Annotated in this window: 49 protein-coding genes (2 of these 49 running past the window's edge); 26 read left to right on the top strand and 23 right to left on the bottom strand. The window is 72.9% G+C overall.

Annotation, left to right across the window (positions count from 1 at the left end):
• A protein-coding gene (locus P696_RS0125830; protein ID WP_026414586.1) for an LURP-one-related/scramblase family protein crosses the window boundary here: on the bottom strand, positions 1-470 show its 5' portion. The gene continues 19 nt to the left of window position 1, outside the view; 470 of the gene's 489 nt are visible here — the first part of the coding sequence; the start codon lies at positions 468-470; its stop codon lies off the left edge, out of view.
• Between the two features lie 57 nt (positions 471-527).
• Here P696_RS0125830 and P696_RS0125835 point away from each other — a divergent pair, with 57 nt between their 5' ends.
• Positions 528-962 carry a PH domain-containing protein gene (locus P696_RS0125835; protein ID WP_026414587.1) on the top strand — a complete coding sequence of 145 codons (435 nt, stop codon included), beginning with the start codon at positions 528-530 and terminating at the stop codon, positions 960-962.
• A gap of 53 nt (positions 963-1,015) precedes the next feature.
• Here the strand turns inward: P696_RS0125835 and P696_RS0125840 are convergent, their stop codons facing one another.
• The 4 genes from P696_RS0125840 to P696_RS0125855 are packed head-to-tail and all read right to left on the bottom strand — an operon-like array spanning position 1,016 to position 6,474.
• The gene (locus P696_RS0125840) at positions 1,016-1,918 is read right to left on the bottom strand and encodes a ribokinase (protein ID WP_026414588.1); all 903 of its coding nucleotides are present in this window, start codon (positions 1,916-1,918) and stop codon (positions 1,016-1,018) included.
• 28 nt (positions 1,919-1,946) lie between these two features.
• A complete protein-coding gene (locus P696_RS0125845) occupies positions 1,947-3,902 on the bottom strand; it encodes an ABC transporter permease/substrate-binding protein (RefSeq protein WP_026414589.1) in 1,956 nt (651 codons plus the stop codon).
• A complete protein-coding gene (locus P696_RS0125850) occupies positions 3,899-5,422 on the bottom strand; it encodes a sugar ABC transporter ATP-binding protein (RefSeq protein ID WP_026414590.1) in 1,524 nt (507 codons plus the stop codon). Before P696_RS0125850 ends, P696_RS0125845 begins: the two co-directional genes overlap by 4 nt.
• Positions 5,419-6,474, bottom strand: coding sequence for a LacI family DNA-binding transcriptional regulator (locus tag P696_RS0125855; RefSeq protein ID WP_026414591.1), 1,056 nt, complete (start codon positions 6,472-6,474; stop codon positions 5,419-5,421). The genes P696_RS0125850 and P696_RS0125855 overlap by 4 nt, the downstream gene beginning before the upstream one ends.
• A 289-nt stretch (positions 6,475-6,763) precedes the next feature.
• On the opposite strand from P696_RS0125855, the gene P696_RS0125860 reads away from it, so the two are divergent.
• Positions 6,764-8,173 carry an FAD/NAD(P)-binding protein gene (locus tag P696_RS0125860; RefSeq protein ID WP_026414592.1) on the top strand — a complete coding sequence of 470 codons (1,410 nt, stop codon included), beginning with the start codon at positions 6,764-6,766 and terminating at the stop codon, positions 8,171-8,173.
• A 30-nt stretch (positions 8,174-8,203) separates the two neighbouring features.
• On the opposite strand, the gene P696_RS0125865 is transcribed toward P696_RS0125860, so the two are convergent.
• A complete protein-coding gene (locus tag P696_RS0125865) occupies positions 8,204-8,416 on the bottom strand; it encodes a hypothetical protein (RefSeq protein WP_026414593.1) in 213 nt (70 codons plus the stop codon).
• A gap of 101 nt (positions 8,417-8,517) precedes the next feature.
• Between P696_RS0125865 and P696_RS0125870 the strand changes: the two genes are divergently transcribed.
• Positions 8,518-9,135 carry a GNAT family N-acetyltransferase gene (locus tag P696_RS0125870; protein WP_026414594.1) on the top strand — a complete coding sequence of 206 codons (618 nt, stop codon included), beginning with the start codon at positions 8,518-8,520 and terminating at the stop codon, positions 9,133-9,135.
• Positions 9,136-9,143: 8 nt separating this feature from the next.
• Here the strand turns inward: P696_RS0125870 and P696_RS0125875 are convergent, their stop codons facing one another.
• A complete protein-coding gene (locus P696_RS0125875) occupies positions 9,144-10,292 on the bottom strand; it encodes a glycerophosphodiester phosphodiesterase family protein (RefSeq protein WP_026414595.1) in 1,149 nt (382 codons plus the stop codon).
• Positions 10,293-10,460: 168 nt separating this feature from the next.
• Positions 10,461-11,255, bottom strand: a complete 795-nt coding sequence (locus P696_RS0125880) for an aldo/keto reductase (RefSeq protein WP_051468191.1) — start codon at positions 11,253-11,255, stop codon at positions 10,461-10,463.
• Between the two features lie 242 nt (positions 11,256-11,497).
• On the opposite strand from P696_RS0125880, the gene P696_RS48155 reads away from it, so the two are divergent.
• The 6 genes from P696_RS48155 (at position 11,498) to P696_RS0125910 (ending at position 21,397) form a co-directional block, all read left to right on the top strand.
• Positions 11,498-12,979, top strand: coding sequence for a cytochrome P450 (locus tag P696_RS48155; RefSeq protein ID WP_051468183.1), 1,482 nt, complete (start codon positions 11,498-11,500; stop codon positions 12,977-12,979).
• Between the two features lie 223 nt (positions 12,980-13,202).
• Positions 13,203-16,181: a helix-turn-helix transcriptional regulator gene (locus tag P696_RS48160; RefSeq protein ID WP_084338141.1), complete on the top strand. Its 2,979-nt coding sequence runs from the start codon at positions 13,203-13,205 to the stop codon at positions 16,179-16,181.
• 291 nt (positions 16,182-16,472) lie between these two features.
• Positions 16,473-17,570 carry an alpha/beta hydrolase gene (locus tag P696_RS0125895; RefSeq protein WP_026414597.1) on the top strand — a complete coding sequence of 366 codons (1,098 nt, stop codon included), beginning with the start codon at positions 16,473-16,475 and terminating at the stop codon, positions 17,568-17,570.
• Positions 17,571-17,633: 63 nt separating this feature from the next.
• Positions 17,634-20,135, top strand: a complete 2,502-nt coding sequence (locus P696_RS0125900; RefSeq protein WP_026414598.1) for a GMC oxidoreductase — start codon at positions 17,634-17,636, stop codon at positions 20,133-20,135.
• Between the two features lie 186 nt (positions 20,136-20,321).
• Positions 20,322-20,747, top strand: coding sequence for a hypothetical protein (locus tag P696_RS0125905; protein ID WP_026414599.1), 426 nt, complete (start codon positions 20,322-20,324; stop codon positions 20,745-20,747).
• A complete protein-coding gene (locus tag P696_RS0125910) occupies positions 20,747-21,397 on the top strand; it encodes a DUF6338 family protein (RefSeq protein WP_034486860.1) in 651 nt (216 codons plus the stop codon). Before P696_RS0125905 ends, P696_RS0125910 begins: the two co-directional genes overlap by 1 nt.
• 151 nt (positions 21,398-21,548) lie before the next feature.
• Here P696_RS0125910 and P696_RS48165 read toward each other — a convergent pair whose 3' ends face one another.
• From P696_RS48165 to P696_RS48170, 7 genes are all read right to left on the bottom strand, one after another.
• A complete protein-coding gene (locus P696_RS48165) occupies positions 21,549-24,359 on the bottom strand; it encodes a CHAT domain-containing protein (protein WP_034486865.1) in 2,811 nt (936 codons plus the stop codon).
• Between the two features lie 4 nt (positions 24,360-24,363).
• On the bottom strand, positions 24,364-25,122 hold the full coding sequence (locus tag P696_RS0125925) for a hypothetical protein (RefSeq protein ID WP_157429916.1): 759 nt from the start codon (positions 25,120-25,122) through the stop codon (positions 24,364-24,366).
• Between the two features lie 8 nt (positions 25,123-25,130).
• Positions 25,131-25,820: a hypothetical protein gene (locus P696_RS0125930; RefSeq protein WP_026414603.1), complete on the bottom strand. Its 690-nt coding sequence runs from the start codon at positions 25,818-25,820 to the stop codon at positions 25,131-25,133.
• Between the two features lie 89 nt (positions 25,821-25,909).
• Complete coding sequence (locus P696_RS0125935) at positions 25,910-27,919, bottom strand: CehA/McbA family metallohydrolase (RefSeq protein WP_084338143.1); 2,010 nt, start codon at positions 27,917-27,919, stop codon at positions 25,910-25,912.
• Positions 27,920-28,029: 110 nt separating this feature from the next.
• Positions 28,030-28,605 carry a CGNR zinc finger domain-containing protein gene (locus P696_RS0125940; RefSeq protein ID WP_026414605.1) on the bottom strand — a complete coding sequence of 192 codons (576 nt, stop codon included), beginning with the start codon at positions 28,603-28,605 and terminating at the stop codon, positions 28,030-28,032.
• Positions 28,606-28,749: 144 nt separating this feature from the next.
• Positions 28,750-29,178: a PPOX class F420-dependent oxidoreductase gene (locus P696_RS0125945; RefSeq protein WP_026414606.1), complete on the bottom strand. Its 429-nt coding sequence runs from the start codon at positions 29,176-29,178 to the stop codon at positions 28,750-28,752.
• A 109-nt stretch (positions 29,179-29,287) separates the two neighbouring features.
• Entirely contained in the window at positions 29,288-30,013 is a 726-nt protein-coding gene (locus P696_RS48170; RefSeq protein WP_211245861.1) for a hypothetical protein, read from the bottom strand.
• Between the two features lie 262 nt (positions 30,014-30,275).
• Between P696_RS48170 and P696_RS0125955 the strand changes: the two genes are divergently transcribed.
• Positions 30,276-30,971 (top strand): hypothetical protein, encoded by a 696-nt coding sequence (locus tag P696_RS0125955; protein ID WP_026414607.1) that lies wholly within the window; start codon positions 30,276-30,278, stop codon positions 30,969-30,971.
• Positions 30,972-30,975: 4 nt separating this feature from the next.
• Here P696_RS0125955 and P696_RS0125960 read toward each other — a convergent pair whose 3' ends face one another.
• Both P696_RS0125960 and P696_RS0125965 read right to left on the bottom strand, forming a co-directional pair.
• Positions 30,976-31,767, bottom strand: coding sequence for an ABC transporter permease (locus P696_RS0125960; RefSeq protein ID WP_026414608.1), 792 nt, complete (start codon positions 31,765-31,767; stop codon positions 30,976-30,978).
• A complete protein-coding gene (locus P696_RS0125965; RefSeq protein ID WP_034486869.1) occupies positions 31,764-32,723 on the bottom strand; it encodes a daunorubicin resistance protein DrrA family ABC transporter ATP-binding protein in 960 nt (319 codons plus the stop codon). The genes P696_RS0125960 and P696_RS0125965 overlap by 4 nt, the downstream gene beginning before the upstream one ends.
• A 106-nt stretch (positions 32,724-32,829) precedes the next feature.
• Here P696_RS0125965 and P696_RS0125970 point away from each other — a divergent pair, with 106 nt between their 5' ends.
• Complete coding sequence (locus P696_RS0125970) at positions 32,830-33,621, top strand: TetR/AcrR family transcriptional regulator (RefSeq protein ID WP_026414610.1); 792 nt, start codon at positions 32,830-32,832, stop codon at positions 33,619-33,621.
• On the opposite strand, the gene hrpB is transcribed toward P696_RS0125970, so the two are convergent.
• Positions 33,618-36,140 (bottom strand): ATP-dependent helicase HrpB, encoded by a 2,523-nt coding sequence (gene hrpB, locus P696_RS0125975; RefSeq protein ID WP_026414611.1) that lies wholly within the window; start codon positions 36,138-36,140, stop codon positions 33,618-33,620. The two genes, P696_RS0125970 and hrpB, sit on opposite strands and share 4 nt — an antisense overlap.
• A gap of 446 nt (positions 36,141-36,586) precedes the next feature.
• On the opposite strand from hrpB, the gene P696_RS0125980 reads away from it, so the two are divergent.
• The gene (locus P696_RS0125980) at positions 36,587-37,222 is read left to right on the top strand and encodes a nuclease-related domain-containing protein (protein ID WP_245627812.1); all 636 of its coding nucleotides are present in this window, start codon (positions 36,587-36,589) and stop codon (positions 37,220-37,222) included.
• A 244-nt stretch (positions 37,223-37,466) separates the two neighbouring features.
• On the opposite strand, the gene P696_RS48175 is transcribed toward P696_RS0125980, so the two are convergent.
• Positions 37,467-37,934: a hypothetical protein gene (locus tag P696_RS48175; RefSeq protein WP_051468184.1), complete on the bottom strand. Its 468-nt coding sequence runs from the start codon at positions 37,932-37,934 to the stop codon at positions 37,467-37,469.
• Complete coding sequence (locus tag P696_RS0125995) at positions 37,927-38,292, bottom strand: hypothetical protein (RefSeq protein WP_026414613.1); 366 nt, start codon at positions 38,290-38,292, stop codon at positions 37,927-37,929. The genes P696_RS48175 and P696_RS0125995 overlap by 8 nt, the downstream gene beginning before the upstream one ends.
• A gap of 150 nt (positions 38,293-38,442) precedes the next feature.
• Here P696_RS0125995 and P696_RS0126000 point away from each other — a divergent pair, with 150 nt between their 5' ends.
• Positions 38,443-39,150, top strand: coding sequence for a histidine phosphatase family protein (locus tag P696_RS0126000; RefSeq protein ID WP_026414614.1), 708 nt, complete (start codon positions 38,443-38,445; stop codon positions 39,148-39,150).
• A 13-nt stretch (positions 39,151-39,163) separates the two neighbouring features.
• Here P696_RS0126000 and P696_RS48180 read toward each other — a convergent pair whose 3' ends face one another.
• Positions 39,164-40,453, bottom strand: coding sequence for a helix-turn-helix domain-containing protein (locus P696_RS48180; protein ID WP_157429917.1), 1,290 nt, complete (start codon positions 40,451-40,453; stop codon positions 39,164-39,166).
• Between the two features lie 1,243 nt (positions 40,454-41,696).
• On the opposite strand from P696_RS48180, the gene P696_RS0126010 reads away from it, so the two are divergent.
• The 5 genes from P696_RS0126010 to P696_RS0126030 all read left to right on the top strand — a co-directional run bounded on the left by P696_RS0126010 (position 41,697) and on the right by P696_RS0126030 (position 48,017).
• On the top strand, positions 41,697-42,362 hold the full coding sequence (locus tag P696_RS0126010; RefSeq protein WP_026414615.1) for an SDR family NAD(P)-dependent oxidoreductase: 666 nt from the start codon (positions 41,697-41,699) through the stop codon (positions 42,360-42,362).
• Positions 42,349-43,395: a threonine aldolase family protein gene (locus P696_RS0126015; protein WP_026414616.1), complete on the top strand. Its 1,047-nt coding sequence runs from the start codon at positions 42,349-42,351 to the stop codon at positions 43,393-43,395. Before P696_RS0126010 ends, P696_RS0126015 begins: the two co-directional genes overlap by 14 nt.
• A 186-nt stretch (positions 43,396-43,581) precedes the next feature.
• The gene (locus P696_RS0126020; protein ID WP_026414617.1) at positions 43,582-44,772 is read left to right on the top strand and encodes a thiolase C-terminal domain-containing protein; all 1,191 of its coding nucleotides are present in this window, start codon (positions 43,582-43,584) and stop codon (positions 44,770-44,772) included.
• A 1,211-nt stretch (positions 44,773-45,983) separates the two neighbouring features.
• Positions 45,984-46,853, top strand: a complete 870-nt coding sequence (locus P696_RS48185; RefSeq protein WP_064744117.1) for an oxygenase MpaB family protein — start codon at positions 45,984-45,986, stop codon at positions 46,851-46,853.
• Positions 46,854-46,919: 66 nt separating this feature from the next.
• On the top strand, positions 46,920-48,017 hold the full coding sequence (locus tag P696_RS0126030; protein WP_026414618.1) for a lysylphosphatidylglycerol synthase domain-containing protein: 1,098 nt from the start codon (positions 46,920-46,922) through the stop codon (positions 48,015-48,017).
• 74 nt (positions 48,018-48,091) lie between these two features.
• Here the strand turns inward: P696_RS0126030 and P696_RS52980 are convergent, their stop codons facing one another.
• Positions 48,092-49,114: a hypothetical protein gene (locus tag P696_RS52980; protein ID WP_051468186.1), complete on the bottom strand. Its 1,023-nt coding sequence runs from the start codon at positions 49,112-49,114 to the stop codon at positions 48,092-48,094.
• Between the two features lie 84 nt (positions 49,115-49,198).
• Here P696_RS52980 and P696_RS0126040 point away from each other — a divergent pair, with 84 nt between their 5' ends.
• Positions 49,199-49,804 carry a gamma carbonic anhydrase family protein gene (locus P696_RS0126040; protein ID WP_026414619.1) on the top strand — a complete coding sequence of 202 codons (606 nt, stop codon included), beginning with the start codon at positions 49,199-49,201 and terminating at the stop codon, positions 49,802-49,804.
• Between the two features lie 118 nt (positions 49,805-49,922).
• Complete coding sequence (locus P696_RS48195; RefSeq protein WP_034486872.1) at positions 49,923-50,555, top strand: hypothetical protein; 633 nt, start codon at positions 49,923-49,925, stop codon at positions 50,553-50,555.
• Positions 50,556-50,630: 75 nt separating this feature from the next.
• On the opposite strand, the gene P696_RS0126050 is transcribed toward P696_RS48195, so the two are convergent.
• Positions 50,631-51,011, bottom strand: coding sequence for a VOC family protein (locus P696_RS0126050; protein ID WP_026414620.1), 381 nt, complete (start codon positions 51,009-51,011; stop codon positions 50,631-50,633).
• 285 nt (positions 51,012-51,296) lie between these two features.
• Between P696_RS0126050 and P696_RS0126055 the strand changes: the two genes are divergently transcribed.
• The 6 genes from P696_RS0126055 to P696_RS48205 all read left to right on the top strand — a co-directional run.
• Positions 51,297-52,241, top strand: a complete 945-nt coding sequence (locus tag P696_RS0126055) for an ABC transporter substrate-binding protein (protein ID WP_026414621.1) — start codon at positions 51,297-51,299, stop codon at positions 52,239-52,241.
• An 88-nt stretch (positions 52,242-52,329) separates the two neighbouring features.
• Positions 52,330-53,427 carry a FecCD family ABC transporter permease gene (locus P696_RS0126060; RefSeq protein WP_084338145.1) on the top strand — a complete coding sequence of 366 codons (1,098 nt, stop codon included), beginning with the start codon at positions 52,330-52,332 and terminating at the stop codon, positions 53,425-53,427.
• On the top strand, positions 53,424-54,296 hold the full coding sequence (locus P696_RS48200; protein WP_084338147.1) for an ABC transporter ATP-binding protein: 873 nt from the start codon (positions 53,424-53,426) through the stop codon (positions 54,294-54,296). Before P696_RS0126060 ends, P696_RS48200 begins: the two co-directional genes overlap by 4 nt.
• Positions 54,293-54,997: an adenosylcobinamide amidohydrolase gene (locus P696_RS0126070; RefSeq protein ID WP_026414623.1), complete on the top strand. Its 705-nt coding sequence runs from the start codon at positions 54,293-54,295 to the stop codon at positions 54,995-54,997. Before P696_RS48200 ends, P696_RS0126070 begins: the two co-directional genes overlap by 4 nt.
• Before the next feature lie 266 nt (positions 54,998-55,263).
• Positions 55,264-57,453: a vWA domain-containing protein gene (locus P696_RS0126075; RefSeq protein ID WP_026414624.1), complete on the top strand. Its 2,190-nt coding sequence runs from the start codon at positions 55,264-55,266 to the stop codon at positions 57,451-57,453.
• Positions 57,450-57,671, top strand: the start of a protein-coding gene (locus tag P696_RS48205; RefSeq protein ID WP_157429918.1) for an extracellular solute-binding protein. It continues 1,371 nt past the right edge of the window; 222 of the gene's 1,593 nt are visible here — the first part of the coding sequence; its start codon is at positions 57,450-57,452; its stop codon lies off the right edge, out of view. Before P696_RS0126075 ends, P696_RS48205 begins: the two co-directional genes overlap by 4 nt.

Consider the following 57,671-nt stretch of genomic DNA (forward strand, 5'->3'; position numbering starts at 1 on the left):
TCGGTGAGGGCGTCCACGCAGACCGCCACGGCGAGCGCGAGCGGGACGTCGTAGCCGTCCACGATGTCGACCGCGTAGGTGTCGCGGACCCGGAACCACTTGCGCGAGATGAGCGCGACCGGGCCCTCCTCGCCCTCGATCCCGTACTCCTTGTCGAGCAGGTCGCCGCGGACGGTCCACTCGCCGCCGCCCTCGTGGTCGACCTTGAGCTGGTCGCGGAAGAGCGTGAAGTGCTTCTTGTGCACGGTCGCGATCCGGTCGCCGCCGCGTTCGACCACCATCGAGTCGTGCACGCTCATCAGCTTCTTGCGGATCACCGCCACGACCTCGCCCTCGCGGGTCTTCAGCTCGAAGGTCTGCCGGATCCGCAGGGCCTTGCCGTCGACGAGGAAGACCTTCCGGCCGTTCTCGTCCTCGACCCAGAAATCCTCGCCGACCCCGAACACCCGGTCGCGAATGAGGAACTTCATGCCCGTGCCTCCGTCCCCGCGGCGGCGGGAGCCGCCACTACGGATACCGTGGCCGACGTGAGTGAGGACACGCAACCCGCCGTCCGGTGGCGGGTGCCGCCCGCGCAGACCGCCGTGAAGATCGCGGCGGCCGTCGCGCTCGCCGCGCTGACGGTGCTCTCCCTGGACGATCCGCAGTTCGTGCTGCTCGCGGGGGTGGCGGCGGTCGGCGCGACCGCGCTCGCGGTGCGCGACGTGCTCGCCCCCGTCCGCCTGGAGGCCGACGTGGAAGGGCTTACGGCCGTGCGCGGTTACGCGACGCGGACGCGGCTGGCCTGGCCGGAGGTCACCGCCGTCCGGGTGGACGAGCGCAGGCGCCTGTTCAGTAAGACGCTGCTGCTGGAGATCGAGACCGAGGACGACCTGATCATGCTCAGCCGGTTCGACCTGGGCGCGGACGTCCGGGACGTCGCCGACACCCTCACCGAGCTCCGGGACCGCGCGACCGCCTGAGAACGAGGACGGCCCGGGCCGAGGCCCGAGCCGTCCCAGAAGATGACCGTCGATCAGACGGGCAGTTCGTCGCCCTCGGCCGGGTAGGACGACTGCGCGCCCTCCCCCCGCACCGCCGCCGCGCCCACCCGGACCGCGAACCGCGCCGCCGACTCCAGGCCGTCGCCGCGCGCGAGCCGCAGGCAGAGGGCCGCGGTGAAGGCGTCCCCGGCGCCGGTGGTGTCCAGCGCCACGACCTTCGGCGACTCGACGGACCGGACGCCGTCGCGGGTGGCGACGAGCGCGCCGTCCTCGCCGAGGGTGATCACGACCGACCTCGGCCCGAGGTCCAGCAGGCAGGTCGCCAGCGTGGCCGGGTCGTCGGACGGGTCGTGGTCGGGCAGCAGGAACGCCGCCTCGTGCTCGTTGACCACCAGCGGGTCGCAGAGCGCGAGCAGGTCGGACGGGATCGACGCGGCGGGCGACAGGTTCAGCACCACGCGCGCCCCGGCGTCCGCCGCCGTGCGGGCGGCCGCCGCGACGGTCGGCTGCGGGATCTCCAGCTGCAGCGACACCACCGCCGCGCCCGAGATCAGCTCCCGGGCGGACAGGACGTCGTGCTTGGTGAGCCGGCCGTTCGCGCCGGGCGACACGATGATGCTGTTGTCGCCGTCCGGGCCGACCGTGATCAGCGCGACCCCGGACGGCCCCTCGGCGACCAGCAGGTGCGACACGTCCACCCCGGCGGCGCCGAGCGACTCGCGCAGCAGCGCGCCGTTGCCGTCGTCGCCGGTGCGGGCCAGGATGCCGACCCGGCCGCCGAGCCGTCCGGCGGCCACGGCCTGGTTGGCGCCCTTGCCGCCGGGCAGCGTGGCGAGGTCGGAGCCGAGCACCGTCTCCCCCGGTCCGGGCCGCCGGTCGACCCGGACGACCAGGTCGGCGTTCACCGACCCCACCACGACCACCTCGTGCGCCATCCGCTTCTCCCCCTCTTCAGCCGCCGCCTCAGCCCGCGAACTGGTCGGCGTTCTCGCGGGTCGCGACCTTCACCGGCACCGCGTTCGTCGCGTCGATCTTCTCACCCTGGGCCGCCTTGATCGCGCTCTGCACCGCCATCTGGCCGAGCAGCCGGGGCTGCTGGGCGACGGTCGCGAACAGCGTGCCCGCCTTGACCGCCTTGACGCCGTCCGGGGTGCCGTCGAAGCCGACGACCTTGACCTGCGAGCCGGCCTTCTTGCCGAGCGCCTTGATCGCGCCGAGCGCCATCTCGTCGTTCTCGGCGAACACGCCCTTCACGTCGGGGTTCGACTGGAGCAGGTTGGTCATGACGTCCAGGCCCTTGGTCCGGTCGAAGTCCGCGGGCTGCTTGGCCACGACCTGGATGCCGGGGTACTGCTTGATGCCCTCCAGGAAGCCCTGGCCGCGCTCGCGGGAGGCCGAGGTGCCCGGCTGGCCCTGGATGATCACGATCTTGCCCTGGCCGCCGAGCGACCCGGCGAGGGTCTTGGCCGCGTCCTTGCCGCCCGCCACGTTGTCGGACGCCACGAACTGGGCCAGCTTCGCGCCGTTCACGGTGCGGTCGGCGGCGACCACCGGGATGCCGGACCGGTTGGCGGCCTGGACCGCGGGCGCGGCGGCGTCGGAGTCGACCGGGTTGATCACGATCGCCTTCATGCCCTGGCTGCTGTAGTTCTGCACCTGGTTGACCTGCTGGGACGCGTCGTTCTGGGCGTCCTGGACGGTCAGCGTGACGCCCTGCTTCTTCGCCTCCGCCTGCGCTCCGTCCCGGAACTGGACGAAGAACGGGTTGTTCAGCGTGGAGACCGACAGGCCGATCTTGATGTTCTTGTGCGCGCCGCCCGCGACGCCGCCCGATCCGCCGGACTTGTCGCCGGTGGAGGCGACGCCGACCGCGATCGCGACGACCGCCGCGAGGGCGACGGCCGCGCCGGCCCACGCCTGCCGGGACGACAGCCGCAGCCCCTTGCGCCGGACGGTGTCCAGCAGGACGGCGAGGGCGATCACGACGCCGATCACGACCTGCTGCCAGAAGGCCGTCACCGACAGGAGGTTGAGGCCGTTGCGCAGGACAGCGAGGATCAGCGCGCCGACCAGGGTGCCGAACGCGCGGCCCTTGCCGCCCGCGAGGCTCGCGCCGCCGATGACGACGGCCGCGATGGCGTCCAGCTCGTAGCCGTTGGCGGCCTGCGGCTGCGCCGAGGCGAGCCGGGAGGCCAGCACGACGCCGGCGACGGCCGCGAACGCGCCGGACAGGGCGTAGGTGGCGAGCTTCTGCCGGTCCACCCGGATGCCGGACAGCCGGGCGGCCTCCTCGTTGCCGCCGATCGCGTACATCGCGCGGCCGGAGTAGGTGCGGGCCAGGACCAGGGCGGTGATCCCGCCCATCGCGAGCATCACCAGGACGGGCACCGGCAGGTACTTGCCGATGGTGTCGCCGAGGTGGGTGACCGCGGACGGCAGCGGGATCGGGCTGCCGTCGGAGATCACCAGCGCCAGGCCGCGCGCCACGCCGAGCATCGCGAGCGTCGCGATGAACGGCGGCAGCTTCCCGTAGGTGATGAGCAGGCCGTTGACCAGCCCGGCGGCGATGCCGACGAGCACGGCCAGGACCAGCGCTATGGGCCACGGCACGCCGTGGCCGGTGGCCGTCCAGGCGAGCACGACCGCCGACAGCGCGGCGACCGCGCCGACCGACAGGTCGATGCCGCCGGTGACGATGACGAAGGTGACACCGAACGCGAGGATGGCGGTCACGGCCGCCTGGACGCCGACGTTCAGCAGGTTGGTGACGGTGAGGAAGTCACTGGACATCAGCGCCAGGACGATCACCAGGACGACCAGCCCGGCCAGCGCCCCGTTCTCCCCGAGGAATCGCCGGGCGATGCTCGCCGCGCCCGCTCCGTTGCTCTGCCGCGTCTCACGCGGTGTGGTGGTGCTCATGATGGGTCCTTCTGGGAGTTCTCGGGGGTGCTCGACACGGCGAGCTCCATCACCGCGTCCTGGGTGGCCTCGGCGGACGCCAGCTCACCGGCGATCCGGCCGCGTGCCATGACCAGCACCCGGTCGCTCATCCCCAGCACCTCGGGCAGGTCGCTGGAGATCATCAGGACGGCGCGTCCGGCCGCGGTGAGCCGGTTGACCAGCTGGTAGATCTCGACCTTCGCGCCGACGTCGACGCCGCGGGTCGGCTCGTCCAGGACGAGCACCCGGGCGTCGGCGAGCAGCCACTTGCCGATCACGACCTTCTGCTGGTTGCCGCCCGACAGCGTGCGGACCTCCTGGCCGAGGCCGTGCATCCGCACGCCGAGCCGGTCGGCCATGCCGGCGGCCTCCGCGCGGTGCTTGGAACGGTCCACGACACCGGCGCGGCTGACCGAGCCGAGCGTGACCAGACCGAGGTTCTCGCCGACGTCCGCGCCGAGCACCAGGCCCTGGCCCTTGCGGTCCTCGGGGACGAGGCCGAGCCCCGCCTCCCGCGCCGCGTGCACCGAACCCGGCGCCAGCCGCTTGCCGTCCACGACCACCTCGCCGGTGTCGTAGCGGTCCGCGCCGAACAGCGCCCGGGCGACCTCGGTGCGGCCCGCGCCGACCAGGCCCGCGAGGCCGACGACCTCGCCCGCCCGGACCTCGAACGACACGTCCTCGAACGCGCCCTCGCGGCCGAGCCCGCGCACCTGCAGCAGGACGGGACCGGGCTCGGCCCGCTCGCGCGGGTACTGCTGCTCGATAGACCGGCCGACCATCAGCCGGACCAGCTCGCGCTCGGGGGTGTCGGCCGGGACGCGCCCGACCGAGCGGCCGTCGCGCAGCACCGTCACCCGGTCCCCGATGCGGGGGATCTCCTCCAGGTGGTGGGTGATGAACACGACCGCGACGCCCTGCTCGCGCAGCCCGGAGACGATCGCGAACAGCCGCTCCACCTCGCCGGTGGTCAGCACGGCGGTCGGCTCGTCCATGATCAGGATCCGGGCGTCCAGGCCGAGCGCCTTGGCGATCTCGACCATCTGCGCGCGGGCGATGCCGAGGTCGCCCATCCGGGTGCCCGGGTCGACGTCCACGCCGACGCGGGCCAGCAGCTCGCGCGCCCTCGCGTTCATCGCCCGCTTGTCGACCAGGCCGAACCGGCGCGGCTGGCGGCCGAGGAACAGGTTCTCGGCGACGGTCAGCTCGGGGACGAGGTTGAACTCCTGGTAGATGGTCGCGATGCCGAGCGCCGCGGCGTCCTGCGCCGACCGGATCTCGACGGGACTCCCGTCCACCTCGATCGTGCCCTCGTCCGGACGGTGCGCCCCGGACAGCGTCTTGATCAGCGTGCTCTTCCCGGCGCCGTTCTCGCCGAGCAGCACATGCACCTCGCCCGGACTGAGGTCGAAGTCGACCCCGTCCAGCGCCTGCACGCCCGGGAAGCCCTTGCGCAGGCCCCGCACGCGCAGGATCTCTCCGGATCTCCCGGTGCTCATGCCGGAACGCTCCCTTCGTTGTGCCTTCCGCCCCGCGGGTTCTCACGGGGTTCCCCGCAGGACCCGCGGACGACCAGTCGCGCCCGCAGCGTCACCGTCTCGACCTCACGCCCGGCCACGCGCTCGGTGAGCGCGCGCACGGCGCGCCTTCCGAGCTCCTGGACGGGCTGGGCGATCGCGGTCAGCGGCGGGTCGAGATGGATGAACCAGGGGACGTCGTCATAGGAGGCGAGCGCGATGTCCCCCGGGATGGACAGCCCGCGCGCGTGGATCTCGTCCAGCGCGCCGAGGGCCATCAGGTTGTCCCCGGCGACCACGGCGTCGGGGGGGTCGGGAAGGTCGAGCAGCCGGGCGAGGGCGGCGCGGCCGCTGGCCGCCTGGAAGTCGCCCTCCTCCAGGTACTCGGGCCGGACCGGCAGGCCGCGGCGCGCCAGGGCGCACGCGAACGCGTCGGTGCGCTCGCGGCCGGTCGACAGGATCGCCGGGCCGGACACGAACGCCGGACGGCGGCGGCCCAGCGCGAGCAGGTGCCCGACCAGCTCGTCGATCGCGTCCGCGCCGTCCGCCCGGACGGTCGGGACGTCGAGACCGTGCAGCGTGCGGTCGAGGAAGACGACCGGGGTGCCGGACTCGACGGTGTCGCGGACCAGCGGCGTCAGCTCGGCGGTGGGGCACAGCAGCAGGCCGTCGACGCGGCGCTCCAGCAGCGTCCGGACGTAGTCGTCCTGGCGGCCCGGCCGCTCGTCGGCGTTGCCGATCACGACCGCGTACCCGGCGATGCGCGCCTCGTCCTCGACGGCGCGCGCCAGCTCGGTGAAGAACGGGTTGAGGATGTCGCCGATGACCAGCCCGATCGTGCCGGTCGCGTCGGTGCGCAGCGAGCGCGCGACCGCGTTGCGCCGGTACCCGAGCCGCTCGACCGCCGCCAGCACGCGGGCACGGTTGGACTCCGACACGGTCGCGCTGTCGTTCAGCACGCGCGAGACCGTGGCGACCGACACGCCCGCCAGCTTCGCCACGTCCTTGACGCTGGCCCTGCCCTGGACGGCCATGTCCGCACCCCCTCTCGGGAACCGGTGGTGTAATCGTTTACATCCGCTCGTGTAAACGATTACACCATCACCCTCATTCCCGCAAAACGCAGGGAGATCAGGAGCCGCCCAGGTCACCGCCGTCGCGCCCTGGGCACGCGGCCGCGGCGTTCGGCCACGGGGGGTGCGGCGGAACTCCGGACAAACGGGATGATGATCACTCTGTCCGGTGCGGACCCCGGTCACCACCCCCACCTGGCCGGTCGTGGGACCCGGGACCCCACCGAGCGACCCCCGAAAGGAACGACCCATGCGAATCGCGATCATCGGAGCGGGCCCCGCCGCCGTCGGCCTGGTCGACACCCTCGCGCGCTCCGGCGCGGACGGCGCCGCGCCCGATGTCGTGGTGTTCGACCCGTCCCCGCACTCCTGGCGGGGACGGCCCTACGCACCCGACCTGGACAGCGTGCTCGTGAACGTCCCGCCCGCGATCATGTCGGTGCGGCACGGTGACCGGGAGCACTACGCCTCCTGGCTCGGCGAGCGCGGCGCGGCTCATCTCGACCCCCTGCTGGGCGCGCCGCTCGTCCCGCGCGCCCTGTACGGCGAGTACCTGGAGCAGACGGCCGAGAAGGCGATGGCCGCCGGGAACGTTCGGCTGGTGCGGGCGCGGGTCGTCGCCGTGACCGGAGACCTGCGGATCCGCACCGAGGACGGCCGTGAGCACGAGGCCGACCGGCTCGTGCTCTGCGTCGGCTCCGGCACCCCGGCCGACCTCCACGGCCTGGACGGGACGCCCGGGTACGTCACCGACCCCTATCCCCTGGCGCGCACCCTGGCGGACGTGCGGCCGGAGGCGTCCGTCGCGATCATCGGCAGCAGGCTCACCGCCGTGGACGTGGCCGTGTCGCTCGCCGCGCGCGGCCACGCGGGCCCGATCTCGCTGGTGTCGCGAGGCGGGATGCTCCCGCACGTCTGGCTGCGCCCGGACGACCACCGGCCCACGCGCCTCACCGTCGAGGCGGTCGAGGCGCTCGGCGCGGACGTGACCCTCGCGAGCCTCCGCGACCTGCTGCGCGCCGAGCTGGACGGCCTCGGCGAGGACATCGGCGACCTGGAGGCCGACCTGCGCGCCGCCGCGACCGAGGCCCCGGCCGCCCGGCTGCGCCGCCAGATCGAGACGGTGGGCACCCACTCGCAGGCGCGGCGGCTGCTCCAGGACGCCTGCCACGGCGTCATGGCGTCCGCCTGGCCGCTGCTGCCCGAGGCGGACCGGGCGACGCTGCGGCGGCACGCCCGGCTGGCGGTGTCACTGGCGTCCCCGATGGTCCCTGTGAACGCCGTGCGCATGCTGGCGCTCTACGACTCCGGTCAGCTGGACTCGCTGGCGGACGTCCGGTCCGTCCGGTCCGTCCGGTCCGTCCGGGCCTCGGAGGGGGGCTTCATAATCGAGACCGGCGGAGGGACGCGCCACGCGGACGTGGTCGTGAACGCCGTGAACCCGCCGCCCGGGTCCGTCCCGCGGGCCGCCGCCGAGCTGGTCGGCACGCTGCTGAGGGAGGGGCTCGCGGCGCGTCATCCGGACGGCGGGATCCTGCCGTCCGACCCGCGCGTCCACGTCGTCGGCGACCTGCACGGCGGCCGTCCGTTCCTGACGGGCGGCATCCCCGACGTCGTCGGCGCGGCGGCGCGGACCGCCCGAGCCCTCACGCGAGCGTGAGGGTGCTCGTGAGCGAGGCCGCCCGGGCGCTCAGGCGGGCGTGAGGGAGGCCAGGTCGACGAGCTCGGCGAGATCCTCGACGGTCGTGTACCAGCCTCGGCCTACCGGCTGCCCCGCGCGGGTGACCAGGAAGGCCGAGGTGGCGTCGGCGGGGACGCCCGCGAAGTCGGCCCAGGCGCGGTGCGAGCCGTCCAGCGGGACGGCCGTGACGCGCAGGCCGTCCGGGCCCGTCCAGACTTTCATGCACCCAACGCTACAGACCGGACACACTGTGTGACATTCCGGGGTCTTGACCGGGCGGCCCGGGCGGTCAATGATCGGCGGATCCCCTCGGGAGGTGCTCCATGGCGGGTTCTGAGGCGCGTGTGGCGACGGCGTCCGACAGCGATCGGATCGCGGCAGTCCTCGCGCGCGCGTTCGAGGACGACCCGGTGTGGAGCTGGATACTGCCGGACGAGTCGTCCCGGCCCCGGCGGCTGGAAGCGGCCTTCGCCACCCTGTTCCGCGCCGTCCATCTCGGGCACGGGGCGAGCGAGCACACCGGCCGGTTCGACGACATCGAGTCGTCCGCGCTGTGGGATCCGCCTGGTGCCTGGCGGATGCCGATATCGGCGCAGGCGCGCCAGGCCGTTCCGCTCATGCGCGCGTTCGGGACGCGCCTGCCGACCGCCCTGCGGGCCCTCGGACGTGTCGAGAGCCACCATCCGAAGGAACCGCACTGGTATCTGGCGTTCCTCGGCACCGACCCGAAGGCGCAGGGCCACGGCCTGGGGACGACCCTCATGCGCTCGCGGCTGGAGCGGTGCGACGAGGCCCGGACGCCCGCCTACCTGGAGTCGTCCAAGGAGAGCAACGTCCCGTACTACGAGAAGTTCGGGTTCAGGGTGACCAGGGAGCTGCGGCTCCCCGGGGACGGGGCCCCGCCCGTGTGGCTGATGTGGCGGGACCCCGAAGCGGGCTGACCCGAGGGTCAGGAGCGCTCGCCCAGGAAGTCCTGGCGGGCGCGGAAGGCGGTGTCGGAGTTGTCGGTGAACATGCCGTCGATGCCCGCCTTGAAGTACGCGTCGTACTCCTTGAAGCTCTGCCCGTAGTCGCCGAGGGGCGTCCCGTTGCGCAGGTCGGTCGGCAGGTACTTGTTCTCGTTCCGGAAGGTGTACGGGACGACCTTGAGACCGGCCTGGTGCGCGTCCCTGACCAGCGGCCCGGGGGTGCCGAGCGAGCCGTCCGCCTTCGGCGGGACGACCATGGCCTTCTCCGGCCCGATCCAGTCGGCGTAGGTCCGGACGGTCTTCAGGCCCGCGGGCTCGGCCATCTCCGCGAAGGTCGGCCCCTGGCCGGTCGCGACCGTGTCGTACGGCGAGCCGCTGGCCGACATGCACTGCAGGACGGTCACGTGCGGCAGCGCCTTGTGCAGGATCCGCAGGCTGGACGGCTCGAAGGACTGGACGACCGTCCGCCCGCCCTTGTCGAAGCCGTTCCGCCGGATCGTGGCGGCGACGGTGTTCTCCAGCGGCAGCCCGATCGAGCGGAAGTAGGTCGGGTGCTTGGTCTCCGGGACGATCCCGATCTTGCGGTGGTACTCGCGGGTGAACCGCTTGGCCAGGTCGATGACCTCCTGGAGGGTCAGCACCTGGTAGCGGCCGTTGTAGAGGGTGTTGTGCTGCCGGATGTCGGGCAGCCGCTCGACCGCGCGGAGCGTCTTGATCTCGGCGAGCGTGAAGTCCTCGGTGAACCAGTCCGTGATCTTCGTGCCGTCCACGGTCTTGGTGGTCCTGCGGCTCGCGAACTCCGGGTGGGACGCGACGTCGGTCGTCCCGCCGATCTCGTTCTCGTGCCGGACGACCAGCTGGCCGTCCTTGGTGGCGACCAGGTCGGGTTCGATGAAGTCCGCGCCCATCCGCACGGCCAGCTCGTAGGAGCCCTCCGTGTGCTCGGGGCGGTACCCGGACGCGCCCCGGTGCCCGATGATCAGCGGCCCGCGGGCGACGGTCATGGCGGGCTCGGCCTGCGCGGACGGGGCGGCCGAGGGCGAGGCGGCGGGCAGGGTGGTGGCCGCGAGGGCGGCGACCGGCACCAGCACGGCCGCGGCCGCCGCGAGGGCTCGGGCTCGACGGATCATCTGTCGGGCTCCCTTTCGTGGGACGAGGTGTGCCCGGAACGTACCGACCTGACGGGGTCCCGGCCGGGAACCCGGCGGTGACGTCCCGGACAACCTTGACCGCCCGACAGATGAACGGGCCCGGGGGCACGACCCGGCCGGTCATGCCCCCGAGCCCGTCCGCTCGTGTCAGCCCATCCAGTCGAAGGTGGCCGGGTCGGGGCCGAGCCGCTGCCCGGTGTCCAGCGCCGCGATCGCGGCCATGTCGGCGTCGCTCAGCTCGAAGTCGAACACGTCGATGTTCTCGGCGATCCGGGACGGCGTGACCGACTTCGGGATGACGATGTTGCCTAGCTGGATGTGCCACCGCAGGACGACCTGCGCCGCGGTCTTGCCGTGCGCCTTGGCGATGCGGCCGAGTTCGGGGTCGTCCAGGAGGCCCTTGCCCTGGCCGAGCGGGCTCCACGCCTCGGTGCGGATGTCGTGCTCGGCATGGAACGCGCGCAGCTCCTCCTGCTGGAAGTTCGGGTGCAGCTCCACCTGGTTCAGGACCGGCTTGACGGAGGTCTCGGCGAACAGCCGCTCCAGCGTGCCGATCGTGAAGTTGGAGACGCCGATCGCGCGGATCCGGCCGTCCTTGTAGAGCTTCTCGAACGCGCGCCAGGTGTCCACGTACTTGTTGTGCGAGGGCACCGGCCAGTGGATCAGGTACAGGTCCAGCACGTCCAGGCCGAGTCGTTCCATGCTCACGTCGAACGCGCGCAGCGTGGAGTCGTAGCCGTGGTCGGAGTTGAACAGCTTGGTGGTGACGAACAGCTCGTCGCGGTCGACGCCCGAGCCGCGCAGCGCGCGCCCGGTGCCCGCCTCGTTCTGGTAGGCGCTGGCCGTGTCGACGCTCCGGTAGCCGTTCTTCAGCGCGACGGCGACGGCGCTCTCGGCCTCGTCGTCGGCGACCTGCCAGACCCCGAAGCCGAGCTGCGGCATCTCGACGCCGTTGTTGAGCCGCACGTTGGGTACGGTCACGATCCCCCCTTTTCCGAAGCAAAAGTATTTAACGGATTCGCACGTACAGACCTGCACGAACGAGCATCCGTCTCGGTTGTATCCGATCTCTGGACCATGCCCCGAAAGCGGGCCCCGAAAAGATGTCGGGGTTTCCCACGATGTGACGGACCGGAGCGCGGGGCACGATCGGGGTTACCGCCACCCCGTACAGGAGCCCCGCCATGCCCTCCGCCGCGCACTCCCGCGTGCCGTCCGCGCCCCAGCCCCCCGGTTTCCGCATGCCCCCGGCCGCCCAGGTCGCCCGGCTCATGGCCGACCCGCTCGGCTTCTACGAGGCGGGCCGCCGCCGGTTCGGGCCGATCTTCACCCTGCGGTACCCGGGCCTCCCGCCCGAGGTCTGCGTCGCGACCGCCGAGCTGGCCGAGGAGGTGTTCGCCACCGACGGCGGGCCGGGCCGCGCGGGCGAGATGCGGCGCGCGTTCATCGGCCCGCTGGTCGGCGAGGAGTCGCTGCTCTGCCTGGACGGCGATCCGTGGTGGCGGCACCGCCGCCTGGTCAGTCCGCCGCTGCACGGCCGCGCGGTCGCCTCCTGGGCGGACCGGATCGCCGAGATCGCCGTGGCCGAGGCCGCGCGCTGGCCGGTCGGCGTCGCCATGCCGCTGCGTCCCGCGATGGAGCGGATCACCCTCGAGGTCATCATCCGCGTGGTGTTCGGCATCGAAGACGCGCGGCGGCTCGGCGCGCTCCGCACGCTGCTTCCCCGGCTGATGCGTCTCGCGGGGTCGGCGGCGCTGGTCCGCATCCCGCCGAACGCCCGCGAGCGCGCGCTCGCCTCCCCGCTGCTGTTGCGCGCGGGCGTGCTGCCCACCACGCGCTACGTCCGCGCGCGGGACGAGGTGGACGCGATCCTGTACGACGAGATCGCGCGCCGCCGCGCCGAGCCGGACGCGACGGCCGGAGCCTCCGACGTGCTGTCGCAACTCGTCGCCGCGCGCGACGAGGAAGGCGCGCCGCTGACCGGACGGGAGATCCGGGACGAGCTGATGACGCTGCTCGCCGCCGGGCACGAGACCACCGCGACCTCGCTGGCGTGGACGTTCGAGCGCCTCGTCCGGACGCCGCACGCGATGGACTCGCTCGTCGCCGAGCTCACGTCCGGCCCGTCCGCCGCGCGCGGTGGCTCGTCCGCGCGCGGAGACTCGCCAACCGGACGCGGGGGCTCGTCCGCCGGACGCGGGGAGACGTCCTACCTGGACGCGGTCGTCAAGGAGGGACTGCGCGCGCGGCCGGTCGTGCTCGGCGCGCCGAGGCTGCTGGACGACACGGCGAAGATCGGCGGCTACGAGATCCCGGCGGGCTGGTACCTGTCGGCGTCGATCCCGCTGGTGCTGAGCGATCCGGAGGCGTTCCCGTCGCCGGAGCTGTTCCGTCCGGAGCGGTTCCTCGCGGAGGCGTCGTCGCCCGAGGCCGTGGCGCGCGCGAACCGGGCGTGGATTCCGTTCGGCGGCGGCCGGCGCTACTGCGCAGGCGCGCAGCTCGCACTGTTGGAGATGCGCGTGGTGCTCGCCGAGGTGCTACGGCGCGTGACGCTGACGGCGGCGCGCCCGGAGGCCGAGAAACGGCGGCTCAAGAACGTCACGCTCGTGCCGGCCAGATCGGCGCTGGTCATCGCGCGTCCGAGAGAGGGCGGGGCGTCGTGGTGAACCCTGTCGGAACCGGACGGAAGAAGATGACGACTAAGGCACGGTCCACTTCAGACTGTTGACACCCGTGCCGTGAGGACGGTTGATAGCACTGTGACGATCGGGGGGGAGCTGATCACTCGAACCGACCGTCCACTCGGTAGAGTGGCCCCCGCGATCGACGCATTCGCGACAAGAGTACCAACACGGCGTATCGACCGCCTGTCTCTGGTGGGGTGTGGACATGGATGGTCGTACGGACCAGCAGCGCGCGGACCGTCCGCGCCCGGCCGGGCACAGTCCGGGCGGCCCGGCGACGGGGCGTGGTCCGGGCGAGCGGAACGACGCGCGTCCCGGCCAGGTTCCGCTGGTCGGACGGCACGACGTCCTCCAGGTCCTCGACGAGAGCCTCGACGAGGCCGCCGCGGGCGTGTTCCGCTTCGTCGCGCTCGCGGGTGAGCCCGGCGCGGGCAAGACGCGCCTGCTCGGCGAGCTGACCGCGGGCGCGGTCGCCCGCAAGCTCGCGGTGTCGTCCGGACGGGCCGCCGAGTTCGAGCAGGAGATGCCGTTCGGCGCGGTCGTCGACGCGCTCGACGACCACCTGGAGGAACACCTCCCCGAGCTCGGTCCCGCGACCGTGAAGCTGCTGCTCCCGGTCTTCCCCGCGCTCGCCGCCGTCGTGCAGGGCACGATGCCGACGGTCACCGGCAACACCCCCGTCGCCCGCTACCAGCTGTACCGCGCGGTGCGCCGCCTGCTCGAGCAGCTCGCCGCCGAGGACGGCCTCGTCCTCATCCTGGACGACGTGCACTGGGCGGACGAGGGGACGATCGAGCTGCTCGACTACCTCGTCCGGCACCCTCCGCGCGCCCGCGTGATCATCGCGGTGGCCTACCGTCCGGCGCAGGCGTCGGCGCGGCTCGCGGCGCTCGTCGAGGCGTCGCTGCAGGGCGCGTGCGGGCATCGCGTCCGGGTCCGTCCGCTGACCGAGGACGAGGTCGCGCAGGTGCTCGGCCCGAACGTCACCGCGACGCGCTGCCGCGAGCTGTTCGAGGCCAGCGGCGGCAACCCGTTCTACCTGGAGGCGCTCGCCCGCAGCGAGGAGCCGCTCGCCGAGGGACCGCGGGAGGGCGACCTGCCGCCCGCCGTCCGCGCGGCGTTGCAGATGGAGCTGAGCGGCCTGTCCCCCGACGCGCTCCGCGTCGCGCAGGGCGCCGCGGTCGCCGCCGACGAGTTCGCCCCCGCGCTCGCCGCCGTCGCCGCCGAGGTGTCCGACCCGGTCGCGCTGTCGGCGCTGGACGAACTGGTCGCGCGCGACATCGTCCGGCCGGGCGCGGGACGGTTCCGCTTCCGGCACCCGCTCGTCCGGCACGCGGCGTACGGGTCGGCGGCGGCGGGCTGGCGGCTGGCCGCGCACGCCCGCATCGCGACCTACCTCGCCGAGATCGGCGCGGTCGCCGCGGTCCGCGCCCGGCACGTCGAACGCTCCGGGCGCGTCGGGGACCGTCCCGCGATCGCCACGCTCGTGGAGGCCGGACGCGCCTACGCGACGCAGGCCCCGGTGACGGCCGCGCACTGGCTGAAGGCGGCGCTGCGGCTGATGCCGGAGAACGCCCCCGGGGGCGCGGGGCTGCCGTCCCGGATCGACCTGCTGATGGAGCTCGCGCAGGTGCAGTCGGTCGGCGGCGCGCTCACCGAGGGCCGCGAGACCGCGCGCACGCTACTCCGGCTGCTGCCCGGCGACGCCTACGAGCGGCGCGCCAAGGCGGCCCGGCTCGCCGCGCTCATGGAACGCCAGCTGGACCGTCCGCACGAGGCCCGGTCGCTGCTGCTGGACGAGCTGCGCAACATGCCCGACCCGCGCTCCCCCGCCGCGATCCCGCTGCGGATGCGGCTGGTCGCCGAGCGCACCATGCGGCTGGAGTTCCGCGCCGCGCAGGCCGTCCTGGACCTGATGCCGGACGACTCCGACGACTGGGAGCCGAGCCTGAGGGTCGCGGTCGCCGCGCTGCGCCCGATGCCCGCCTTCGCGGGCGGACGCGTCGCCGACGCGCTGCGCTACGCGGAGGTCGCCGACCGGCTGCTGCACACCGCGCCGAACGAGCATTTGGCCGACTGGATGGACGCGATCGCCTGGCTGTGCTGGGCGGAGACGATGCTCGGCCGGTACGGCAACGCCGCCCGGCACTTCGAGCGCGCGCTCGACGTCGCCCGCGACACCGGCCAGCTGTACGTGGTCCCCAACCTGCTCGCCGGGCTGGCCCGCTCCTACGGAACGCTGGGGAACCTGGCGCAGGCCGCGTCCGTCGCCGAGGACGCCGTCGAGGAGGCGCGGCTGGTCGTCTCGGGGCAGCAGATCGTGTTCGCGCTCACCCAGCAGAGCCTGGTCGCGACCTGGTCCGGCAACGAGGAGACCGCGCTGCGGCACGCCGACGAGGCCGTCGCGACCGGCGCGGGCATCGGCGAGTGGTGGGGGTCGATGGCCCACTACGCGCGGGCGATGGCGCTGTTCGGCCTCGGCCGCCAGGACGAGGGTGTCCAGGCGATCATGAAGGCGACCAACGGCTTCGAGACGCCCACGCTCGACCAGCGCACGCTGCTGTCCTGCGCCGAGACCCTCGCGCAGGTCGAAGCGGCGCGGGGCAGGCGGGACGCCGCGCTCGAGTGGGCCGAGCGCGCGCAGCACATGCGGCTGGACGGCGTCGACTCCAACAACGCGCTCGCCGACCTCGCCCGCGCGCACGCCCTGCTGAACGGCGACCCGGGCGAGGCGGCGCGCGCCGCGCTCACCGCCGCCGAGGCGCTGGAGGCCGCCGGTGAGCGCATCGACGCCGGACGCGCCCGGATGCGCGCCGGAACCGCCTACGCCGAGGCCGGGGACCGCAAGGCCGCCCGCGAGCAGCTGCGCATCGCCGCCGACACGTTCCAGGCGTGCGGGGCGCGGACGCTGCACGGCCAGGCGGCCCGCGAGCAGCGCCGCGTCGGGGTGCGGGTGCCCGCGCCCGGCGGCCGCGGCTCCGGGCCGGGCGGGCTGTCCAAGCGCGAGTACGAGGTGGCGTCGCTGGTCGCCGAGGGCTACACCAACTCGCAGATCGCCGAGCGGCTGTTCGTCAGCGTCCGGACGGTGGAGACGCACCTGTCGCACATCTTCACCAAGCTCGGCGTCTCGTCCCGGGTCGGCGTCGTCAGCTCCCTCAACCGCGGCGATTCCGGCCGGGACTGACCCCGCCGCGACGCCGGTCCGCAACTCACCCGATACTAGGGCGGACGTCGTTCCGGAAACGGATTCGGACGTCGGTCCGGACATCCGGACGGTCGGACGTCCCAACCGGACGCGCGGCGCCGTCGTCCCAGAGAAGGACGAGTTCAGCACACACCGGGACGCGGTGGGCGCGGTGCGCAGAGGGGTGTCAGTGCCGTCGGGTCCGGGCTTCCGGGACAAGTCAGGGTTTCCCACGATGCCGCCGGTCAGTGCCCGGCCGCATCATTCTTGCGGGCAAACACGGAGGCGAGGATGACGCAGACGACGATTCCGCGGCGGACGCTGGAGGGCGTCAAGGACGCCGACGTCACGGTGTTCCCGTTCGCGACGGGGGACGGTCTCGGGCTGGAGCTCACCCGGTTCGAGCGCGCGGAGTGCGACGACGTCGTGCTGCTGGTCCACGGCCTGACGTCCGCGAGCGACGTGTTCATCATGCCGGAGCACCAGAACCTGACCACCCACCTGCTGGACGCCGGGTTCACCGACGTGTGGGCGCTGGACTTCCGGATGAGCGGCCGGTTCCCCTACGACACCGAGACCCACCGCTACACCCTCGACGACATCGCGCTGTACGACTTCCCGGCGGCCCTGGAGGTGATCCGCCGCGAGATCGGCGACCGGCGGCTGCACGTGATCGCGCACTGCCTCGGCTCGGTGTCGTTCACCATGGCCCTGTTCGCCGGGACCGTCACCGACATCACCAGCCTGACCTGCAACAGCGTCTCGCTGACGCCGCGGGTTCCGGCGTTCTCCAAGCTGAAGCTGTCGTTCGGCCCGGCGTTCCTGGAGTACGTGGTCGGGCTGCCGTTCCTCGACCCGCGGTTCGGCGAGGCCCCGGCGTTCACCCGCGGCTGGATGCTGTCGCGGATGGTGTCGCTGTTCCACCGCGAGTGCGACATCCGCGCCTGCCACATGCAGAGCTTCCAGTGGGGCGCGGGGAAGCCCGCGATGTACGAGCACGAGAACCTGCTGCCCGCCACGCACGCGCGCGTCGCCGACATCTGCTGCGCGTCCGGGCTGCACTACTACCGGCACGTCCGCAAGATGGTCGACGCCGGGCGCTCGGTGAGGTTCTCCCCGGACGACCCGAAGTACGCGGCGCTGCCGAAGGACTACCTGGCGAACGCCGCCGACGTGACCACGCCGCTGCTGCTGCTCGCGCCGGAGAAGAACCGGGTGTTCACCGACTCCAACGTCCACCTCCACAAGATCCTCGAGAAGGCCGCGCCCGGCCGCCACGAACTGGCGGTGCTGCCCGGCTACGGGCACCTCGACCCGCTCATCGGCAAGAACTCGCACCTCGACGTGTTCCCCCGCATCGTCGACTTCCTCAAGCGGCACTCCGCCTAGGCCGCCTGGCCGGGCCGGGGCGCCGTCCGCACAGAACACAGAAGCAAGAGCAGGAGCAACAGCATGGAGCAGGTCGACGCGGTCGTCGTCGGCTCGGGATTCGGCGGGTCGGTCAGCGCGTACCGGCTGGCCGAGGCCGGGCGGTCGGTGGTGCTGATGGAGCGCGGCCGCCCCTACCCGCCCGGCGCCTTCCCCCGCTCCCCCGCCGAGATGGGACGGGCGTTCTGGGAACCGCGCGCGGGCCTGTACGGCATGTTCGACGTGTGGCGCTTCGACGGCTGCGACTCGGTCGTCTCGTCCGGGCTCGGCGGCGGCTCGCTGATCTACGCCAACGTGCTGCTCCGCAAGGACGAGCGCTGGTTCGTGCACGAGGAGATGCCGGACGGCTCCTACGAGTCGTGGCCGATCAGCCGCGCCGACCTGGACCCGCACTACGACGCCGTGGAGAAGATCCTCGAGCCGACGCCGTTCCCGCTGGACCGGGCGCCGTTCGACAACACGCCGAAGGCGCACGCCATGCAGGACGCGGCGGCCGAGCTCGGCCTGGACGTGACGCTGCCGCCGCTCGCGGTCCGCTTCGCCGCCGAGCCCGGCGGGCAGCCCGCGGTGGGCCTGCCGATCGCCGAGCCGTCCTACGGCAACCTCCACGGCGTCCCGCGGCGCACCTGCAACCTGTGCGGCGAGTGCGACATCGGCTGCAACGACGGGTCGAAGAACACCCTCGACCACACCTACCTGTCGGCCGCCCAGCACCACGGCGCGGACATCCGCACCGGGCACGAGGTGAAGGCGATCCGGCCACGTCCGGCCGGCGGGTACGAGGTCGACTACATCGTCCACGACATGGAGTCCAGGGCGCGCAAGCAGCCCGTGAAGACGATCGGCTGCGACCGGCTGATCCTGTCGGCCGGGACGTACGGCACCGCGCGCATCCTGCTGCGCTCGCGGGCGGCGCTGCCGGGGCTGAGCGGCGCGCTCGGCTCCCGCTTCAGCGGCAACGGCGATCTGCTGACGTTCCTACTCAAGGCCAAGGACCGCAACCGGGTCCGTCCTCTGGACGCCGCGCGCGGCCCGGTCATCACCAGCGCGATCCGGCTGCCGGACGACGTGGACGGCGTGCCCGGCGCGGGCCGCGGCGCCTACATCCAGGACGGCGGCTACCCCGGTTTCGTCGACTGGGCGGTGCAGGGCCTCGACGTCCCCGGCCAGATCGAGCGGATCGTGAAGTTCCTGGCCGAGCGCTTCCTCGACTTCTTCAAGGACGTCCCGGACACGCACCTGTCGGACGAGCTCAGCAGGCTCGTCGGCGACGGCTCCCTGACGGTCAGCTCGCTGCCGCTGCTCGGCATGGGCCGCGACATCCCCGACGGCCGTCTCGACCTCGACAAGCACGGCAGGCTCTACGCCGACTGGACGACCAAGACCAGCGAGGCCTACTTCGAGCGCGTCCGCAAGACGATGCAGAGCATCGCCGACGTGCTGGGCGCCGAGTACGCCGACAACCCGATGTGGTTCCGCAAGCGGATCATCACCGTCCACCCGCTGGGCGGCGTGCCGATGGGCGCGCACGACGGCGTGGGCGTGTGCGACCCGTACGGCGAGGTCTACGGCCACCCGGGACTCCACATCGCGGACGGCTCGGTCATGCCGGGTCCGGTCGGCCCGAATCCCTCGCTGACGATCGCGGCGTTCGCCGACCGCATGAGCACCCACCTGTTGGAGAGCAGCATGTCCACGACCAGCGCGTCCTCCACCACGACGACGGCGGAGGCCGCCGTCGCGCCCGTCACCGACACGGCCACCGTGGTCGCCGGTGTGGGGGCGGGCGTGGGGGCCGCGTCCAGAAGCGCGGGGGCCGGGCCTGCCTCCACGGCAGGCCCGCATCACGGGGCGGGGAGCGGCAGTGCGTACATCCCGGAACCGGGGCCGCGGAAGGGACCCGGGGACCGGTCCCCCAACGCGGCGGGACGTACGTCACTGTCCTTCACCGAGCAGATGAAGGGGCACGTCACCTTCGGCACGCCGGACCCGCGCGCGGGCGAGGTGCACGAGGGGCGCGAGCCGTTCGCGTTCCGGCTGACCATCAGCACCGACGACGTGCACCGCTTCCTCGCCGAGCCCGAGCACGAGGCGACCGCCGAGGGCTGGATCGAGGCCGCCGGATGCGGCGGGCGGCGGCCGGTCCGGCAGGGCTGGTTCAACCTGTTCGCGCCGACCGGCGAGGCGCAGCGCCGGGTGATGCGCTACCGGCTGTTCTTCACCGACGACCGTGGGCGCGACCTCACCCTGACCGGTGAGAAGAACGTCCTGCACGGCCCGCCGACGCGGATCTGGCCGGACACCTCCACGCTCTCCACGCGCCTGCTCGCCGGGCACGTGCGGCCGGAGGACGACCCCGACGCCGAGGTCGTCGGCGCGGGCGTGCTGCACATCCAGCTGACCGACTTCGCGCGGCAGCTCACCACCTTCCGCACCGGCGGGCCGCACGGCACGACGGCGCTGGTCGAGTTCGGCCGGTTCTTCGCCGGCGAGCTCTGGGAGGTCTACGGCCCCGACCTCACCTGAACCGGGGCCCCTTGAACGCGCGGGACGGAGGAACTGCGGGGTGCCTCCGTCCCGCGCCCTTTTCTGTGCTCTTCGGGCGCTCCTCCTCGCGCGCGCCCGCGTATCCCGCTGATGTGCTTTCCGTCCGCGTCCGTGACCGTTCCCGTAGGCTCGATGTCCGACCTGAACGTCCACGCTGGAGGAAGCGTGAACGGAATCCTCCTCACTGGGAACCTGGCGGTCGGGGCCGCCCTCCTGGCCTCCCGGCGGACCGGCGGCGGACGCCGCAAGATCTGGGTGATCGTCGGACTCGTCGCCTTCGGCACGTGGATCCTGCTGGCCGGGCACTCCTCCGAGAGTATGCTGGTTGCCCTGATGTTCCATGCCACCGCGGCGATGCTGCTGGTGGAGATGACGGCGCTCCGGCGCCTCGTCGTCGATCTCGGATGGATGGCCGGCGGCGTCCTGCTCCTCCTGCTGAACCTGCCGTCCTGGCACGCCGGTGACCGGATCGCCGCCCACCGGTCGTGGGTCACGGTCTCGGCGCTGGCGGTCGTGGCGGCGCTGACCGCCGCGGCCGTGCGGACGAACCGGCTGGCCAGGGACCCCGACATCGGCCCCGGCGGAACCTGATGAGCGCCCCTTCGACGGTGCTGCAGCTGGCGCTGCTGGTGCTGGTCGTCCTGCCCGGGATCACCTACCAGTTCCTGCGGGAACGCCTGCGCGGCCCCGTCCCGGGCGAGCAGAACCTCGGCGAGCGCGTCGCCCGCGCCCTCGTCGCCTCCCTCGTGCTGGACGCCCTGTACCTCGTCCTCATCGGCCCGACGCTGGTGCGTGTGGTGCGAGGCGGGCAGAAGCACGGGTGGTCGCACGTGTTCCGGGAGCCGAGACTGACCGGGCTTCTGGGGCTCGTCCTGTTCGTCCTGGTCCCGGCCTTCGCGGCGTTTCTCGTCACCCGCCGGGAACGCCGGAGGCTCAATGCGGCGCGCTATCAGGCGACGCCGACCGCGTGGGATCAGATGTTCCGGAAGCAGGGGTCGTGTTTCGTACGCGTGCGCATGAAGGACGGCTCGTGGGCCGGGGGATGGTACGGAAAGGATTCGTACGCGACGTCCTATCCGCATCCGCAGGAGCTCTACCTGGAATCGGCATGGATGATGGACGGCGAGGGCGCTTTCCTACGGCGGGTGGACGGCAGCGGCGGCCTCTTCGTGCGGTCCGCCGATACCGACTACCTGGAGATCGTGCGGCCGGACGATACCAAGAGGGGCGATGATGCCTGAGAACGAACTGACCCCGTTCGAACGGGAACTGAAGGAATCGGTGGCGGAGGTTCGCGGCCATTCTCCGGCGGACGACACCGCCGAACCCACCGCCGCACCTCCCGGACGCGCCGGGCTCTCCCCCACCGCGGACAAGGACCCGGCGTCCGGGTCAGGCTCCGACGTGGATCAGTCCCGCCCATAGCCCGGGAAGGCGCGGGTACATCTCGGTACTCGCTCTCCGCGCGGTCGCGTGGACGGCCCGGGCGATGCCGTCGTCCGCCTCGCCTGTCGCGTCGAGTTCGGTGTACAGGGCCTTGGCGAGCTGGAACGCGCCGCGGTCGGGGAGCCTCCAGAGGGTCGAGACGACGTGCGGGAATCCGGCGAGCTGGAACGCCGAGGTGAGGTGGATCGCCTCGTCGTGGAAGCGCGGACCGGTCACCGCCGTCTCGCAGGCCGACAGGTAGGCGAACCAGGATTCCCGCAGGTCCAGGGCCGAGATGTCGGCGACGGTCAGCGGCGTCCGCTGGTGGTCGTGGAGGAGCAGCCTGCTCTGTGAGGGCGTCTCGGCCTCGGGCACCGCGTGGCAAGCGAAGTGCACCCACGGATGGCGCGGCAGTTCGGCGCACACCCGCTCGTGCGTCGCGTCGCCGTCCGCGAGGAGCGTCACCGGCCCGGGTGATGCGCGCTCGATGAACCTCGCCTCGTCCAGCGCTCCGGACAAGGGCCTGGCATCCGGGGTGTCCGACATCGCGACCACGAGCCACCCGTCACCGGACGGACGGACCCGTCGCCGCGCCGTGCCGAGCGCCCGGACCGTGGGGACGTACGACGAGACCACCCGGTCCATGAGCGTCGGCCCACCGTCGCGATGGTGGCCCGCCGCGTGCAGGGGAAGCCGGACGAGCGACCCGGTCGGCACCCACCACAGGCGCGGCGGGGACGCTCCCGGAGGCACGTCGGCGGGAAAGGCGGCGGGCAGAATCGGCGCCACGATCTCGTCCCAGATCCAGGCCAGCGCGTCGAAGGCCGGGCCCTGGGCGTCGACGTCGTGGATCACGCCCGGCCGGAAGCAGTCGTCAAGGCGTCTCGACCACTTCCCGACGCCGTCGGCCGTGATGTTCAGAGCCACGGTCCGGAACCCGTCGGGGGTGACGACGATGGCGTCCGATCTGCGGTCGGTGACATGGAGGTAGACGAGCGGGCCCTGCTCGCTCTCGGCCCGCAGCCGGTCGGCGGAGAACGGGCGGGCGAAGTCGCCGAAGCCCGGCAGGGCCCGGATGCGCCCGACCAGGTCCTGCCAGCGTTCGTCCTGGCCAGCGCGAAGGCGGCGCGCCGCGTCGGCCTGTTCGCCTCGTCCGGGCAGGGCGGTGACGTGGGTCATCTCCTGCCGCAGGCCGTCCAGCTCGTCCGCGAGGCCGGGGTGACGGCCCGCGAGCGCGCCGAGGTCGGTCCGCAGGTCGAGGCCGCGGGCCAGCAGGACGCCCCGGCCGTGCTCGAGCAGGACGGCCGCCTTGTCGGGCCTCCCGATCTCCAGGGCGCCCGCGGCGGCGGTCGCCGCGACGTCCGGCACACCGGCGAGCCGCTGTTCCTGGTCGCCGCGTTCCAGCTCGTGGGCCGCCAGGCGCGGCAGGAGGGCGATCACGTCCTCCAGCGCCTCGACGGCCTGCGCGTGCAGCCCCTCGGCGAGCGCGATGTCGCTCCAGGCGAGTCCCGCCCGCAGCCGGGTCGGCACATCGGACGTCTCGTGGCACGCCGCACTTGTGGCGGCGGCGAGCGCGTCGTCCAGGTGGCCGCCGCCCGGATCGTCCCGATGGATCGCGTGCAGGACGAGCGCGTGGTTGAGGGAGTACCGGGCGGTCTCGGGAGCGTCGGAGGCCCCTCCGAGCACGGCCTGCCGCGCGGCCTCCTCCGCCTCGTCCAGGAGGGAGGGCGCTCGCCTGGTCTCGTAGTGCCGGATCGGGTCCGCGGGCGGCGTGTCACCCCGCTGGGCGTGCGCGACGCGAAGCGCCAGGGACAGGTGATGCAGCGCCGAGGAGTACAGGGGATCGCCGGGCGGAAGCCGGCGGCGGACCTCGCGGCCCAACTCGATCGCCACCCGGAGTTCCCCGAGGTCCTGGACGAGCCTGCCGTGGCGCGTCAGCAGGTGACACATCCTGATCTCGTCGGCCACCCGGATGTACCCCCGCGCGGACGCCGAGTCGATGGCCGACCGGAGCCGGTCGAGGGCCTCCTCCAGGGACGGCAGGTCGCCCGTGGACTCGTGGACGCTGAACAGCACCGCGCTCAGGCGGGAGCAGCACAGAGGGTAGGAGAGGTGCCTCGGGTGCAGCAGCGCCACGGCCCGCGTGCCGAACTCACGCGCCTCGTCGAGGTCGCCCGCGGCTCCGGTGTGCTCGTGGCGCAGCCGGAGGGCCGTGCTCAGCTCGGTCAGGAGAAGCGCGCGGTGAGTCTTGAGTCCCCTGGCCGACAGTCCTTCCCTACCGATCCGCACAGCTTCGTCGAGGTCGGCGCGTTCGTGGAGGCGCTCGTACCGAATCCGCAGGGCCCGGAGCAGCACGCTCCTGGCACGCAGCCGAGGCCCTTCGCCCACCGAGGTGTGGAGAGCGTCCTGGTAGCCCTGGACGGCATGGTCGAGCGATCCGAGAGTGCCGTGCTTGTAGAAGTGGCGCAGCGCCGACTCGGCGTCACCGGCAGAGGCCGCCGACTTGTCGGCGTCGGCCGTCCCCCATCGATGCGCCTCCCAATTGCGCCACAGCATGGCGGCTCCGGCCAGCGCCATGGCCGCTCCCCCGGCCCCCTCGTACCAGCCGGGCTTCCCGCTGGGCGAGAGCCCGACATCGCACAGCACATAGATCAGGAAGCCCGGGCCGAAGCCGGTCATGCGGTAGCGCTCGATCAGGGGGACGCGCCAGTTCGCACAGCCGAAGACCGCCATCATGACGACGCCGAGGACGCCCAGGGCCTGCAGCCACTCGGACATCCGCTCACTCCGCCCAGATGGCCGCCGGGTCGAACACGCGGGCGACCTCCCGGTACCTCTCCCTGGCACGTCGCGACGCGTCCGCGTACGAAGGGCGTTCCCGCGCCAGCGCCGCGTAGAGCGCGAGGGCCTCCTCGCCGAGGGTCTCCGCCTCGGACCGCGCGGACAGCCCCTGGCAGCTCGGGAGGACGGCGCGGCGGAACCGGCGGCGTTCCAGGACGACGATCAGCCGCGAGGCCGCGGGCTCGGACGTGATCCGCCAGGGACGGCCGCGGGCGCCGCGCGCCGGTGGATGGTCCGCGATGAGTTCGGCGAGCAGGAGCCGCGCCTCGGCGGCCACGGCGATCCGTTCGGCGGCCGTCACGTCGCCGCGTCCGTCCGGGGCGAACCGCTCGACCGGCGGCGCCTCCAGCGCGCGGGCCGCCTCCGTGTGATCGCCGTGGGCCGGATCCGCGAGGTGGGCGCCGGCCAGCGCGGCACGCGCCTGGATGTCGGCGTGGTGGGGCGCCCGGGACGCCGAGATCTTCGGGACGGCCTCCTGCCCGAGGACGGACAGCGCGTGGCAGGCCGCGAGCAGCTCGGCCCGCCCCTCGCTGACGGAGCGCTGGTGGGCGCGCACGAGAGTGACATACAGGAGCAGGTGGTTCATGGCCCGCTGATAGGCCAGGCCCACGCGCAGCCTGCCACCGCCCACATCGGTGTCCCGCGCTTCCGTCCAGGCGGCGAGCGCTGCCCGGAGGTGGCGTCCCAGGGCCACTCTCACGTTTGGCGTCAGATGCGCTTCCCCGGCAGGAACTGCGGGGACACCCGTTTCAGTTCCGCGAAGATCGCGTCGGCCTCCGTCTTCAGGCGATGGCATTCGTCCTCCTCGTCCATGCCGGCGCAACTCGGCAGCACCGCCTGGAAGAAACGCTTCTTCTGCGTGTGGTAGCCCAGCCATTTGCCGAACGAGTCCCAGTCCTCGATCACCCACAACGCCCGCGCGCTTTTCCGTGTCGTGGCGGTGAAAGGGATCTCCAGCACGGAGGCCAGCAGGTCCCGCGCGTCGGCGGCGCCCGCGATCCGCAGTTCCGGGGTCAGTGGGGCGCGTTCGCCGCCCAGGGAGAGTTGGTACAAGGGCCGTGGCCTGCCATCTCGCACCGCCTGCTCGATGCCGGGCACGTCGCCCCTGGTCGGGTCGGCGATATGCGAGGCGGCTAACGCCATCCGCGCGTTCTGGAGCGCGGAATGGCGGGAGGCGGGCAGGAGAAGCCGCGTGAGTTCGCGCCCCAGGCAGCCGAAGGCGAAGTACGCCGGCGCCGGATCCTTCCCTTCAGCGAGTTTGACGTAGCTGAGAAAGGACCCCAACCCACGGGTGTACTTGTGGGCGGCCAGCAGGAATTTCCCGTCCGCCTCCGCCTGCCGTCCGGCCTCCCAGTGGACCAGGGCCTTCCGGATGCTGTCCTCGTGAGAACGCTTCATCGGTGGATCCCTCGAACGCGGATGTCCACCAGCCTAGGGCGGTCCCTCCTGAATGGTGCGGGGAATCGGCATCGTGTGGAGAAATACCGTCAGCCGAGCCGGTCGCGGTAGACGGTTCGCGCGGCCTCGATGAGGCTGATGTGGTCGGCCAGCCGCAGGTCGTCGCTGAGCCGCGCGCGGTCCCGGATCATGCGCTCGAAGCCGTCGAGGTAAGCCAGGCACCAGCGGACGTCGTCCTCGCGCGCGACATGGCGTCCGGCGACGTGCACGTGGACGGGGCTGGTCTGGGCGTAGACGCCCGAGCGGTGCATCGACCGGACGTGCTCCTGGCCGACCGCCACGGCGATCACATAGATCGGCTCGGAGACGGCGAGCCGGACGGTCAGCTCGTCCGGCGGGCCTTCGGCGAGGACGCCGTCCGAGGTGAGCAGCTGGACGGTCTCGACCTCCTCGCCGACCACGCGGACGGTGGCGGTGACCGTTCCGCCGGGTTCGGGAAGGTCGAGCGTGTCGCCGGGGCCGTGGCCGTCCACGTCGAGTTCGAGCCAGGGGCCGGTGGTCGCGAAGGTCCGTCCGCGGCGGATCGCGTCGGCGAACGACGCGGCGGTCAGGTCGCCGTCCACGCGGGCGTAGACGCGTTCCCAGCCGGGCGGGCTGGACTGGTTGCCGCGGCGTGTGAACGAGATCTGCGTGTCGCTCCCGGCGGTGACGGCGAGCCGGTTCCCCGCGCCGACCAGCCTCCGGTAGACGCGCGCCGTCGCGTGGACGTCCGAGTGGTTCAGGACGTCCAGGCTGTGCACGAGGCCGAGCGCGGCGTCGGCGACGATCTCGCGGGCCGAGCAGTTGCGTCCGTCGGAGAGCGCCTCGCTGGGCTCGCCGTCCTCGCTGACCGCGAGGTGGAACGGATGGCTGTAGCCCACGATCGCGCCGCGCGCGGTGAGGCCCCGGATGCCCTCGGCGTTCGGCGGCCAGTCGTCGGAGCCGAGGAAACCCGTGTGGTACAGCTCGGGCGGACGGTCCATGCCGAACGCGTAGAGGTGTCCGAGCAGGTCGTTGCGGTATTCGACGCCGAGGCGCGCGATGTGGCGCGGGGTGGACCAGGGGGCGTCGCGTCCGGCCCAGTGCTCCAGCGCCTCGCGGTCGTAGACGCGGACGCCCGAGACGTTCCCGGCGACGAGGTTGAGGACGTGCAGGTCCTCGCCCTGCTGGATCGCGGCGGCCTGCTCCGGCGTGCCGACGCTGTTCCCTGCCCAGTTCATGTGGACGTGCATGTCGCCGCCGTACCAGCCGCGCGCGGGAGCATCGTAGCGGCGGCGCGGGGTCAGCTCGACGGTCAGTTCCTCGTCCGGCGCGGGGTGGACGCGGACCTCGGCGATCTCGTACTCCGCGCCGCGCGTGACCAGGATGGTGAGGGGCTCGGCCGGAACGTCCAGGACGATGTCGTCGCCGTGGAAGTAGGGCTGGGCGTGCGCGTCGTGCCGGTCGGGCGCGTCCGGCGGGTACCAGCCGTGGCCGTCGTCGCCGACGACCGTCCAGCGGCAGGGCATGCCCGCGCGCACGCGGAGCCGCGCCACCGCGACCTGGCGGGTGACGGCGTCGAGCGAGACGAACACGTCGTCCACGACGACCTTGCTGTCGCTCGCTATCGGCACGAGAACCGCGCCGCCGGGCGTGAGGTCGTGGACGACGCCGTCGATCTCGACACGGGCGTCCTCGTCGCGGGACGAGTCGAGCAGCAGCGTCGTGGTGTGCCGGGCCCCGGCGGCGAAGACCGGGCGCGGACGGGCCTCGACGTGCGCGCCGTCCGGCGTGAGCCGCAGCGCGGCGAGGTTGTCGGGAAGCGCGCCGCCCAGGACGTCCCGGAGGATCTCGTGCATGTCGACGCTGTTCAGCGCAGCCTCGATGTGCGGGCCGGTCGATCCCTCGGCGCATTCGACCGCCTTCAGGAACCAGGCGACGAAGTACTCCCGCTCGTCCGGGACGAACGGCGCGACCTCCAGCTGCCGGACGTAGTGGATCGGGTCCTCGCCCCAGGTGGGGCCGTGGGCCGCGAGCAGCGCCCGGTACTCCTCGAGGGCGCGTCGCACCGTCTCGGGCACGTTCCCAGCGTCAGCGCACTCTCCGCACATCCGGCCCTCCCACCGTCGTGCCGCCCGGTCGCCAGCGTGACACGGCGGGACAGTGGGGCGGACGATGAGGAGCTGGCCGGTTACGGACGGAACTGGCGGGCGCGGAACGCGGCGGTCTTCACCCGGTTCTGGCACGCCGTGGAGCAGTAGCGGCGGGTGCCGTTGCGCGAGGTGTCCACGTAGACGCGGTCGCACGCGGGCGCGGTGCAGACGCCGAGCCGGTCGTAAAGCTCGCCGCCGAGGACGACCGCGAGGCCGGTCGCGCAGGGGCCGCCCCACTCGGCGGTGAGCCCGCTGTCGGCGCCGTGAAAGTGCAGGTGCCAGGGTTCGCCGTCGTGCCGGGCGAGTCGCGGCCGGGCGGCGGTGTCGTCCAGCATCCGGTTGACGCGCTCGGCCGCTCCGTCCACGTCGCCGTCCGCGACGGCCTCGAAGACCTCGCGCAGCCGGAGGGCGACGGCGGCCAGCTCACCCAGCTCCGCCTCGGTGAAGCTCGCGCGCCCGCCCGCCTCACCCCAGACGGCGTTCACGGCGGTGGAGCGTTCGCCCAGGTCGGACGGGGGCGTGTAGGGACGCCCGTGGCGCTCGCCGGGGGTCAGGGCGTTGACCAGCTCGACGGCGGCGGTGACGACCCGATCGGAGTGACTGTTGAAATCCACTTGACCAGTTACTTTCCTCGGGGCCCGATGTGACCCTCTAAAGGCTACACGGCAGTTACAGGAAGGTTCATGAGCGGGCGACAGCCGGGTGCTCGCCGCCCCGCCGCCCACCTGAACTCCGGCCCGGCTCCCTGTGGGCTCCCGCTAGCGGAGCGGCTGCCCGTAGACGTGCTCGACCGGCAGCCGGATGACGAGCCTGCGCTCCTCGACCATCACGCGGCGGTACTCGTTCCAGTCCGGGTGCTCGCCCCGGAGGGAGCGGTACAGGTCGACCAGCTCCTCGACGGTGGCGTCGTGCGCGTCCGCGGCGACGTCCGTCAGCTCGGCGGTGCCCTCGGCGACCGTCCACGACCAGCCGTCCTCGCTGCTCACGTGCAGGCTCGCCCGCGGGTCGCGGCGCAGGTTGCGGGTCTTGGCCCGGTCGTCGGTGACCGAGATCCGGACCAGGTCCCGGTCCGGGTCGTAGTGGAAGAGGATGTTGGACAGCTGGGGCCGCCCGTCCCTCTTGATCGTCACCAGGGCGCCCAGCCCGCGTTCCGTGAGCAGCCTGCGCAGCCCGTGATCGTCCGCCATGTCCGCCTCCGCCGTCCTCGCTGTCGGTGGTGATCGACTGGAACAACCCGGGGCCCGTCCCGCGCCTCCCGGCGCGGGACGGGCTTCCCGGGACGTCGTGTCCAGGCTGTCAGTTGAGGTCGTCTCCGCGCCCGCCGACCCCGGTGAGGAGCGTCAGATCCGCCAGCCGGACGGGCGGGTCGCCCTCAGCCGCGCGGACCGGACGCTCCCGGAGCGCCCGGACGCGCGGCTCCGGCGGACGGGTGAGCAGGTGCCCGCGGAACACCGCGCCCTTGGCGGTGATCCGGACGGCCTGGAACGCCGACTCGGGGAGCGCGCAGAATCCCGAGCGCACCACGTCGTCGAACATCGCGTCCGACACCACCACGGCCAGGTCGCGGCGCGGGTCGTCCAGCAGGCGGCGCAGCGGGGTCGAGTCGAGCAGCCTCTGCACCACGACCGGGGCGTCTCCGGCGGGGCCGAACGGGCCGGGGGTCAGCGTCCCGTGGTGCAGCGCCAGCCGGACCCGCAGCCGGCCGCCGCCGCGCGCCGGGTCGAGCGGCCCGGCGCTGTCGCGGGCGGCGTTCACCTCGCGCAGCGCGGCCTCGAAGCCGAGCACGAGGTCGCCCGCCACCACGGCCGGGGCCGTCCCGGCGGGCAGCAGGGCCAGCTCGCCGTCCCCGCCCACCTGCTCGCTCCAGTCCGACCGGCTCAGCCCGGCGGCTTCCGCCGCCTTGTCCAGCACGGCCGCCAGGTCGTGCTGCGCGGCCAGCTGCCCGCGCGCGTCGAGCCTGCTGTAGCCCTGGATGTCCACGGCGAGCAGCAGTCGGTAGACCAGGTCTTCCTCCAGGTTCACGCCCATCTCGCCTTCGTTCCTCCGAGCGCGTGGGGCGGTCGCCCACAATCGCTCCACGCTGGAGTGAGTGTCGCCTTCGGTGGAGGAGCGCTGTGACGTCAGGGGTATGTGGCGCCTCCGCTCTCTTCTGATGCCTTCGTCGCCGGTTTGGACGGCACAAAGCGCCGGTCCGAGCCCTGAAGTAAGTAAGACCTATCCAAAAGGTAAGGACCCTCGGCCGACCGGTTACCGGCCGGTAGAGCACGGACCGTACGCTGGGGTCGTGACCGCGACCCGACCCGTCCAGGGACCCCGACTGCTGCTGCCCGGCCTGCGCGAGGTGTACGAGGTGTTCGTGCGGGCCTCGGGCGAGCTGCCCGGCCTGCCCGCCGCCCTGCCCGCCGAGGTGTGGGTGTCGGCGCAGCTCGGCACGCTGGAGGCCGCCGCCCCGCACGCCGAGGGCCGCCGGGCGGCGCTGGGCGACCTGGTCACCTCCCTGCGCGCCGCGGGCACCCCGGGCGCGCGGACGTTCCTGCGCGGGCTCGCCGCGATCGGCCCGGCCGAGGTCCGCAAGATCGCCGCGAGCGCGGCGGACGGGATGCGCGCGGAGGAGCCGTCCTGGGCCGGGGACCTCGGCGCGGTCACGCCCGGCCAGGTCTGGCTGATCCAGGAGGGCCCGCTCGACGGCGACCGGATCGTCTGCGAGTTCCGCTACCCGGACGGCCGCGACCTGCACGCGATCGCCGTCCGGCTCGGCTACGGGGACACGCCGACCGAGATCGTCCCGGTCGGGGACGTCCCGGCGCTGATGACCGCCGCCCGGCAGGCCATGCAGGCCGAGCTGTGCACCGTCCAGCCGTTCTCGCCCGCCGCCGTGGGCGAGCGTCTGCGCGCCGTGCTCGGCGGCGCGCAGACGGTACCGGACGAGTGCTACCCGGCACTCGCCCTGGCCCGGCACCGGGTGTCGCTCCTCCCTTAGCCGTTCAGCTGAGCCGCCGGTAGCGGCGGACGGCCATCGGCAGCGAGACGGCCGTGATCACCAGCGGCCAGGCGAGGGCCAGCGCGAGCGCGTGCCGCCCTGGCCAGGAGTGGGCCTCCCAGCCCGGCTGGCCGAACAGGTCACGGCACGCGGTGACCGTCGCCGACAGCGGGTTCCACTCGGCGATCGCGCCCAGCCAGCCCGGCATCGTGGACGGGTCGACCATCGCGCTGGACAGGAACCCGACCGGCCAGACCAGCACCTGGATCACCATCACCGACTCCGGCCCCCTGGCGACCAGGCCGAGCCAGACGCCCGCCCACACCAGCGAGGCGCGCAGCAGGAGCAGCAGCCCGAACGCCGCCAGCGCCCGGACGGCCCCGTCGTGCCAGTTCCAGCCGATCGCCAGGCCGCAGAGCGCCATCACCGCGAGGCCGAGCGCGGCGTCCACCAGGTCGGCCGCGCAGCGCCCGGCGACCGGCGCGGACGCCGACAGCGGCAGCGCCCGGAACCGGTCGGTGATCCCGCGGGACGCGTCGGCGGCGATCGCGGTGAACGTGCCCTCCAGGCCGAACGCCATGGTCAGCGCGAACATCCCCGGCATGATGAACTCGCGGTAGTTCCCGCCCGGCGCGTCCATCTGGCCGCCGAACAGGTAGCCCATCATCAGCACGACCATGATCGGGAAGGCGAGGGCGGCGATCAGCGCGCCCGGCCTCCGCACCCGGCGCTCCAGTTCGCGGACGGTCATCGTCCAGGCGTCCAGCACGGTCCAGCGCAGCGTGGCGGCGCTCATCTCACGGCCTCCTTCGGGGTGGTCTTCTGGGCGCGGTCGGTGAGGCGGAGGAAGACCTCGTCGAGGGTGGGGCGGCGCACGGCGATGTCGGCGACGGTGACGTGGACGTCGTCCAGGGCGCGGAGCGTCCCGGACAGGGCGCCGACCCGGTCGGCGACCGGCGCGGACAGCCGCAGCGCGTCCTCGTCGACCTCGGGCCGGAAGCCGGTGACCCGCTCGACGGCGGCGGACGCGGCGGCCAGGTCGCCGGGGTCTGCGATCACCACGTCCAGGCGGTCGCCGCCGAGCTCGGCCTTCAGCCCCTCCGGGGTGCCGGACGCGATCACCCGGCCGTGGTCGATCACCGAGATGTCGTCGGCGAGCCGGTCGGCCTCCTCCAGGTACTGCGTGGTCAGCAGGACGGTGGTGCCGCCGTCCGCCAGCTCGCGGACGGCCCGCCAGACCTCCGCGCGGGCGCGCGGGTCGAGGCCGGTGGTCGGCTCGTCCAGGAAGAGCACGGTGGGGGCGAGCAGTATCCCGGCGGCGAGGTCGAGGCGGCGGCGCATACCGCCGGAGTAGGTCCCGGCGGGGCGGTCGGCGGCGTCCGCGAGACCGAAGGTCTCGAGCAGCTCGTCGGCGCGGCGGCGGGCGGCGCGCCGGGTCAGGTGGGCGAGCCGCCCGAACATCACGAGGTTGCGGCGTCCGGTCAGCACCTCGTCGACGGCGGTGTGCTGGCCGACCAGCCCGATCCGGGCGCGGACGCGGGCGGCATCGCGGACCACGTCGTGCCCGCCGACCTCGGCGCGGCCCCCGTCGGGGCGGGCGAGCGTGGCGAGGATCCGGACGGTCGTCGACTTGCCCGCGCCGTTCGGCCCGAGCAGCCCGTGCACGGTCCCGGCGCGGACGGCCAGGTAGAGCCCGTCCAGGGCGGCGGTGTCGCCGTAACTCTTGCGCAGGGCCTCAGCCACCACGTTCATATGCCCTCCAACTCTGTACGTCGTACATAATGAAGACTGCCACAGATCTCCGTACTCTGTACAAAGTTTTTCCGGATGCCCCGCCGATCTCTGCGAGGATGGGGGCGTGACGACCGAGTACACCGGCGCCGGCGACCCCCGCCGCAGCCTGGAGCTGCTCTGGGGGGTCCGGGAGAGGCCGCGGCGCGGGCCGCGCCCGAAGCTGACGCCCGAGCGGCTCGTCGGCCGGGCGATCGAGATCGCGGACGCGGACGGCCTGGAGGCGGTGTCGATCCGCCGGATCGCCGACGACCTCGGCGTCTCCCCGATGTCGGTCTACACCTACGTGCCGGCCAAGGCCGAGCTGCTCGACGCCATGCTCGACCGGACGCTGGGCGAGATCGTCCCGCCCGGCGACGAGACGTCCGGCTGGCGCGACCGCGTCGCCCACGTCGCGCGCGAGAACTGGCGGATCTACCACGCGCATCCGTGGCTGCTCCAGGTCGCGACGGCGCGTCCGCCGCTCGGCCCGAACCTGCTGGAGAAGTACGAGTTCGAGCTGCGCGCCGTCGAGGGCCTCGGCCTGACCGACCTGGAGATGGACGCGGCGATCGCGCTGATCAACGGCCTCGCCGAGACCACCGCGCGGACGTCGGTGAACCGCGCGCAGGCCGAGAGGCGCACCGGCCTGACCGACCAGCAGTGGTGGGACGCGACCGCGCCGTTCCTCGCGGAGCACGTCGACTCGTCCCGCTACCCGATCGGAGACCGCGTCGGCACGGCGTCGAGCGAGGCGTACGGCTCGGCCGTCGGGCCCGAGCACGCCTTCGAGTTCGGCCTCGCCCGCATCCTGGACGGCATCGAGGTCCTGATCACCTCCCGCCGCGCCCCGGACCGGCCAGAGGCCAAGTACAGCTAGCGGCGGGGGTTGGCGCGGCGGGTCGCGGTCGCCTGGGTCGGGTCGTCCGGCCAGGGGTGGCGCGGGTAACGACCTCGCAGCTCCGCGCGGACGGCCTTGTACCCGTCCCGCCAGAACGAGGCGAGATCGGACGTCACGGCGGCGGGACGTCCGGCGGGCGACAGCAGATGCACGACGAGCGGGACGCGATTGTCCGCGATGCGGGGCGTGGCGTCCCAGCCGAACAGTTCCTGCAGCTTGACGGCCAGCACGGGATGCTCACCCGAATAGTCCACGCGCACGCGCGAGCCGGACGGCACTTCGACGTGTTCGGGCGCGAACTCGTCCAGCCGCGCGGCACACTCCCAGGGCACCAGGCCGCGCAGCGCGGACGCCACGTCGATCTTCGCCAGGTCGGCGCGGCGGCGCGCACCGGACGCGTCGATCCACCGGCCGGCGTGCTCGACCAGCGCGGCGTCGTCCGTGGCGGGCCAGGGTTCGCCCAGTTCACGGCGCAGGAACGCGAGCCGCTCGCGCAGGGCGTTCGCGGCCTCGGTCCAGCGGAGGAGAGCGGGGCCTTCGGCGCGCAGACCGTCCAGCAGCGCGCCGCGCACCAGTTCACGATCGGGGTCGCGCAGCGGACGCGCCGCCAGCTCGATCGCGCCGAGCCGCTCGACCCGGCGGGCCACGACGTCGCCGTCCCGCCAGGCCACCTCCTCGCCCGAGTGCAGCATCGGCGCGGAGGCCCGGCGGGCGACGTCCTCGTCGATCACGACGGCCTGCCGGACGCGCGCCGACGCGGCCCCGGACGGACGGTCCGCCACCGCGACCGCGAGCCACTCCGCCCGCGCGCCGGTCAGCGCCGAGCCGTCCGCCAGGTCGGCTCCGGTTCCCGACGCCATCAGGTAGCCGCCGCCACGCCGCCGGGCGACGCGTTCCGGGAACGCCAGCGCCACCACGAGCCCCGCGGACGCGTCGTCTCCGCCGCCCGCGCCGCCCCGGCCGTTCGTCGCCGGGATCGCGCGTTCGAGGCGGCGGAACTCGTCGCGCCACCGGGCGGCGTGCGCGTCGGTGGGCGGTCCCTCGCGCCGCAGCCGCCGCCAGACGGCGGTCAGGTCGTCCGGCGCCCCGGGCGGCGGCGGCTCGGACAGCAGCGCCACAACCTGCGCGGCCGTCCGCGCGCCCACGGCGGACGCGCCGTCCAGGAGGGCACGGGCCAGGCGCGGGTGGACGCCGAGCCCGGCGAGCCGCTCACCCCGGCCGGTCACCCGGCCGTCGTCGCCCGTCGCGCCGAGCGCGGCGAGCGTCGCGCGGGCCGCCGACATCGCGGCCTCGGGCGGCGGGTCGAGCAGCAGCAGCCCGGACGCGGACGGAACGCCCCAGCTGGCCGCGTGCAACGCGAACGCGGTGAGGTCGGCGAGTTCGATCTCCGGTCGCGGCCGGGCGGCCAGCCGGTCGTGCTCGGCCCGCGTCCAGCAGCGGTAGACCACGCCGGGGGCCTCGCGTCCGGCGCGTCCCGCGCGCTGGTCGGCGGCGGCCCGCGAGACCCGGACGGTGGTCAGCGCGCCGAGCCCGCGCGCATGGTCGGTGCGCGGCTCGCGGGCCAGCCCGGCGTCCACCACGATCCGGACGCCCGGGACGGTCAGGCTCGACTCGGCCACCGACGTCGCCAGCACGACGCGCCGCCGTCCGTCCGGCGGGGCGAGCACGGCGTCCTGCACGGAGGCCGGGGCCTGCCCGTGCACCTGGAGGACGTCCGCGCCGACCCCGCCGAGCATCCCGGACACCCGCGCGATCTCTCCGACGCCTGGCAGGAAGCAGAGCACGTCGCCGTCGCGTTCGGCCAGCGCCCGCCGGACGGTCGCCGCGACGTGCGAGAGCAGCGCAGGGTCGACGCGCGTCCCGTGCGGCGGCCGGACGGGACGCTCCGGTGGCGCCCACACGACGTCCACCGGGTGCAGCACGGCCTCGGCCTCGACGACGGGCGCGGGCTCGCCGTCCTCCCGGCCCAGCAGGTCCGCCCAGGGGGCGGTGTCCGCGGTCGCGGAGGCGGCGACGATCCGCAGGTCGGGACGGAGCGTCGCACGCACGTCCAGCAGGAACGCGAGCGTCGTGTCCGCGTCCAGATGCCGCTCATGGCACTCGTCCAGGATGACCGTGCGAACGCCCTCCAGCTCGGGGTCGTTCCGCAACCACTGGAGCAGGACGCCGGTCGTCAGGACCTCCACGGCCGAACCAGGCCGCCGCTCACCCCGGACGGTCACGCCGACGCGTTCGCCGACCTTCTCCCCCAGCAGCCAGGCCATGCGGCGCGCGGCGGCGCGGGCGGCGAGCCGACGCGGCTCCAGGACGACCACCCGTCCTGCCTCCTCGGGACCGTCGAGAAGACCGGCCAGAGCGAGGGGGACGTAGGTCGTCTTGCCGGTTCCGGGTGGGGCGGCGAGCACGGCGACGCCCCGCTCGCGCAGCGCCCGCCGCAGGGCGGGAACGACGGTCCGGACGGGCAGTCCGGCGAGGGCGGCGCGGCGGTCGGCGTGCATCCGTCCAGTGTGGCGGGCCCTACGGAGCGCCGCGAACCGGGCACCCTGCGCCGACTGTGAGCAAGATCACGGGCGCGAAACCGGAACCGACCCTTGCGGCGATAGTTTCACCGAGCATTTCGCCTTTCCGACGTAGAACGTTCTAAACCCAAGGTCAAGAGCACACAGGAGAACCTTCGGCAGAACGTCCCCATAGCAATATCTCTTGCGCTCCGGTAGCGCTTCAGCCTCACTTCCCTCACCCCATGACGGGCTGTCCCAATCTCGCGGGTATCTCCATAATTGGAGTCGTCACCGCAGGTGCGAGGGAGGGACGGGCGATGGGCGGCAGCTCCATCTATCTTCGCGACAGGAAGGCGTTCACGGGCGGAACGCCACAGGCCGTGTACGCGGAGCTTTGGGAACGCGGACGAAAGACCAGGCTTCGGAACCGCATCATATTCGCCGTGCTGACGCTCGTTTTGTGCGGAGCCCTCGTGAACGCCGTGTTCGGCATCACGATGGCCGTCGTGGTGTCACTTCTGGACTTCTACTTCCACTGGCGCGGCTACAACGCCTCCAGTGTGTGGCGGCGCGGGCTGCGCGGCGACCAGCGCACCGACCGGCTGCTCCGGTACACCCTGGAGCGGCGCGGCCACCGGGTGCTGCACGCGCGGACCGTCCCCGGCCACGAGCAGGCCGACGAGGTCCTGGTCGGGCCGGGCGGGATCTGGCTGGTCCACAACGAGGCGTGGCACCCGGAGACCGAGATCGCCCCCTACGGCGGCAAGGTGTTCGTCGACGGCCGCACCCAGACCAAGCTGATGGCCACGCTGACCGGCTCGGCCGAGACCATCGGACGCCTGCTCACCGAGGAGACCGGCGAGAAGGTCGTCGTCCGACCGCTGCTGATCGTTCACGGCGGACGCCTAGCCCGTTCCCCGTTCGAGGCCGACGGCGTCGTGTTCGCCACGCCCTTCCGGATGCTCCGCTGGATCCGCAAGAACCCGACCGCCGACTACTCCCACGAACAGGTCGAGTCGCTCGCCCGCACCACCGTGCACGTGCTGCCCGTCGGCCGCAGCACGATCACCGCCGCGTGAGGCACGGGTGAGCCTTCACCGTCCGGACGCCGCCGGACCCCGTCCGAGCGGCGCCGGCGAGGGCCCCGGGGAGGGGGTTCGCGGTGTGCGGGGCGGCCGCTTCGATCCGGACGACCTCCCGGGTCGGGCCGCTCCGCACACCGCCCGCACTGCTCGGCCACCGCGCTCGGCGGACGGACGCCGATCGGTCGAACGCAAGCCGGTCGAGCGCGGATCGGTTGAGCAGGCGCGGGAAGCGCCTGGGTCAGGCGGTGGTGGAACCGGCGCCGGGGGACGTGTCCTCGGCGGTGGGGGCGACGGCGGGGCCGTCCGTCCGGGAGGTGCGCCACAGCCAGACGAGCCCGATGACCGGCAGGACGAGCGGCACGTACCCGTAGCCGCGGCCGAACCCGGACCAGACGGTCGCGTCCGGGAACGCGGACGCGTCGGCGAGGCTCAGCGTCCCGACGACGAGCACGCCGAGCAGCTCCACCGAGCACGCCGCGACGGCGATCCGCCGCGACGTCCGGCCGCCGAACGCCAGCGCCACCGTCGCCAGGACGTAGATGACCGCGGCGACGGCCGACAGCAGGTAGGCGACCGGGGCCTCGGAGAACTGCGTGCCGATCTGGACCCCGGCGCGCGCGCCCGCCGCCAGCGCGAACAGCGCGTAGACGGCGACGAGCAGCCGCCCGGGACCGCTGCGCGTGGACGTCGCCGGACGGTCAGACATTGGTCCCCTGCCAGATTTGTTGCATACGGACGATCATGACGGCGACGGCGAGGCAGGCCACGACGATCACGCCCGGCCCGTACCGCGAGCGTTCGAGCAGGCCCCAGCCCGCACCCGCGGGCGGGATCAGCAGGATCGCCAGCAGGTAGCCCACGAACGTCGCCGAACTCTGCGGGCCCTCGTCGCCCGACAGCTTCACGAACCCCACCACCGCCTGTGTGATGAGGAGCACCTCCAGCACGCCGAGGGCGACCAGGTGCGGCACGCCCATCGCGCGGTCCCGCCAGGCGCTCCACAGGCTGTACGCGGCGGCGAGCAGCGACACCACGATGATCACGGTGGCCAGGGCGTTCGTCATAGGGGACCAAGAGTACTACGCGCTGTAGAACATCCCGGCCGCGCCTCGTCCGGGCGGCGGTCGCGCGGCGCGTCCGGACATGACGGGAGGAAGGCGACGCGCGCAACGGTGCGGAACCGAGGTCGAGACGGACGGATCGGACGTGGAATCATGGCGCCTGTGAAGGCGCTGGAGTGGCTGAACCTGACCCGGCACGGTGAGAGCACCGCCAACATCGCCTGGCGCGACGCGCACGCGCACGGGCTGGAGGAGAGCGGCATCGCCGAGCGCGACGCCGACGTGCCGCTGTCCGACCTCGGTCGCGCCCAGGCCGCCAACCTCGGACGCTGGCTCGCCGCCCGTCCCGCCGACGAGCTGCCCACGCTGGTCTACTCGTCCCCGTTCCGGCGCGCGCTCGACACCGCCCGCATCGCCCTGGACGAGACGCCGTTCGACCTGCCCGTCCAGATCGACGAGCGGCTCCGCGACCGGGACCAGGGCATCCTCGAGGGGCTGACCGGCGCGGGCATCCGGCGGCGCCACCCCGAGGAGTTCGAGCGCAAGCTCAAGCTCGGCAAGTTCTACTACCGTCCGCCCGCGGGCGAGTCCTGGGCCGACCTGGCGCTGCGGCTCCGGTCCTTCTACCGCGATCTCGACCAGGACGCGGCGGGCGAGCGCGTCCTCGTCGTCGCGCACGACGCGATCGTCGTGACCACGCGCTACCTGGTGGAGGGCCTCACCGAGCAGGAGGTCCTGGAGATCGAGAAGGACTCGATCGCCAACGCCTCGATGACCCGCTGGCGGCGCGGTGGCGACCGCCTCACCCCGGTCGTCTACAACGACGTCGCCCACCTCGCCGAGATGCCCGCCGCCAGCTGATCCCACGTCCCGGTCAGGACGGACGGCAGCGCGCGGCGGCGGTGATGCGGCGCGGATCGTCCGCGGGGAGGATCTCCACGAGCCGTTCGTGCACCTCCAGGTCGGCGCGTCCGGCGTCGGTCCGCGCGAACCGCCAGAGCGCCTCGGCGTCGTCGCGGTCGAGGAGCTGCCGCCTGATCCGTCCGGTGATCTCGTCGCGTTCGGCGCGGATCGCGGGTGAGTCGGACGAGGGCAGCAGCTCGCCCTGGAAGAGCCGGGCGGCGGTCGCGACGTCCCCCTCGTCCAGCAGCCGCCGGACGACCAGGAAGTCGGCCTCGACCTCGCAGCCGATCCGGTAGGGCTTGGCGCGGACCATCCCGCCGAGCCGGTCACGCAACCGGTGGATCTCCGCCCGGACGGTCACAGGACTCCCCTCCCCATCCCCGTACAGGCACGCCGAGAGCCGGTCGCCGCTCAGCCCGCCGGGATGCATGGCCAGCAACGCGAGGATCTCCGCGTGCCGCAACGACAAGGGCAGCCTCCGGGCGTCCAACCGCGCGTACGGACGCGCCGCACCGAGCAGGCTCAACGTGAGGGACGGCTGCGACCCACGCTGCACACCCGCGAACCCCGCCGGAACACCCGTAGGCCGTGGACACAGCAGGAACACCTCGCCGAGCGGCTCAGCGAACGCGCGCCGCCCGTCCGGGAGGATGAGCAGGTCATCGGGCAGGGGCAGACCCAGCCGCCGTCCCCGCCAGGCCGCCGGACCACCCGCCAGGACGCGTCCCGTCGACGTCACCAGGATTCCGCGCGCGCCCGCATGCCGTCCGTACCGCTCGCGCAGCTCCTCGTCACGGCGGACGACGGCCAGCTCGAGCCGCGCCTCGGCCAGCCGCGCCGCCGCCGTGACCAGCGACGGAACCGCCGGGTGCAGCCGCCGCGCGACCGTGCCGGCCGCCACGCAGCCCACGACCCCGCCGGTGTCCGGATCGATGACCGGCGCGCCCGCCTCCGACCAGGGATGCAGCACCAACGCCAGATGCTCGGTCGAGGACACGACCTGAGGACGGCCGGTGGCGAGCGACGTCCCCACGCCGTTGGTCCCGACGGCCTCCTCAGACCAGCACGCCCCCTCCGACAACCCGACCCGGTCGGCCTCGCGCAACGCCGCGGACGTCCCGTCCCGCCACAACACGAGCCCGGTCGCGTCCGTGACCACGACCAGGTTCTCGGCCGGATCGAGGACGGCGCGCAACGTGTCCAGATGCGGCCCCAGCGGATGGGCCGCCCTCGCCCGGGCGACGGTCCGAGGGTCGTTCACCACCGGGGCACCCCGAAGGCGCGTGTCCACTCCGGCCGCCCGGCACCGCCGCCACGACTCCCCGATCACCGGCCGCACCGTCTGGAACGGCCCGTCCCTCACCACCCGCGCCGCCCCCACGACGCGCCCTTCCCCACCCCGGCGGCCCCTGGGACAAGGGACAACGGGTCACCGGCCCTTCCAGAGGAACTCGCGACCAAATCACCCCAAGCTCGGCAGGCACGCGACAGACCCGCTCCCTCCGCCATGGGACCCCCCTGGGGCCAGGTACCTCCGACGTCACGAGAATCGGCCCCGACATGCCGCAACGCAACCATTCCCCGGAACTCCCCAGCCGCCCCGAGGAGTCGCAACCTGAATGCAACGTCGCGTCCCCTACTCTCCCTGACCACCAGCCAGCGGCCCCACCGCCCCGAGCACCTTCGGGGGGGAGGTACACAGGACGGCGGGGCCGCCCACCCCCCTCCCCACGCACCACTACGGCCAAGCCCTCACACGCACCACCACACCCCACACGCAACCCGTGGCCCAACATCCCCAATCACCCAAAGCCCACACCCCACGCCACCACCCCCACTCCGACACCCCACACCCGCGCCCCGCGCCCCGCGCGTGGTGGCCCCACCCGTGCGACCACGGCCCGGCGCACCGAGGGGAGCAACTTCGGTCCCGCACCCGCCGATGCGACGCGCCCGCCCGATCCCAGCCCAGCACCCCACGCGGGCGACCGCAGTGGCGCCCCGCCCCTGCCGACCACAGCCCAGCACGCCGACCGCAGGGCACGCCTGACGTGCCGCGCAGGCGACCGCGGTCCCGCACCACCACCACCCGGCCTGCCACTCACGACCACAGGCTGACGTCCCGCCCGCGCAACCATGGCCCGGCCTGCCACGGACGACCGCGGCCCTGCCTGCCGACCCCACGATCGCGCCCCGCACCGCGCTAGCGACCGTAGTGGCACCACGTCTGACACGGCGGCCCGGCATGCCGCGCGGACCGTTGCGGCGCGGCGCGCCGACCGCACGCCACAGCCTGGCGTGGCGTGGGGACGGGCACGGTCCCGCACGACGACGACCCGGCCGGCGAGGGAGGGACTTCGGTTACGCTCCCCGCCCGGCGGCGCGGCGGTCTGGCATGCCACGTGGACGACTGCGGCCTGGTGCGCCGACCGCACGACAGGGGCTGGCGTGGCGTGGGGACGGGCGGGGGCCGGTGTTGGGCGGCGGGCGGGCAGAATGCGGGCATGACCGAAACCTCCAGTGCTGATGGCCGGGTGATCGTTGTGACCGGGGCGAACGGCGCCTCGGGACGTGCGGTGACCGAGCGGCTCGCCGCCGACGGCGCGCTCGTGATCGCCGCCGGGCGCAGCATCCGCCCATGGGACTCCCCGAAGATCGTTCCCACGGCCGTCGACCTGCTCGATCCGGACGCGACCCACAGGTTCGCCGACGAGGTGATCTCCGAGCACGGACGCGTCGACGGGCTGATCCACCTGGTCGGCGGTTGGCGCGGCGCCCCGTCCTTCGCCGGGACCGACCTCGCGGACTGGACGTTCCTGCACGACCAGGTCGTCCGGACGCTCCAGCACACCACGCTCGCCTTCCACGACGCGCTGCGCGACGCCCCCGCCGGGCGCTTCGCGATGGTGTCCCAGCCCGCCGCCCGCCGGCCCGACGCGCGGTCGGCGACCTACGGCGCGGCCAAGGCCGCCGCCGAGACCTGGACCCTCGCGATGGCCGCCTCCTTCGCGTCCGCCGAGGGAGGCGCCGCCACGATCCTCGTCGTGAAGGCGCTGGTCAGCGAGGCGAAGCCGGGCCTCACTACGGTGGACGACCTCGCCGCGACCGTCTCCGGCCTCTGGAACCGGCCCGTCTCCGAGTTGAACGGATCCCGTCTTGAGCTCTTCTGACCTCCGCGCCGTCCACCACGGCTTCGGCAGCGACAACCACGCGGGCGTCCACCCGGAGGTGATGGCCGCCCTCGCCGAGGCCAACACCGGCTACCAGATCGCCTACGGCTCCGACGTGTGGACCGAACGCCTCGACCGTGTCATCGAACGTCACTTCGGCCCCCAGGCCACCGCGTTCCCGGTGTTCAACGGGACCGGGGCGAACGTCGTCGGCCTGCAGGCGATGTGCGAGCGGTGGAGCTCGGTGATCTGCGCCGAGTCCGCGCACATCAACCAGGACGAGTGCGGCGCGTCCGAGCACGTGGGCGGGCTGAAGCTGATTCCGGTGCCCGCCGAGAACGGGAAGCTGACGCCGGAGGCGGTCGCCCGGCGCGCGACGGGCTTCGGGAACGTGCAGCATTCCCAGCCCGCCGTCGTCTCCATCACGCAGGTCACCGAGGTCGGCACCGTCTACACGCCGGACGAGATCGTGGCGCTCGCCTCGTGCGCGCACGAGCGCGGCATGTTCCTGCACATGGACGGCGCCCGGCTCGCGAACGCGGCCGTGTCCCTGGACGTCCCGCTCCGCGCGATCACCACCGACGTGGGCGTGGACGTGCTGTCGTTCGGCGGGACCAAGAACGGCATGATGCTCGGCGAGATGGTGGTCGTCCTGAACCAGGACGCGGCGCACGGCAGCGCTTACCTGCGCAAGTCGAGCATGCAGCTCGCCTCCAAGATGCGCTTCCTCTCGGCCCAGTTCGTCGCGCTCCTCGACGGGGACCTGTGGCGGCGCAACGCGCGCCACGCGAACGCGATGGCGCGGCTCCTCGCCGAGCAGGTCCGGAACATCCCGGGAGTCGAGATCGTCCGCCCGGTGGACGCGAACGCCGTCTTCGCCCGACTTCCCGAAAGGGCCGCCGAACACCTCCGTGAACGCTTCTCCTTCCACGGTCACCCCTCCGAGGAGGTCCGCTGGATGTGCGCCTTCGACACCACCGAGGCCGATGTCACCGCCTTCACCACCGCCCTCCACAAATCCATGACCGCCTGACCTCCACCCGGCCCCCACCCCGTTCGCGGGCGCGCGCCAGGAACGACCGGGTGCTCGCCGCCGAGGTGGGGGCGCGCCGCTCCGTGAGTGAGGTCGGTGGCCGAACTCGCCGCCCAAGCGAGCGCTCGATTGGTTTTTCAGGTTATCGTGTCCCCGAACCTGATTCGGCATCTGGAGGCGAGCCCGATGGCCAACCGCAGCTTCGTCGTGGGCGTGGGCATGACCAAGTTCGAGAAGCCGGGCTCTCGTGACTGGGAGTACCCGGACATGGCCAAGGAGGCCGTGAGCAAGGCACTCGCCGACGCGGGCATCGCCTACGGCCTGGTCGAGCAGGCTTACGCGGGCTCGGTGTACGGCGCGATGGGTCAGCGCGCCCTCTACGAGGTGGGCATGACCGGGCTTCCGGTCATGACCGTCTCCAACGCGTGCGCCACCGGCTCGAGCGCGCTGTACCTCGCGCGGCAGTCGGTGCGCGGTGGGCTCGCCGACTGCGTCCTGGCCCTCGGCATGGAGAAGATGCAGAAGGGGGCGCTGGGCGCGGGCGTGGGCAAGTCGTCCGTGACGATCATCGACCACCACCTGCGCTCGATGACCGCCGGACGCTCCTGGGAGATGGACAAGGCGCCCATGCCGCAGATGTTCGGCAACGCGGCACGCGAGCACATGGAGAAGTACGACTCCGCGCCGGAGCACTACGCGTGGATCGGCTGGAAGAACCACAAGCACTCGGCGAACAACCCGTACGCGCAGTTCCAGACCGAGTACTCGCTGGACGACGTGAAGAACGCGCCGATGATCTTCGATCCGCTCACCAAACTCCAATGCTCCCCCACCTCGGACGGGGCTGCCGCCGCCGTCATCGCTTCCGAACGCTTCGTCGACGAGCACGACCTCTGGGACCAGGCCATCGAGATCGCCGGACACCACATCGCCACCGACACCGCCGACTCCTTCGAGGACAACTCGTCCATCGAGGTCGTCGGCTTCGGCTGCACCCAGCGCGCCGCCGCCCGCGCCCTGGCCGAAGCCGAGGTCGCCGTCGAGGACGTCGACGTCATCGAACTCCACGACTGCTTCAGCGCCAACGAGCTCATCACCTACGAGGCCCTGGGCATGGCCCCGATCGGCGAGGGCCACAAACTCGTCGACGCCGCCGACACCACCTACGGCGGACGCTGGGTCGTCAACCCGTCCGGCGGCCTCATCTCCAAAGGCCACCCCCTCGGCGCCACCGGCCTCGCCCAGTGCGCCGAACTCACCTGGCAACTCCGAGGCAAAGCCGAAGCCCGCCAGGTAGAAAACGCCCGCATCGCCCTCCAACACAACATCGGCCTGGGCAGCGCCTGCGCCGTCGCCGTCTACAAACCAGCCTCCTAACCCACACCTCCGCACCAACCCCGTTGCGCATTCCGTGCCCCTGCAAGAGAGTCGCTGACCTCCAACCCCGGCATGACTGCGCGCCTCCCCAGAACCACCCATCCAGGCCGCCCACCCGAGCCACCCGCCCGAAGGGGCGAAGCCCCCAAGCGCGTGCCGTCCGGTCCCACCCCCTCGCCGGACGGCACGCCCCGGCGCACCGAGCCCGGCGGAGTCCAACCGGCACGCACTCACAACAGCGACATGAGCGAACAGCCGAACAACAACGCACCGGCATTCGACACGGTGGACGACCAGCTCGAGGAGGCGGCAGCGGGCACGCCCGCAGAACTGAACGCCGACGCAGAGAACGTCAGCCGACACGTCCTGGAGGATCGGCAGGCGCCTGGGCAGCCACATCACCCGGACGGCACGCCCCGGGGCACCGGGCCCGGCGGAATCCGACCGGCACTCGCTCACAACCGCGACATGAGCGAGCAGCGGAACGACGACGCACCGGCATTCAACGCAGTGGACGGCCAGGTCGAGGAGACGGCGGCGGGCCCGCCCACAGAGCTGGATGCCGACACGGAGACCACCAGCCGGTATGTCCCGGGGCAGACTCCTCGGCAGCTGCATCACGCCGAGCGCCACGACCTGCACCCCTCCTTCCCAAAAGCGAATTCGACTCGATCGCCCCCACAGCCAGGCCCCTGGGGCCTTTGCGTCGCTTGCCTACCTGTCGGCCCACCGCCACACATCGCCCCCGGCATGGCGCCTCCGGCCCATCCGCCCGGGCACGCCGCTCAGCCCGCACGCCGGTCCGGCCGGCCTTCGGTCCGGCCCGCACGCCGGTCCAGCCGGCACTTCGGTCCGGCCCGCACGCCGGTCCGGCCCGCACTTCGGTCCGGCCCGCACTTCGGTCCGGCCGGCACTTCGGTCCGGCCGGTACTTCGGGCGGCGGGGACGCCAGTCCGAGGAACGCCGGCCAGCACCGACCCAGGCCGTCGGAACAGCAAGCCGCAGGAACACCGGGCCCATGGGGACATCAGGCCGTGAAGACACGGGGAGCTGTCCGTGGGGCACCAGGTCGTACGCCTTGAAGCCGTCCGCGGGGGACCGGGTCCATGGGGACGCCAGGTCGTGGGACACCAAGCGGTGGGGTGAGACAAATGTTGACTTTCGTCTCAGGCGGCTCCAGTCTGATAAGTGGGCGATTACCGGGAGGCGCGATGACGACTCCGTTCGGGACCGGAGCCGCCGAGGCCCCTTCCCTGCTGCGGCACTACGCGGGTGACCTGCGGTCGCTGCTGCCAGGGGCCGCCGCCGGGTTGATGCAGCTCATGCACCCCGGCATCGGGGCGGGGGTGTCGGAGCACTCGGCGTTCTTCGACGCGCCGTTCGACCGCATCCACCGGTCGGTGCCGCAGATCTGGGCGACGATCCTCGCGCCGGACGGCCCGGACCGCGCCCTCGCCATCCGCGACCTGCACCGCGCCATCGGCGGCGTTGACGAGCGGAACCGGCGGTACCACGCGCTCGAGCCCGAGACCTTCTGGTGGGCGCACGCGACGTTCACCTGGGAGATCTTCAGGTCGGTCGAGATCTTCCACCCGGAGACCCTCACGGCCGAGGACCGGGAGCGCCTCTACGCCGAGACCGTCACCTGGTATTCGCGGTACGGGGTGAGCATGCGTCCCGTGCCGCCCGACCACGCCGCTTTCCGGGCGAAGTTCTGGCGCGTCTGCGCCGAGCGTCTCGAGCTCACGCCCGCCGCGGCACGCGCCTTGGAGATCGCGCAGTACGGCTCGGACACGGTCACGCTGATGCCGGTCGGCGGGGCGAGGCTCGAGCGCGCCGGACGCTTCGTCGCCGAACGCCCACTGCGGCTCATCACCTTCGGCTGCCTCCCGACGCTCGTCCGGGACCGCTTCGACATCCCCTGGACGGCGCTCGACCAGGCGCGGTTCGGTGCGCTCGCGCTCGCGCACAGGCAGGGGTACCGGATGGTCCCGAGCGGCCTCAACCACCGCGCGCTGCGGCGGATGCTTCGCTACATCGGCGCACAAACCCGCGAAGACCGGTACCAACCCGCCGCATAACGGCACACTCCGGCGATCAACCCCATCCTGCGGCCACCGTTTGCCCAAAGTGAATCCAGCCGCCGCATGAATGTCACCGAAACCGCCGACAACACCATTGTGGAGAACATCGCCGCCAGCGCCGCACCCGTGGCGCCCACGGGGATCCCCGCCCCGGCCGGTGACGCCGTCCCCCGGCCCGGCGCGGCGATCGCACTGTTCGACCGGGCACGGACGACCGTCGCCCGGTCCCGCTGGATCCGGATCGCGCTCGCGCTCGTGCCGCTGGCCGCGATCGTCACCGCGCTGGTTCTCACGCAGGGCGTCGCGCATGCGCTCGACGCGTTCGTGGCGCTCAGTGACGCCCGTTGGGAGTTCCTTCCTCCGCTCGTGATGCTCTCGGTTCTGCACTATGTGCTCGCCGCCGTCGCACTGCGCGGCGCGTCGGGGACCCCGCTGCCCCTGCGCCGGACGACCCTCACCCAGTTCACCGCGGCCGCCGCCAACCGCGTCACACCAGGCGGGCTCGGCGGCGCGGCCGTGAACACCCGCTATCTGGTGGCTCGCGGCATGCCGGTGGCGAGCGCGCTCGTGGCCGTCGCCGTGCTTCAGGCCGCCGGCGCCCCCGCCGACCTCCTGCTCATGGCCGGCGTCCTGGCGCTGGGTGGTGGCGACCATCTCAACCCTCACCTCCTCTGGCCCTTCGCGCTTCTCCTCATCCCTGTCGTGTTGGTGCTGCTGCCGGTCGCGGTGCGATGGGGGCGTCGCGCCGTCCGCTCGCCCGTCGTCGTCCGGGCCCTGACGGGCCTGAGCGACCTGTGCCGCCGCCCGCTCGACCTGGCGCTCACCCTCTCCTGCTCGGCCGGGACCACCTTCGTACTGGCGGTGGCGTTCGCGCTGAGCGTCCAGGCCGTGCCCGGAACGATGACCAGCGCCGACGACACGCTCCCCCTGCTCGCCGCGTATCTCCTGGGGGCCGCCGCGGGTGCGGCGATCCCCCTCCCCGGAAGTCTGGGGACCACGGAAGCCGCGCTGCTCACCGCGCTGGCGGCGCTCGACACCCCCACCACTCCGGCCCTTCAGGGCGTGCTCCTCTTCCGCGCCATCACCTACTGGGCGCCCGTCCCCGTCGGCCTCATCGCCTACCGCACTCTGCGCCTGCCCGCCACATCCCTCGCGACCTGACGGCCAAGGATCGTCGCTCCCCACCAGCTGGTCGTCCTGAACGGTCGAGTGCTGCGGAGACGCGAAGACGGGCTTCATGGGACGGTCCTTTGAGGAGCTGAACCCGAGATCGACGATTCCGGGCCTGGGGCGGGCTGCAGGGCCGACCGCGGAGCGGGCTGCGGGACGGGCTGCGGGGCCGACCGCGGAGCGGGCTGCGGGACGGGCTGCGGGACGGACAGGTGGGCGGCCTGGGCTCGGCGGGAGGTGCCGTTGCGGAGGCGGGCCAGGTGGGTGGCCAGGTGGTCCATGGTGGGCTCGTCCGGGTGCCAACCGTGGTCGAGCAACGCGGTGAGGAGCGCTTCGAGGTACGGCCCCGGGCGCGGCAGGACGTCCCTGGTGACGGGGATGATCTCCCAGCCCCGGCTGCGGAGCCAGCGGCGGCGGTGGTCGTCGTGGGCGCGGGCGTGACGGCCGGTGTGATGGCGCTCGCCGTCGTACTCCAGGCCCACGCGCCACTGCTCGTAGCCGAGGTCGATGTAGAGCCGTTCGCCGTGCGGGCCCGGAACGGGGATCTGCGTGCGCGGACGCGGGAAGCCCGCGCGGATCATCAGGACGCGGGTCCAGCTCTCACCGGGTGAGGCGGCGCCCTCGTCGCTGAGGCGGAGGACCTCGGACAACCGGCGGACGCCGTGATAGCCGGGCAGGCCCCGCGCCATCGCACGCAGCTCGGGCTCCCGGACCCCGGCCCGGAGAAACTGGTCGACCGCGGCGACGGCGTCAAGGCGAGGCATCCAGCACGCGCAGTCGAGGGCCGTGCGCGTGAACGTGGTCAGCCGGACGTCTTCACGCGAGGTCACGTGCTCGGCCGGTAACGGCACCCAGCGGGCGTCGGGCTCGGCATCGTGCGGCGCGCTCTCCGGGGGCAGGATGACGTCGAGTTCCCGTTCGTCCCGGCGAGCGCCGGCAGGCATGACGTCCAGGCCCCAGAGCCAGGCGGCGGTGCCACGTGCGATCACGGCCCCGCTGGGAAGGACGTCAGCGAGCTGCCGAGGCCGGCCGTCGACGAGCGGACGGATCGTGTGGTCGGACGTTTTCGTCCAGGTCAGAGCGGTCATGCACCCCATGGTCGCGGCGCCCGCCCCCCCGATCGGAAGTCACCCGCGCAACTGTGGACAACCCGAGCGTCAGTGAGGATTCGCATGCTGATCGAGCATCACGGCCGACGCCCTACCGTCCCCGCTTCGGCGTACATCGCGCCGACCGCGGTGCTATGCGGAGCGGTGAATCTCGGCGAGAACGCTCGGATACTGCACGGCGCGGTGCTCAGTGCCGAGGACGGCGAGGTGACTCTCGGCTCCGATGTCGTGGTGATGGAGAACGCTCTCGTGCGCGGACGCAAGGACCATCCGGTACGTATCGGGGACGCGGTACTCGTCGGCCCGCATGCCCATGTCAACGGCGCCACGGTCGAGGACGAAGTGTTCCTCGCCACCGGAACCTCCCTTTTCCCCGGCTCGATAGTGGGCGCGAAGGCGGAGCTGCGCATCAACAGCATCCTGCACGTCGGGTCGCGTCTGGAAGCGGGCGCGGTGGTGCCGATCGGCTGGGTGGCGGTCGGTGCGCCCGCGCAGCTCTTCCCTCCCGACCGACATGACGACATTTGGGAAATTCAACAACAGATGGACTTTCCGGGAGTCGTCTACGGGGTTCCGAGGGGCGTGACCATGCGTGAAGTCATGACTCGGCAGGTGGCTTTCTACGGGGAACACCTCAATGACCGAGTGGTCGAGGAGCCTGGGCCTTAGCGTTGTGCCTGGGCGGTTACCAATAGCCAGGGCGTGAAGTTTGACCCGGTCCGCAGGGCGGAGCCATGGACATGGACTTGCGGAGCCGGGGGCAGAGGATGGCGGAGAGGTGACGGAAATGATGGCGGAAACTACGCGACGGGCGCTGCACGGCGTCGCCGAGATGGTTCTCGCGGGGCCGCAGTTCCGGACGAGCGGGTCTATCGAGTTGGCCGTGACGGACGGGGGTTTCGGCACGGTGGCAAGGCCCCTCCTGCGCGTGCGCGGGACGGAGCTCATCGTGGGCGAGCGCGCGATGCCGATGAACGGCCTGACGTTCCGCGAGGTGGCCTCGGCCGCCGACGTGGAGGTCGGACGTCCCGAAGGCGTCTACAAGGAGGGCAGCGGGCTCGACCCCGACGACACCATCGGGTTGGAGGTGGGCGAGGCCGCCAACATCGAGCGCGCCTTCGCGTGGGGCCTGGAGGCCCTGCAGAGGCTCGCGCCGTCCGAGCGGCCGATCCTGTGGCCCGAGCACTTCGACATCGCCGTCACTGTGGACGAGGTCAACTACGGCGTCTCCCCCGGCGACGGTTACCTGTCCGAGCCCTACGCCTATGCGGGGCCCTGGCGAACGCGTGTCGGAGCGTTCTGGAACGCGCCCTTCGGATCGGCGCGTCCGCTACGGCTTCTGCCCGGCGCGACGGCCATCCACGACTTCTTCAGCGAGGCTCGAGCCCGAGTGGCCTCCGACCCCGTCCGCGAGCCCTGAGCAACATGCACGCGCACGAGGAGCCGAGCCAAAATCCACGTGCAGCGCGCGTGTGCGTCTGTTGCTGGCTCGGGGTCAGGCGGAGGCGATGAGTTCGTAGAGGTTGCCGGACGGGTCGGCGAAGTAGACGCCCCGGCCGCCCACGGGGTGGTGCTCGTCCACCTGCCCGTTCGTGTGGCTGCCGGGGCCGTCGCCGTGCGGCAGGTCGTGCGCGCGCAGATGGGCCACGGCCGCGTCGAAGGTCGCGGAGTCGACGTCGAACGCCAGGTGGTGGCCGGGCGCGTCCGGGGCGGTCACATAGTCGAGCGTCAGCTCGTCGTTGATGCGGAGCTGCGCGAAATGCCTGGCGACGGGGTGGAGGCCGCCGTACTCCAGGCCGAGCACGTCGGCCAGGTAGCGCGCGGCGGCCTCGTTGTCGGCGGCGGGAACGATCGTGTGGTTGAGCCTGATGGTCACGGCGCGTCTCCCAAGGTGAGGTCCGACTCTCCTTCACGGTACGGAGTGAGTCCTCACTCCGTCAAGTGCCGGTCGTGCCCCGGATCGTCCGCCTGCTGATAACGTTGCAGATCAGCGTGCGCTGAGCGAAGTCCGGTGAGACCCCGGCGCTGTCCCGCAACTGTGATGGCCTCCCCCGAGGCCGAGCCAGGTCGCCTTGCCGCACGCCGACGACTTCGACCCCGCGGTAGGGCCGGTCCGTCCCCGCGGGCCCGCGTGCCGCCCCTCGCCCCCTGGAGGCAGGCTGTGAGACCCGTCCGCGCGCTCGGCGCGTCCCTTGTGATCGGCGCCGTGGCGCTGGCGTCCGCCTGCGGCGGTTCCGGCGACTCCGGTAAGGACAAGGCCAAGGCCTCCGGCGGCGCGCCGGTGGTCGTCCAGGCCGCCAACGGCAGCGTCACCATCCCGGCGACGCCGCAGCACATCGTGTCGCTCTCCCCCACGCACACCGAGACGCTGTTCGCGATCGGCGCGGGCAAGCAGGTGACAGCGGCCGACGAGCTGTCCAACTACCCGGCGGACGCGCCGCGCACCAAGCTCAGCGGCTTCAAGCCGAACGCCGAGGCGATCATCGCGGCCAAGCCCGACCTGGTCGTCCTGTCCAACGACATGGACGGCATCGTCGACGCGCTGGCCAAGGTGAAGATCCCGGTCCTGCTGGAGCCCGCCGCGACCAAGCTGGACGAGGTGTACGACGAGATCCAGGACCTCGGCAAGGCCACCGGGCACTCCACCGAGGCGGCCAAGCTGACCGAGCAGATGCGCACCGGCATCCAGCAGACGGTGGCGAGCGCGAGCAAGGCCACCGGTGGACGCAAGCTGAGCTACTACCACGAGCTCGACAACGAGCTGCACTCGGTGACCTCGAAGACCTTCATCGGCCAGGTGTACGGGCTGTTCGGGCTGGAGAACATCGCCGACGGCGCGGACAAGGCGTCCGGCGGCTATCCGCAGCTGTCGCAGGAGTACCTGCTGCGCCGCGACCCCAACATGATCTTCCTGGCCGACACCAAGTGCTGCGGCCAGTCCCCGGTGGCCGTCGGCAAGCGTCCCGGCTGGTCGGACCTGTCCGCCGTGAAGAAGCAGAACACGGTCGCGCTCGACGACGACATCGCGTCCCGCTGGGGCCCGAGGCTGCCGGAGTTCGTCAAGTCCATCGCCGCCGCCGTGCAGAAGGCGTCGGCCGCCAAGTGACCTCGGCCCCGCCGTGCCGCCGGGGGGCGCAGGCATTCCGCCGCGACGCCGCCGCGACGCGGTGTCACCGCGTGACAGCGGCTTCGGCATGACATCCGCCGGCCCGCGCTCACGGCTGCGTGGGGTCATTCCCCGCGTCCACCGTGAGCAGCGGGCGCGGCTGCGGCCCGTCCAGCTCGGGATCACGGTCGCGGCGCTCGTCGCGACGATGCTGGGCGCGCTGCTGGTCGGGGCGGCCGACCTGCCCGTCTCCGGGGTGATCAAGGCGCTCGCCGACACGGTCCCGTTCGTCCACGTCGACTCGGGGCTCAGCGTGGTCGAGCACAACGTGCTCTTCCAGCTGCGGCTGCCGCGCGTGCTGATGGCGGCGCTGGTCGGCGGGCTGCTCGCGATCGCGGGAGCCGGGTACCAGGGCGTGTTCCGCAACCCGCTCGCCGACCCGTACCTGCTGGGCGCGGCGGCGGGCGCCGGGGTCGGCGCGACGCTGGCGATCGTCGCGCTGCCCGGCGCGCCCGAGTACGCCGTGCCGGTCGCGGCGTTCACAGGCGCCATCACCGGCGTGCTGATGGCCTACGGCCTGGGGCAGGTGGCGTCGCGCGGCGGCCCCGAAGGCGGGACGGGCACGCTCGTCCTGGCCGGGGTCGCGGTGGCGAACTTCCTGTCGGCCGTCCAGACGTTCCTGCAGCAGGCGAACGCGCAGCAGCTCCAGCGGATCTTCGCCTGGCTCCTCGGAGGCGTGGGCACGGCCGACTGGGGCCAGCTGCGGATGGTCGCGCCGTACGCGCTGATCGCGGTCACCGTCCTGCTCACCCACGGCCGCCTGCTCGACGTCCTCGCCGTGGGCGACGAGGAGGCCACGACGCTCGGGATGTCAGCGGCGCGAGTGCGGCTCCTGGTCCTGCTCGCGGCGTCGCTCGCCACCGCTTGCGCGGTCGCCGTGAGCGGGCTGATCGCGTTCGTCGGGATCGTCGTCCCGCACCTGGTGCGGCGGCTGGCGGGCGGGTCCTACCGGATCGTCCTGCCGCTGTCCCTGCTCGTCGGCGGAGCCTTCCTGGAGCTCGCCGACCTGGTCGCGCGGACCGTCGTCGCGCCCGCCGAACTCCCGCTCGGCGTGGTCACCGCGTTCGTCGGCGGCCCCTTCTTCGTGCTCGTCCTCCGCGCGACCCGCAGGCAGGTGGACGTATGACGGTCTCGGTGCGGGAACTGGACGTCGAGCTGGGCGGACGGCGGGTGCTGCGGTCGGTCTCCATGGAGGTCGCGGGCGGCTCCTGGACGGCCGTGATCGGCCCGAACGGCGCCGGGAAGTCGACGCTGCTGCGGGCCGTGCTGGGGCTGCGCGACGGCGCGGGCTCGGTCGAGGTGTCCGGACAGGACGTGCGGTCCATGCGTCCGAGGCAGCGGGCACGAATGGTCGCCTACGCCCCGCAGAGTCCGAAACTGCCGCCCGGCATGACGGTGTTCGACTACGCCCTCCTCGGACGTTCCCCCTACATCCCGCATTTCGGACGCGAGAGCGCGCACGATCGCTCGGTGACCGCCGAGGTGCTGGAGCGGCTCGACCTCGCCGGACTCGCGGCGCGGACGCTCGACCAGCTGTCCGGCGGCGAGCGGCAGCGGGTCGTCCTGGCACGGGCGCTGGCGCAGCAGACCCCCGTCCTGCTCCTGGACGAGCCGACCACCGCACTCGACATCGGCCACCAGCAGCAGGTCATGGAGCTGGTCGACCGGCTGCGCCTCGCGGACGGCCTGACCGTCGTCTCGACCATCCACGACCTGACGCTCGCGGCGCAGTACGCCGACCGTCTCGTGCTGCTGTCGGACGGTCGCGTCGCCGCGTCCGGCGCGCCCGCGGACGTCCTGACGCGCGAGACGATCGCGGCCCATTTCGACGCGCACGTCAGCGTGGCCCATGATGCGGAGGGGCGCCCGCTTCTGGCGCTCGAACGTCCACGCCTCGAACGCCCGCACGCCGAGCGTCCGCAAGCTGAACGTCCGAATATCGAGCGTCCGCATGCCGAGCGTCCGAACCGTCCTGCCGAGGGAGCCGCCGGGTGAGAGTCGACCTGCACTGGCGTGAGGAGGACGGCGCGCGCCTGGCGGCCACGGTGTGGCGGCCCGGCGACGGTCTCCGGATGATCTCGTCGGCGATGCTCGGCGGCGGCGTCACGTCCGCGCGATGGGTGCTGAACGCGCAGGTCGCGGGCGGGTACTCGCGCATGGACCCGATCGACCACCTTCGCGAGCTCGCCGCCGCGTACGGGCTCGAGGGGCCGGGCGTCGGGATGCTGACGGCCGCGTCCGTCGAGCGGACGCAGCGGGCCGGGGACGGTGGCGTGGAGGTGTCCGCGACCGTCGGCCTGCGGGTGCCGACCTGGGCCGCGGCCCCCGCGGACGCCGACGACCCGGAGCTCGCCCCGATCCGCCTGGACGGCGCGGTCCTGCGTCCCGGGACGATCAACATCGTGGTGTCGGCGCCCGTCCCGCTGACGGACGCGGCGCTGGTCAACGCGGTGATGACGGCGACCGAGGCCAAGACCCAGGCGCTGCTCGAAGCCGGATACGAGGGCACCGGCACCGCGTCCGACGCGATCTGCGTGGCGGCGCCCGAGCCCAGCGGCGAGGACGAGGCGGAGCCGTTCGCCGGGCCCCGCTCGGTCTGGGGCGCGCGCATCGCCCGGGCCGTCCACCAGGCCGTCCTGAACGGGGCGCACGACTACACCCTCCTCCTCGAAGCCCGCCGCAACGCCACCCGCTGACCCTCAGGGGCCTCGCCGCAGATCGGCGCCGAACCGACGCGGCACGAGGGCCTCAACCGGGCGAGGCGTGGACAAACGGCCGATCATGGTCGCGGGTTTCCGGTCCGCAACGGCCTTCGGCTCACTACGCTGGGAGCGATTCGGCGACAGCAAGCGGTGACCGACGGCGTGGTCGGATCGGGCCCGGCGCCCGGTCGGCCGCATCCACGCGGCGGCGGCCACCGGCAGCACGTGCCACGAGGACGGCGCGCGACGACGAGGCCACGATGAACGGTCCGGAGACCGAGAGCACCCCGCCCCCCGGCGAGCACGGCCCGTCGGCGCCCGAGGAGGGCCGCACGCCCCTGCGGCGGCTCACCGAGGTGATGGCGTTCGAGCTGTGCTCGTCCATCCTGGTCGGCCTGCTGGTGACCGTCTTCCACGGCTACCTCTGGCTCAACTCGGTCGTCACCCTCGCGGTCCTGGCCGCCGTGTCGGTGCTGGTCTGGCGGTCCCGTCCGGACGTGGTGCACAACGTCCTCGCGGGCGCGACGACGACGCTGGCGTGGGCGGCGAAGGGGCTGGCATGCCTGCTCGCGGGCGCGGCGGCGATGGTCCTCGTGCTGCTGGCGGTGCTGGGCGTGCTGGCGCTGCGCGACGCGGCCCGGCCGTGCGGGCAGCCGCTGGAGGTGCGCGTGCTGACCGCGCCCGAGATGCTGACGCCGTTGCGCGCCGCGGCGTCGGAGTTCGTCGCCGACCGCACCGACGGCGGATGCCGCAGGTACACCGTCACGGTCGTCCCGGAACCGGGTCCGGTCTCCCTCTACGGTGCGTTCGGACGGCTCTGGCGGCGCAACGACACGGGCGACGACCAGCAGCTTCTCGGCCCGCAGCCGGACGTGTGGATCCCGGCGACCAGCGCCGAACTCGACTTCGTCCCGCACAGCGGACAGGCGGGAGCGGACAGCGCCCAACCGGACATCGGCGGCGGCCTCACGGCCCCGGGCGGCGGCGGCCAGGCCCGAACCAACACCGGCACCGGCGCGGGCGGAGATCCGCGCTTCCGGCAGCTGAGCCGCTCGCTGGGCACCTCGCCGATGGTGCTCGCGCTGTTCAGCAAGGCGGACGCGGCGGTCGCGAGCCCCTACAGCGCGCCCCTCAAGGCGAACACGGGCGCGCTGCTGACCCAGATCGCGCAGTCCGGCGTGAAGCTGCGCGGGATCGCCCGTCCCGTTCCGGACACGTCGACGGCCGCGCTGGAGATCACCCCGGCGCTGTACGACGCGCAGCCCGGCTCGTCCCCGGCCGCGGACGAGAAGTTCGCGAGCCCGCCCGATCTCGTCGCGCCCGACGCGGTCACGCTGCTGTGCCGGTTCCGGTCGCAGGCCGCGCGGGGCGCGGAGCCTCCGTCGGACGTCGCGGTGGCCGCCCCCGAGCAGGTCCTCGCGGACTACGACGCCGGACGCGCCCTGGGCGACCGCTGCGGCCCGGCCGAACCGACGTCCGACCCGGTCGGGCACTGGCGGCTGCACCCCTACTACGCGGTCGACCTGCCGACCATGGACTACCCGTTCGTCCAGCTGACCTGGCGTGGACAGGACACGCGGGCCCGCAGTGACGCGATCGGCGACCTGCGGTCCTGGCTGTCGGCGCATCCGCTGACCCAGCAGGGTCTCCGGGACGGCAACGGCGCGATCCCCGCCCCGCCGGAGGGCGACTTCTCGCACTTCTACCTGTCGCGGCTCCAGGGCATGCTCGGCGAGCGCGCGATTCCGCCGGGCGTCCGGCTGAACGGCACGCCTCCGGTGCAGACCGCGCTGGACCGGCTCGCCGCCGCGCGTCCCAAGGTCTCGGCGTCCCTGATGCTGGACGTCTCGGGTTCGATGGACCAGGCGGCCGGGTCGGTTCCGGCGGTCCGTCCGGCCCCGACCGCGGCGGCCGGACCGGCCTCGGGCGGCACCCGCCTCAACCGCGCCGTGACGTTCCTGCAGAGCTTCGTGGAACAACTCCAGGGATCCGACCGGGTCGGGCTGCAGGTGTTCTCCTCGTCCGCCGATCCGCGCAATCAGGCCACGTTCGGCAACGTCCCGGCGCGTGACGCGCAGTCCGACCAGAAGGACGAGGTCGCGAACCAGCTCCAGGCCATCACCACCACCGGCGGTGACCTGGCGCTCCGCACCGCCCTTTCCGGCGCAGGCCTGACCAGCGGACGGGAGGACCTGATCCTCGTCACGGACGGCGAGGGCGCGGGCAGCAACCCCGACGCCGCCGGGACGGCCTCCTGGCTGGCCGGTCCGTTCCGCTCGGCCAACCCGAACCTGCGCCTCACGGTCGTCCTGACGGGCCCGGCGGGCTGCGACACCGCGCACATCAAGCGGCTCGTGTCCGCGGTGGGCCCCGGCCGGGGCCGCTGCGTCGCCCTGAGCGGCGCCCCCGAGCAGGAGCAGGCCGCTCAATTCCTTTCTGGACTGCGATGACGACCGAAGACGACGACCGCAACCGTCCCGCCAGGCCTCCGTCCCGTGACGGCGACCCACCGGACGCGTCCCAACCCGAGAGACGGATCCCGAACGGCCCAGAACAGAAGCCGGACGGTCCAGAGCGAAAAGCCGCAGGCGACCGCGTCCTGCCCCCTGAGGAGGCGAAGGGTTCCGAGCGGAGGATCCCGGACGTCCCTCCGCCTTCTCTCCCGCGC

The sequence above is a fragment of the Actinomadura oligospora ATCC 43269 genome, from assembly GCF_000518265.1.
Taxonomy (GTDB): Bacteria; Actinomycetota; Actinomycetes; order Streptosporangiales; family Streptosporangiaceae; genus Spirillospora; species Spirillospora oligospora.

Bases quoted from the DNA above. Each gene is read 5' to 3' on its own strand.
- P696_RS0125840 (WP_026414588.1), bottom strand. From the start codon at position 1,918: ATGGCGCACGAGGTGGTCGTGGTGGGGTCGGTGAACGCCGACCTGGTC.
- P696_RS0125845 (WP_026414589.1), bottom strand. From the start codon at position 3,902: ATGAGCACCACCACACCGCGTGAGACGCGGCAGAGCAACGGAGCGGGC.
- P696_RS0125850 (WP_026414590.1), bottom strand. From the start codon at position 5,422: ATGAGCACCGGGAGATCCGGAGAGATCCTGCGCGTGCGGGGCCTGCGC.
- P696_RS0125855 (WP_026414591.1), bottom strand. From the start codon at position 6,474: ATGGCCGTCCAGGGCAGGGCCAGCGTCAAGGACGTGGCGAAGCTGGCG.
- P696_RS0125860 (WP_026414592.1), top strand. From the start codon at position 6,764: ATGCGAATCGCGATCATCGGAGCGGGCCCCGCCGCCGTCGGCCTGGTC.
- P696_RS0125865 (WP_026414593.1), bottom strand. From the start codon at position 8,416: ATGAAAGTCTGGACGGGCCCGGACGGCCTGCGCGTCACGGCCGTCCCG.
- P696_RS0125870 (WP_026414594.1), top strand. From the start codon at position 8,518: ATGGCGGGTTCTGAGGCGCGTGTGGCGACGGCGTCCGACAGCGATCGG.
- P696_RS0125875 (WP_026414595.1), bottom strand. From the start codon at position 10,292: ATGATCCGTCGAGCCCGAGCCCTCGCGGCGGCCGCGGCCGTGCTGGTG.
- P696_RS0125880 (WP_051468191.1), bottom strand. From the start codon at position 11,255: ATGCCGCAGCTCGGCTTCGGGGTCTGGCAGGTCGCCGACGACGAGGCC.
- P696_RS48155 (WP_051468183.1), top strand. From the start codon at position 11,498: ATGCCCTCCGCCGCGCACTCCCGCGTGCCGTCCGCGCCCCAGCCCCCC.
- P696_RS48160 (WP_084338141.1), top strand. From the start codon at position 13,203: ATGGATGGTCGTACGGACCAGCAGCGCGCGGACCGTCCGCGCCCGGCC.
- P696_RS0125895 (WP_026414597.1), top strand. From the start codon at position 16,473: ATGACGCAGACGACGATTCCGCGGCGGACGCTGGAGGGCGTCAAGGAC.
- P696_RS0125900 (WP_026414598.1), top strand. From the start codon at position 17,634: ATGGAGCAGGTCGACGCGGTCGTCGTCGGCTCGGGATTCGGCGGGTCG.
- P696_RS0125910 (WP_034486860.1), top strand. From the start codon at position 20,747: ATGAGCGCCCCTTCGACGGTGCTGCAGCTGGCGCTGCTGGTGCTGGTC.
- P696_RS48165 (WP_034486865.1), bottom strand. From the start codon at position 24,359: ATGTCCGAGTGGCTGCAGGCCCTGGGCGTCCTCGGCGTCGTCATGATG.
- P696_RS0125930 (WP_026414603.1), bottom strand. From the start codon at position 25,820: ATGAAGCGTTCTCACGAGGACAGCATCCGGAAGGCCCTGGTCCACTGG.
- P696_RS0125945 (WP_026414606.1), bottom strand. From the start codon at position 29,178: ATGGCGGACGATCACGGGCTGCGCAGGCTGCTCACGGAACGCGGGCTG.
- P696_RS0125960 (WP_026414608.1), bottom strand. From the start codon at position 31,767: ATGAGCGCCGCCACGCTGCGCTGGACCGTGCTGGACGCCTGGACGATG.
- P696_RS0125965 (WP_034486869.1), bottom strand. From the start codon at position 32,723: ATGAACGTGGTGGCTGAGGCCCTGCGCAAGAGTTACGGCGACACCGCC.
- hrpB (WP_026414611.1), bottom strand. From the start codon at position 36,140: ATGCACGCCGACCGCCGCGCCGCCCTCGCCGGACTGCCCGTCCGGACC.
- P696_RS48175 (WP_051468184.1), bottom strand. From the start codon at position 37,934: ATGTCTGACCGTCCGGCGACGTCCACGCGCAGCGGTCCCGGGCGGCTG.
- P696_RS0125995 (WP_026414613.1), bottom strand. From the start codon at position 38,292: ATGACGAACGCCCTGGCCACCGTGATCATCGTGGTGTCGCTGCTCGCC.
- P696_RS0126000 (WP_026414614.1), top strand. From the start codon at position 38,443: ATGGCGCCTGTGAAGGCGCTGGAGTGGCTGAACCTGACCCGGCACGGT.
- P696_RS0126010 (WP_026414615.1), top strand. From the start codon at position 41,697: ATGACCGAAACCTCCAGTGCTGATGGCCGGGTGATCGTTGTGACCGGG.
- P696_RS0126020 (WP_026414617.1), top strand. From the start codon at position 43,582: ATGGCCAACCGCAGCTTCGTCGTGGGCGTGGGCATGACCAAGTTCGAG.
- P696_RS48185 (WP_064744117.1), top strand. From the start codon at position 45,984: ATGACGACTCCGTTCGGGACCGGAGCCGCCGAGGCCCCTTCCCTGCTG.
- P696_RS0126030 (WP_026414618.1), top strand. From the start codon at position 46,920: ATGAATGTCACCGAAACCGCCGACAACACCATTGTGGAGAACATCGCC.
- P696_RS52980 (WP_051468186.1), bottom strand. From the start codon at position 49,114: ATGACCGCTCTGACCTGGACGAAAACGTCCGACCACACGATCCGTCCG.
- P696_RS0126040 (WP_026414619.1), top strand. From the start codon at position 49,199: ATGCTGATCGAGCATCACGGCCGACGCCCTACCGTCCCCGCTTCGGCG.
- P696_RS48195 (WP_034486872.1), top strand. From the start codon at position 49,923: ATGATGGCGGAAACTACGCGACGGGCGCTGCACGGCGTCGCCGAGATG.
- P696_RS0126060 (WP_084338145.1), top strand. From the start codon at position 52,330: ATGACATCCGCCGGCCCGCGCTCACGGCTGCGTGGGGTCATTCCCCGC.
- P696_RS48200 (WP_084338147.1), top strand. From the start codon at position 53,424: ATGACGGTCTCGGTGCGGGAACTGGACGTCGAGCTGGGCGGACGGCGG.
- P696_RS0126075 (WP_026414624.1), top strand. From the start codon at position 55,264: ATGAACGGTCCGGAGACCGAGAGCACCCCGCCCCCCGGCGAGCACGGC.